The organism is Prevotella sp. P5-92, assembly GCF_002251245.1.
GTDB lineage: Bacteria > Bacteroidota > Bacteroidia > Bacteroidales > Bacteroidaceae > Prevotella.
Map to the genome: position 1 here is coordinate 1 of NZ_NPJG01000074.1, position 50,818 is coordinate 50,818.

The following is a 50,818-nucleotide window of genomic DNA, read 5'->3' on the forward strand; positions in this document are numbered from 1 at the left end:
GCTTTATGGGGTAAGGGGATTTTGTGTCTGCGACATTTCTGTTGTGCAAGAAATATGTACAATAAAATGAATTTTGTCGCTTTGCAAGCAAAATCCCACTAAACCCTATAGGTTGCGGATTTGAGGTAATATAAAAAAAATAGAATGATATGAAAACACTCACGTTGACAAGAATAGCGAAACGAGCTGATTACACTATCGGCAGACTGGAGGACGAGAATGGGGTAAAGATATGCGACACGCTGGAACCCACATGGCGTGACTTCAAGGGTGGTGAACTGAAGGTGCCGCGAAAATCGGCCGTGCCTGAGGGCACTTATCCCGTGGTGGTGACAAAGTCGAAGAAGTTTGGCAAGTATCTGCCTCTGCTCGTTGGAGTGCCTGGATTTGAGGGTATTAGGATTCACTCGGGGAACACGGCCAACGATACCGAAGGATGTATTCTCGTGGGACAAAACCTGATAAAAGGAAAGGTGCTGCTGAGCAGGCTCACCCTTGAGAAACTAATGAGACTAATAGAGAATGAAAAAAGAATTTTCTTGACGATAAAGTAACATTTTTAAAAAACACATTTCGAATATGAAGAATATTTTTAGAGTAGTAAACCAGAGCGCTGTGGTAAACATACAGCGACAGGACGGCACACAGACGCAGAAATGCCAGTTAGTGATGCAGGAGATGGGTGGAAAGTATGAGAACTGCTTCGTGGCTACGCTCCTCGGAAATCTCGCACAGATGAAGCTTGCGCAGAATGACCTGGTGTATGCAGTGTTAAGGTTCACGGCGCGTGACTATAATGGGCAGACATACATGGACTGCATGGTGCAGGACATTGTGAAACTAACCGAGGGCTCCATCTTCTGAATAGGGACGACGACAATGTAATAATAATGTAAAGACAGACGGATTATGAACCATACAAAAAACAGTAAGGAGATGACACAAAACGAAATGCCAATATTGTTTTCTGAAGAGGCGGGGGCGCAAGGCCTTGCCTCTCAGGAGACTGAACAAGGAAATGACGCCGACAAGGCGACGGCTAACGACGGGCTGTCAGAGCCAGAGGACACGGAAGAGGAAGAGACGGTGAAGAGACCGTTGTACCCGCTGCCAAGGGACTCAGACCTGCCTCCCGTGATACGCGAGCTGATACAGATAGCTCCGGAGGCGTTTAAGCAACCTACGTTTTTCGCTGCTGCCACATGCTTGGCTTGTCTCGCAACAAGGGTGAGGGTGTATTACATCTTCGACGGCATGAACGAGCACGCACTGCTGCTGCAGACGGTGATAATGGGCGAACAGAGCTCGGGAAAGTCGTTTGCACGAAACAATGTGGAGAGAATAATAATGACGAGGATGAAGGAACGCGACGACCAGCAGAGACGCCAGGAACAGGCTTACCGCGAGATGAAGATGACGGCACCGAAAAACGAAAAACTGCCCGAACCACCTCATACGGTGATAAGGACCTGCCCCGTGTCGATATCGATAGCGCAGCTAATAAAACGTGCCGACGCGCCGATGCGATACTACGGAACTCCGATGACGTTGTGGACGTTTACCGACGAGCTGAGCACGGCCGTGGAGAGCAACAAAAGGGCGTTCTCGAACATCAAGTCGATAGCTCGCACAAGCTACGACCTGCATGGCGAATATGGTGTGGACTACCTCTCAGACAACTCGTACTCGGCCACGGTGGATATACTGCAGTGCTCGCTTTACCTCTCTACACCCAACGCCTTGGACAAGTATGCCGACAAGGACTTTGTAGAGGGGGGTGGCGTGACACGCACCATACTCGTGCCTCTGAACGACAACCTCGGCGAGGAAGCTCCCGTCTTCAAGATCCTCACCGACAAGCAGAGGGAGGTGATCAACCGCATACTTGACTTGATGGACAAGGACGTGTATGGAGAGGGGAATGACCAGGTGATGCCTGAGATGTTTATCGACATGAGCTGGCTGGACAAGACCGTGACGGACTGGTGTAGAGACCAAAACAAGCTGGTGCTGCGCTCGGGCAGCAGGGCTCATAACACGTTCTACAAACGCTCGTCGGTGTCGGCCTTCCGCATTGCCACACTATGCGCCTACCTCTACGGACTGGAGTGCGGGACGAAGGAGCTGCCTAACGGATTGAAACGACGCGTGAAACGCATCTATCTCTTCGCCGCACAGTATATACTCGACCAGATGCTGGGGAAATGGGGAAAGAAATATAACGACCTGATGCAAAACCGAGTGGCTGGCGACAGCAATGTGAGGCTGCCGGTGTTCGACCAGCTGTCAGGCACCTTCACTACCGACCAGCTCAAAGAACTCCTTACACGTAACGAACTGACGACTTCTGCCAAGGTGTTCCTCTCGAAGTGGAAGGCCAAGGGATGGATAATGAAAGTGAGTAAAGACGTATATAAAAAGAATGAAAAAGATGATTCCACAATGTGACATTCAAAGGCTCCGCGACATTCCAATACGGGACGTGGCGGAGCGTCTCGGTCTTAATCCAGGAAGGGGCAAGTGCAGATGCCCGTTTCACGACGACAAACATCCGTCGCTGACGCTCAACAAGGCGCGAAATTCATACCATTGTTTCGTGTGTGGGGCTAAGGGCGGAGGACCCATCGACCTCGTGATGGGGTGTCTGAACAAGTCGTTTGTTGACGCCTGCCGATGGCTTGCCGACGAGAACAACGTGATAATAGCCCAACAACACCGGCAGAGGGCGCAGGCGACCGACAGCATGGTGACGACCGACGTGGTGCATCTGAACAGGTTGATGGAGAAAAAGGTGCTCAACGACGACGCACGACGCTTTCTCTTCGACGAGAGAAAGATAAGCCGCGAGGTGGTGGAAAGGGTGGGGATAAGCAGTATCAGCAGTCCTGTGCCCATGAGCCGAAACGTGAACGGGGGATGGTTTATCGCTCCCTCGCTGCTCATACCTTACACCGACATCGACGGCAACCTGCTGAGTGTGCAGGCGAGGTATTTGGGAGGGGAGAAGGGCAAACCGAGGTTTCTGTTTCCGAGGGGAAGCCGCTGCGGGATTTTTAACCTGCAGGTGCTGAGGGATCTGGAAGACAACGAACCGATATTCATTACCGAGGGGACGACAGACTGTCTCGCCATGCTCTCGGCTGGACATAAGGCTATAGCCATACCGAGCGCGACGATGCTGAAACAGGACGACGTGGCTCTGCTGAGACGGTTTAGGTCGTTTCATACCAACTGTCATATCTGTCCCGACTGCGACCGTCCCGGCGAATGTCTCTATCTCGACCTAAAGGCCGTCTTCCCCAGTTTAGTGAGGCACCAGTTGCCCGCGGGATTTAAGGACTACGGCGAGTACTGGAAGGAGATGGGACATAAAAGGTTAACTTGTTAACGGTTAACTGGCAACTTTTTCTTTGCACAAATCAAGAAATGGGCACTGTTGAGATAATTCAAACTTGAATATTGTATTGTTTGCGAAAGATTCTATACCTTTGCACTCATCAATATAGACACAGTTTTCAGGATTATATGGTAAGACAATGTTTTATTCTATTCGGTTGCCTGGCTTTGGGCGAACTGATAGTAAGGTTGACGGGGGTGAAGCTGCCGGCGAGTATCGTCGGCATGCTGATACTTACGCTTTTGTTGAAACTGAAGGTCATCAAACTGGAATGGGTGCGTGGCCTAACGGATTTTCTCATAGCCAATCTCGGCTTTTTCTTCGTGCCGCCAGGAGTGGCACTAATGCTCTATTTCGACTTGATAAAGGCTGAAATAGTTCCTATCGCCTTGGCAACACTTTTGAGCACCATCATCGTACTGCTTATCACTGGTCAGACTCATCAAGCAGTGAGCAAGGGAGAAAACAAAGTGCGTGAGAAAATACAAATAAAGAAACATAAATGACATTATGAAAGAGATTATCAGCAACGAATATTTTATGCTCGCCCTTACCTTCGGCGTGTTTTATGCAGCCAAGACCATACAACGACGTCTTGGTTGGGTGCTTTTCAATCCCATACTTGTAGCTATAGCTATCATTATAGCCTTTCTTCTTGTGATGGACATACCCTACGAGACTTATCATGACGGAGCGAAGTTGATAGAGTTCTGGCTTAAGCCCGCAGTTGTAGCCCTTGGGGTGCCTCTCTATCTTCAGCTCTCATCTATCAAACGCCAGTTCTTGCCTATATTGGCTTCGCAGATGATGGGATGTATCGCGGGTATAGTGAGTGTGGTGATAATAGCCAAGGTGCTCGGTGCAAGCGACTCTGTTATCATGTCGCTCGCAAGCAAGTCGGTCACCACTCCCATTGCCATGGAAGTGACACAGGTGCTGGGCGGAATACCATCGCTCACTGCTGCCATTGTGGTGATAACAGGTCTCATTGGTGCCATCATTGGTTTCAAGACGCTTTCTGTAGGTCATGTCCATAATCCCATGGCTCGCGGTCTGTCCATGGGAGCCGCCTCACATGCTCTCGGAACATCTGCCGCCATGGACCGCGACCAGTTTGTGGGTGCATACGCCAGTCTTGGTCTTACCCTCAATGGCATCCTTACCGCCCTTCTCACTCCTACAGTTATAGAAGTAATCAATACGTTTTAATGCAAAATGTCTAAATCTTTTATTCCTTAATTACAAGAAATAGTAAAATCTTGCACAGATAAATACAGAACCAACAAAGCATGACAAACAGTCAGCAAAGATTAAAATATTTATACTTTGCCGACATTAGATTTAATTTGCTTCTTGAAGGAATACACTGAACGAGGCAATTTGTGTCCAATACGATTTTACTCATACTGTTATCTTAGATATGTGCGTAAATCTTTGCCTCGTATTTCGTCCAACTTATTTTGATCGAGGATGCCTGCATCCCAAAGGCTATCCATTTTCGTGTCTATTTTATTAGACAGATAGTCAGCCAATACAGTTTTTATTTCTGCAAGTCTGTTTTCATCCCCATCGTATGCGAACATCCTCAATAAATGTTGTTGTACCGGATTGAATACTGTCGCTTCCATAATATATTTCTTTAATAAATTACACATTTTGCGCTGCAAAGTTACGATTTCTTTTCCAAACCGCCAAATGTTTTTGGGAAATAATATGCAGTTTATGATAAGATAAATAATTATTTTGAGTATTATCTTATACTACACTTTCTTCTCTCCGTAGAGTTAAGTCACTCGCAAGCAAGTCGGTCACCACTTCCCATTGCCATGGAAGTGACACAGGTGCTGGACGGAATACCATCGCTCACTGCTGCCATTGTGGTAATCACAGATCAGTTCACTCTCGGGTCAATGTACCTGTCCCCATGATTCTGTTCTTCTAGAGTCATTATTTCTTTTCCACCTTGTCGAGATGCAGCAGGTCATAGCCTTTAATTTGGGGGTTGCGCTCTCCCTCGGTAGTCCTCCGTGCGCAGTTAAGTCATTGTTATATGAAAGTTTGTTTATCCAATGGCTTTCGGAAGAATGAAGAATGAAATGCAAAAAAAAAATAAAAATTAGGCAATAATTATACAACTTATGAAATTATTGCCTAATTTTGCATCCGAAAACATGGGAGCTGTAACAGGCTGTTTAAAACACTAGTTGTGCAAACGATTGTGCAGAATATTCAGTTTGTTTTAATACTCTTTGTTGCTACATAAATGAAAATGAAGTAAATTTGCAGCGAAAAAAAATAACGTATTAGGTTGAACCAATAAAAATATTAGTAATTATGCGTTTCCAACATTTAACCATCGCATCAGTCGCTATCCTGCTTGCTGGATGTTCATCCAACTTAGGCGACTACATTGCTCCGGAACCAGAAAAGCCGGAGGTGGTTGAGAAGGAGTACAACACATTCAACTTCTCAACAGAGAACTCACAGTCTTACGTCAACTTGTCGTACAATACAGGCGTGAAGACCAACATCTACTTTGAACTTTTTGACGAAGAGCCAGGAGAATGGGCTGACAACGGTAAATACTATAAGAAAGAGGGCATATTGCCTATCTATTCGGGATTCACCGACGAGAACGGACAGTTTAAGTCAAATATCTCTCTGCCCTCATACGTGTCTAAGCTCTATGCCTACACACCGTATTTCATCGCCACCCCTATACTTGAGACAACCATGGAGGGCAACACCGCCACATTCGTTGACAACAAGGAGTATTCCACCCGCGCTCTGACAAGGGGGGCAACTGGAGGCGAAAAGAGCTATATGGTTTGCCCTACAAACGAGATACCTAATAATCTCAGTAGCTATGCCTCGGAAAAGCGTTGGTATGACAGCGACGTGGATTATGACGCAAACGGACGCCTCAGTGAATTATTCAAGGGGGAGAAAAATCTTCCACTTATCCCTCAGGACAAACTGGATAATTATTTGAAGACCCACCTCGCTGTATTCCCTGTTGACAGGTCTTCGTTCCCTGAGGATTATATAAAGCAGGCAGATATCACCATCACCAAACCAGCTGAAGTTGCTGTGACAATCATTGGCGGAAACACATGTTGGAACAGCAGTATGGGTTACTACTATTATCCAGAAGGACAGAAGCCCGCATCGTTGGACGAGGCAAATGTTATCCTTCTCTTCCCAAACACTCAGAATGGAACATACGCCGGCTCGGCTTCTTCTGCCGGTGTGAGCAATGGTGACTGCGTAAAACTGAAGTACTATCCCAATATCGCCAACAACGGTGACAAAAGCGGTGCTACAGACATATTCCCCGCAAACTATCGCATAGGATTCGTTCTTGCTGCAAATGCATGGTCGAAAAGATTTGGCAATTGGACACACGACAGAAAGCAGCGTTCCGCCACATCTGCCGACATGAGCAAGGATATTAACGGCAAGGCATACAGCAAGCCAATGAGTGCTGTGTATAACATCGACGGACAGGTGCTTGTGTCATTCGAGGATGACAACAACTACGACCACAATTACAGCGACCTCGTGATGACATTCCAGACCAACCCAGTGGATGCCCCTGGAGAGACTCCTGATCCTAAGTACGAATTCAGAAAAACAACAGAGAACGTTGGTTTCTATATCTTCGAGGACCAGTGGCCTTCGAAGGGTGACTACGATTTGAACGATGTCATCTTCAATGCAACATACACAAAGGTATATTCCACTACCAACAATGCCATCTATGAAGAGGGTTACACCTTCAAGACCTACACCAATGCCGCCAAGGCTGAGAAACTCAAGAGCGGAGTGGCAGTGAAGGTTGAGGGATTGCAAGCCACCGACCAGATTGAGTTCTTCGTAAAGAAACCAGGTAAAACAGAGTTCACAGCTGCCAACTTCGAGCGTGACACAAGGAACAACATCATCTATCTGACCGACAACGCAAAGAGCAATATTGGCACTGAGTATATGTTCAACGTGAAGCACGACGAGGCTCTTGGTGCGCTTAAGGATAAGAAGGTGAAAATCAAACCGTTCATCTATCGTGACGTGGATGGCAAGCGACTTGAGATACACATCGCTCAGGAAGCTCCTACAAAAGTGGCAGAAAGGTCATTCTTCGGTACAGAGGATGATGCTTCGCAGCCCGACAAGAACATCTACTATGTGCGCAGCGGAAACTATCCATTCGGAATCTTCCTCGATGGTGCCACAGAGAGCGACATGACGAAGTTGTTTGACGCTGCCAATGAGACAAGAGCTATCGACGAAGACGAAGTATATCCAAAGTACAAGTCATGGGTAGAAAACAAAGGTAAACAGTACAAGGATTGGTATAAGTAATTAATACTTATATTATTAATAATGCCATACAACCTGTTATTATGGGTTGTATGGCGTAAGTTCAACATAGAACTGCAATTTTTTTGTAGATGAGAATAAATAATCTAATACCAGAAAACACCGAGGGATTTGGGGGAGCGATGCCCTTAAAACAAAAAAAAATAACCCACTGGAAATCAGTGAGTTATTTAAAATAATTGTGGAGCTGGAGGGAGTCGAACCCTCGTCCAAACAGGGAAACCATACGCTTTCTACATGCTTATTCCAGCCTTTGGTTTTCGAGCGCCGACAAGACCTGGACCACCAATCGTCGCCTTATCCTCTAAGATTTCATCAGCCGCACGAGGCTACGGCAGACTATTTCCGATTTTCCTGCACCGCTTGACCAGCCTGATTCGGAACAACATCCAGCTGAGCGATGTCTCGTCCTGTCACCTTGTGACGGGATAAAGCCAGTAATCTACTGTACTTCGATTAGGCAGCGAGAGCGTAGTTGTTTTCGCCAATTAAATTCTTGTCCACTATGATTATGGAGTTAGCCGACGAGACTCCGCATGCTTACGTACCATTTCTGCCCGCTGTCAAATCCAGTCAACCCCATGGTAACGTATGTTTGGGCTGCAAAGTTATGAAAAATGAGCGAACGATGCAAGACACTGCACGTTAATTTTTCTTAACCGCGCCTATTCTCCGGTCTATTTTGCCTATTTTGACGCTTATTTGCCTTTAGACGGTTTGTCCTCCCCTTCCTTCGGGAATACGGGTATGTGTCGCATCTCGCGCATGATGCGTGTCTGCCGTTTAAGCATATAGGCCGATGGTGCTGCAGAGTTGAACTTGCGCGGATTGGGCAGTGTGGCGGCTATCAGGGCGCACTGGGCTCGCGTGAGGTCTTTGGCCTCGCAGTCGAAGTGGTATTCTGCCACGGCGTCAGCTCCATAGATGCCGTCGCCCATCTCTATCGAGTTGAGATAGACCTCCATGATTCTCTGCTTGCTCCACATCAGTTCGATGAGACTGGTGAAATACGCCTCAAGGCCTTTTCTCACCCACGTGCGTCCTGGCCAGAGGAAGACGTTCTTGGCGGTCTGCTGTGAGATGGTGCTGGCACCGAGACGGGGTTTGTCTTTCTGTTTGTTGCGCTTGGCGGCATACTCGATGGCCTTGAAGTCGAAGCCGTGATGATCCATGAAGCGCTGGTCCTCGCTTGCCATGACAGCCACGGGGAGCGATGGGGAGATCTGTTCGAGCGGCACCCAGTGGTGGTGCATCTTGAGTTGCTTGCCGTCGCCCGCCTGCTGTGCCAGACGTATGAACATCAGCGGAGTGAAATACACGGGCACGAAACGTAGCGCCACAACAGCAAGAATGGTGGAGCCGAAGAAGGCTACCACCACCCATTGTATTATAGACTTTACTCTTCCCAGAAGGAATTTAGTCACTATCATTGCTAACAGAAAAAATGTTGGAGTATTAGTTGAGAGTTCCGTTTTCTGCAGCCTTGATCATGTCCTCGCTGGCGTACATGTAGATCTCCACGCGACGGTTCTGTGCCTTGCCGGCAGCAGTAGAGTTGTCGGCTACGGGGTTCTCCTCGCCAAAACCATCCACGCTCTTGATCTGTGATGATGAAACGCCGAGGTTCTTCAGGTATGTAGATACAGACACTGCACGGTCGAGCGAGAGGGCTTTGTTCTTCTCTACGCTCTGAGCTGGTGTAGAGTTCTTCCAGCCGGCATTGTCGGTATAGCCCTGGATGGCCACGTCGCAGGCGGCGTTGTTCTTCAGCACCTGAGAGAACTGCTGGAGCGAGTTCTTGGCAGAAGCGGCGAGAGTTGACGAGCCGGTGGTGAAGAGGATACCAGAGTCGAAGGTGACCTTCACTGCCTGGAGGCCGTTAGCGTCGGTAACAGACTCCACCTGTGCGTTTTTCACAGCCTCAGCCTCAGCCTTAGCCTTGTCCATCTTCTTGCCGATGAGTGCGCCAGCGCCAGCGCCTACAGCACCGCCCACAGCAGCTCCGACGGCAGTGTTGCCGGCGATCTTGCCTACTATTGCGCCGAGCAGAGCTCCGCCACCGGTACCGATGAGAGCACCTTTCTGAGTGTTGTTACATCCTGCCATGATGATTCCGAGGCAAAGAGCGAACGAGAATGTCTTGATTTTTTTCATGTTTACTACTATAAATTTAATTTGTTAATGATTTTTTCGCATTTGTATAAAGATACAACTGATTTCGGGGTGCAAAGTTAGTAAGAAAATCTGATTTGGCGAAAAAAAAGCCCCATCTTTTTTTGTTTTTTTGAATTATAAACGCACAAAAGAGAAATAATTGTCGATAAACACGCTCGATTAAATATTTTTTTTGTACCTTTGCACCATAGAAATATACATTTAACAGCAAAACAAAAAATGGCTAAAGAATTAAAGGATTTGACAAAGAGGGCCGACAACTACAGTCAGTGGTATAATGACCTCGTGGTGAAGGCCGACCTGGCAGAACAGTCTGCCGTCAGAGGCTGCATGGTGATAAAGCCATACGGCTACGCTATCTGGGAGAAGATGCAACGTCAGCTCGACGCAATGTTTAAGGAGACTGGTGTGCAGAACGCTTATTTCCCCATGCTCATCCCGAAGTCGTTCCTGTCGAGGGAGGCAGAACACGTGGAGGGCTTTGCCAAGGAGTGTGCCGTGGTGACACACTACAGGCTCAAGGCTAAGGAAGACAAGAGTGGTGTGGAGGTTGACCCCAACGCAAAGCTCGAGGAAGAGCTCATCATACGACCCACTTCTGAGACCATAATATGGAACACCTACAAGAACTGGATACAGTCGTGGCGCGACCTGCCACTGATGTGCAACCAGTGGTGTAACGTCATGCGCTGGGAGATGCGCACCCGCCCTTTCCTGCGCACAAGCGAGTTCCTCTGGCAGGAGGGACACACTGCCCACGCCACACGCGAGGAGGCCGAGGCCGAGGCACAGAAGATGCTGCACGTCTATGCCGACTTTGCCGAGAAATGGATGGCAGTGCCAGTGCTACAGGGCGTGAAGAGCGAGACCGAGCGTTTTGCCGGTGCCCTCGACACATACACCATCGAGGCGATGATGCAGGACGGCAAGGCGCTGCAGAGCGGCACAAGCCACTTCCTCGGACAGAACTTCGCCAAGGCCTTCGACGTGACTTATCTCAACAAGGAGAACAAGCCCGAGTATGTATGGGCCACCTCGTGGGGCGTGTCAACACGACTCATCGGCGCCCTCATCATGACCCACTCTGACGACAACGGACTCGTGCTTCCTCCACGTCTGGCTCCTATCCAGGTGGTGATCATTCCTATCTCGAAGGGCGGCGAGCAGCTGCAGGCCATCGACGCAAAGGTGCAGCCCATAGTAGATGCACTGAAGCAGAAGGGCATCAGCGTGAAGTACGACAACGCCGAGAACAAGCGTCCGGGATTCAAGTTTGCCGACTACGAGCTCAAGGGCGTGCCAGTGCGCCTCGTCTTGGGAGCACGCGACCTGGAGAACGGCACCATCGAGGTGATGCGTCGCGACACACTCGAGAAAGAGACCGTCGCCCTCGAAGGCATTGCCGACTACGTGGAGAATCTCCTCGACACCATACAGGACAACATCTTCGAGAAGGCACGCAAATACCGCGACGAGCGAGTGTATGAGTGCGACAACTACGAGGAGTTCAAGGAGAAGATCAAAGACGGCGGCTTCTTCCTCTGCCACTGGGACGGCACTGCCGAGACCGAGGCCAAGATAAAGGAAGAGACACAGGCCACCATACGCTGCGTCCCCTTCGCCTACGAGCAGACTCCGGGCGTAGATATGGTCAGCGGAAAGCCCGCTAAATGCAGGGTGATCATAGCAAGAAGCTATTAAAGCTAAACAAATAATGAAGAGGTTAGCAGGCAGGGCTGCACTACCCCGCCCGTCTAACCTCTTCACACTCTACCCCACCCCCACCTCTCACTCCTATCACACACACACATCCTACATCCCCCTATGAAACAATACCTACGATACATAATCAAAAATACAGTACTTGCGCTCGCCGTGACTCTCGCCAGCTCACTGCCAGCCGAAGCCCAGCAGATAAGGGCAGCCCTCTCGCACTACTCCACCGACGACGGACTGTGCTCAAATGCCGTGTCAGTCATTCAGCAAGACGGATACGGATATATCTGGGTGGCCACATGGAACGGCCTGTCGCGTTTCGACGGGTTCTCGTTCTACAATTACAAGACGGGCGGACAAAGCCGCGTACCCCTACTCCACAACCGCATCCTCGACATGAAGATTGACGGTATGCAGAACGTATGGATGAGGATGTACGACAACCGCGTCTTCGTGCTGCAACGCTCCACCGACCGCATCATCAACCCCTTCAAAGACGTGTCGGGATACAAAGAGCTGCGCTCGTCGCACAAGCTCACAGCCACACACAACGGCGACATCCTCATCATCATGGACGGCGTGGGCATCTACCGCATGCACAGCACCCGCGACAGCATATCGAAACGACTCATCTCTACCGAAAAATATAATGTCACCTCGATCGTCGAGGGATATAAGGACGACATGTGGGTGGGCACCAACAAAGGCATACACCAGCTCAACACCAGCAACGAACAGATAGACAACGTGGGCATAATGGAAAACGAGAGCATCACCTGCATGTTCTCTAACGGATACAACATCTATGCCGGAACAGAGTCGGGAAAGGTGGTGGAATGTGCCTACGGCGAAGACCCAAACATACTGCTCGACACCGGTGTGTCGCTGCGCACCATATACAAAGACTCTAACGGACATCTGTGGTTTGCCACCGACAAGCAGGGCATCTCGCGACTCGACGCCACGACAGGACTGATAAAAGACTACCAACAGGTGGTCACCGTGCCAGAATACGACCAGCACACAGCCATGGTGACAGAGATAGGCGGACGCATCTGGGTGAACATGAACCACGGAGGCTTCGGCTACTACAACCGCGAGACCGACGAGATAGAGTATTTCCACAACAACCCACTCAACACCTGGGAACTGTCTAACACCCTCACCTCGTTTCTCGCCCTGCAGGAGGGAGTGATATGGGAGGCTACAAGCCGAAAGGGACTCGACAAACTCGAGATACTGAAAAAGACCATACGCCACTTCCCGTTCTTCGAGACCGGAGGCGACCAGAGCATCAACGAGACCCGAGCATTGTATCACGACGCAAAGCGCAAAATAACCATCATGGGCAACAAAAAGGGATGCCTGAAAATTACCGACGGATTCAACCACCATTATATCAACGACGTGGGCGGAACGGGCGACTTCGGACGCGTCTATGGCATCGACCGCGACAGCAAGGGCAACTACTGGATCAGCACCAAGGGAACAGGACTGATACGCATGACGCCTACGGCCAACGGCTACCAGTACAAGCGCTACCGCACGATAGCTAACCACCCCATGTGGCTCAACAACGAAAACGTCTATTGCACCGTGGAAGACAAGCAAGGCAACATCTGGATTGCCACCTACGGAGGCGGTGTCAACATCCTCACGAAAGACGCTAAGGGACGGGAGGTGATCGTCAACTGCAACAACTCCATACGCCACTACCCTAACAACGAATACCAGAAGGTGCGCACCCTCGCACTCGACAAGCGGGGACGCGTGTGGGCTGGCACCACCGACGGTATCATCATCATGTGGAAAAACGGCAACCGCATCAACTTCCAACGCGTGGAAGACAACGAAGAGGTGGAATACAACCTCAACAGCAAGGACATCATTGTGCTGAAATGCGACAGCAAAGGCACCATGTGGGTGGGCACTAACGGAGGCGGACTAAGCCACTGCCTGAACACCGACGCCAACGAAGACTACCACTTCGAGACCCTCGGCAGCGCAGAGGGATTACCGTCAGAAGAGATAAAGAGCATCACGTTCGAGAAAAACGACAACCTATGGTTTGCCACCGACCACGTGCTCTGCTCCTACGACAAGAAACGGAAGGTGCTCAGCACATACACCATACAAGACGGCGTTGACGACTGCATCTGCTCTGAAGGCGCCGCCATCACCACAGCAAGGGGAAACATCATCTTCGGCACGCAAAAGGGATACTACGTCGTAGATAAGAAGAAACTCACCGGCGCAGGAGGCTTATTCCTCAAACTGCAACTCACCGACTTCTACTACAACGACGAACTGCAGTCGCCACGCTTATCCGACAAGTTCAGCCACTACGTCCCCGACTCGAAAGAGGTGCGCATGCCCGACCACTCGTGCCGGTTCGCGTTCCGCTTCGCCTCGCTCAACTACCAGCTGCAGCACCGCGTCCACTACCAGTACCTCCTCGAAGGCTACGACTCGCACTGGCAGACGGCTACAAAGGAGCGTATGGCCACCTACGAAAACATACCTACGGGCACTTACAAGTTCAGGGTGAGGGCGTCGCTCATCGAGTCGCCCGAGAAATTCGACGAGAGGGTCATCACCGTCGTCATCCCGCCTACATTCCTCCTGTCAACCTCAGCCATCTGGATCTACATCGTCCTCGTGGTACTGGGCGGCGTGGCTTACCTGCTGTGGAAACAGAAGCGACTGGCTGAAGAATTAGACGCCAATGGCCACAACACTGCTGACAGAAATGACAACGGCAATGCATCAGCTGCAGACGGCGACGCATCAGCTGCAGACGGCAACGCATCAGCTGCAGACGGCGACGGCGCTGCCCAAGAGACGGGAGCCGCCGACGACGACGTGATCGTCATAGATGCCGACGACATAATAGTAGTGGAAGACGAAGATGCAAATAAAAGCTAAAAAATAAAGCTTTTCTTGCATGATTAAGATAATATGCGTAACTTTGCATTAGAAAAAAGACATAGGACCGTGTTTGAAAGATAAGGATACTCATCAAATAATTCAGAAAACCCGGACTTACTTCCTTTGCCAATGGCGGGCCACATTCGAAAGATAGCCGTCAGGCCGGTGGATTACAAAAGCAAGGAGGAGTCCAAACCTTATTCAATAAGGAGTTTTCATCATCTTCGAATGCGGTCCTTCTTTTTTTTACACCTTATTTATATATAGACAACGACAATCATGTTTTCTGGAATAATTGAAGAATTTGCAACCGTCAGAGCCGTGACGCACGACAGAGACAATATCGACCTCACGCTCACATGCTCGTTTGTAGGCGAGCTGAAGATAGACCAAAGCGTAGCCCACAACGGCGTATGCCTCACCGTAGTGAAGATTGAAGGCGACGAATATGTGGTGACCGCCATGAAGGAAACCCTCGACCGAAGCAACCTCGGACTGCTCAAGCCGGGCGACAAGGTGAACGTGGAGCGATCGATGATCATGAACGGAAGGCTCGACGGACATATAGTGCAAGGACATGTCGATCAGACTGCCGTTTGCACGGAGGTCACCGACGCCAATGGCAGCAAGTATTTCACTTTCAAATACGACTTCGACAAGACAATGGCAAGCAGGGGATACTTCACCGTAGATAAGGGCAGCGTCACCGTCAACGGCGTGTCGCTGACGGTATGCAACCCCACGCTCGACTCGTTCCAGGTGGCCATCATCCCCTATACCTTCGAGCACACCAACTTCCGCGACATCACAGTGGGAACGAAGGTGAACATCGAGTTCGACATCCTTGGCAAGTATATAGCAAGACTAAGGGAGTGCTCTGAGGCATAACGACTTGCGTCAACCTCTTTCAGCACAGAAGGAGAAAAAACGGGTGTCCCCCATTTATTCAATACATTTCTCTATCAGGAGCAAGGTCAAGAAGCCTAAAAGCAAGGCGTAAGTAGCTTGCTTCTGGTAGCCATGGGCATGCGTCTCGGGGATCATCTCGTCGCTGGTCACGTAGAGCATGGCTCCACCGGCAAAGCTGAGCATGACGGGCAGCAGCACCTCTGACACCGCACCTAAGGCAAAGCCTATCCACACGCCCACCACCTCGAGCAAGCCTATGCCCATGGAGATGACGAAGGTGCGCAACGGCTTCACTCCGGCCATGATGAGAGGCGCGATGATGACCATTCCCTCTGGCACGTTCTGCAGGGCAATGCCAAGGCTCACGGTCCAGCCGCCCGAGTCGAAGTCGCTCATGCTCACTCCAGCCGCTATGCCTTCGGGTAGCTTATGTATGGCTATGGCCATCACGAAGAGGAGCACGTTGTTGAGCTTTGCATTATGGTGATGTTCCGTCTCGCCGAGACCAGTGATATGGTGCAGATGGGGCGTGACGTAGTCGAGCACGTTAAGAAACAACGCTCCCGCCATCATTCCCAACGATATCACCCACCAGCTCATTCCCATCTCAGACATTCCCATCTCGAAAGCGGGCACTATCAGTCCGAGGGTTGATGCCGCAAGCATTATTCCGGCACAATAACCCAGTATCATGTCGTTCCATTTGTGTGGCAACTCCTTGATAAAGAATCCTATCACACTGCCTATCACTGTTGCACCGCACAGTCCGGCGGCACTTATCCATACCTGTGTCATATCAAAATATTTGTTCTTTTATGTTTTCAGAAGCAGATCCTAAGATAAGAAACGTCGTCTCAGCTCTTCCTCATACTGCTTGGCATCGACAAAGACGATGCCGTCCATGCCCATGCGTCTCGCTCCTTCGATATTTTCCTCGCGGTCGTCGGTAAACACACATTCTGACGGCTCGAGACCATATCTGTCAAACAGCCTTTGGTAGATCTCCGGCTCGGGCTTCACCACCTTCTCCTCCGACGATATCACCCATCCGTCAAGCAGCGTGAAGATGTCAAACTGGCTGATGGTGATGTGCACCTTACTGCACCAGTTGGTCAGGCCATAGAGCTTGTAGCCCTCAGCCTTCAGACGCCTGAGCAGGTCGCCCATGCCGTCTATCTCCTTCGTCACCAGTTCAGGATATCGCTCTATGAAGAAGCGTATCTCCTTCTCGTATTCCTTGTTTTCGTTCACTATGTCCTCCATGATTTCGTCAAACGGACGTTCCTCACGGTCGAGGAGGAGCTGAAGCCTTTCGTTATATATCACAGGTGTAAAAGCCTTACACCTCTCAGCGTCGGGGATATACTTCGAGAAAAACGACACGAAGTCGTAATCCACCAGCACTTTTCCAAAATCGAATATCAGATTCTTAATCATGCTGCAAAGGTAGTCAAAATATGTCAATCGTCCAAACTGAAGGGAAGTTTTTCTTGAAGCAGGACGTGTTTTGGAAGTTTGGAGAGTTAAAAATGTTAATTTCCTTGGAAAAACTTGAAAAAGCGCCTACCTTTGCAGCAGATTTACATATGCATGTAAATTTATAAGAAATATTAATGGTTAATTAAGGGTGGCTCGTGATGAGTCGCCCTTTTGTTTTTTTCTTCCAATCTGCTCTCATGCTTCCCATTACTACCGAAAACTGAGTTAGTATCTATAGAATTACTACAGAAAGCTGAGTTAGTATCGATACAATTACTACCGAAAACTGAGTTAGTATCGATACAATTACTACAGAAAGCTGAGTTAGTATCGATACAACTTGAAGTGTTGAATCTCAAACAGACCGGCGGGAATACGCACGTGGCGGCCCTGGTGTGTCTGGTCGCCATTGAGGCGTCTGAAGGGTTTGAGTGCTCCCCGTTCGATGTTCACCGCCTCACACAGTGCGAGTCCGATGCATGGGTCGCCTTTCTTCCATGTCTTCCCGGACTTAGCGTCGGTATAGGTCACCACCACTCCGCTACCTATCACGAGATAGTCGGCCTTGCCGAGTCTCAGTATGATGCATGCCGCTTCGGGCCACACCTCTTCCTTGGCTCCCGGCTCCCATCCTAACGAGTAGCTGTGTCGCACGGTGAGGCGGATGCCGTCGGGAGTGACTATGTCTTGTTCTCTCTCTTCGTTGGTCAGCAGCACGCCCTCCATGTCGGCGGTATTCTGTCGTGCCACGATGAGCGGTTCGGCTTGTCGCAACAGACGGTAGCAGGCGGCGAGGGGCGAGAGGTCGGCGGTCTTTGCCGAGAAGGCGTTGAGCTGGTCGTCCTTAGACAGGTCTATATTCTTCCAGTCGTCGCCCTTGGCATTGGAGTAGAGCGGATAGTCCTCGATGCTGAACGGACAGAAGCCCATGGCGTCGTGATGTCCGAAGGCGTAGAGCGCATACATGGCGTCCTTGTCTTCGAGTCTTATCTCGGGCACGAAGAGCGGGTTGTTAGCCAAGTGATATTTTGCCACCCAGTCCTTATATCCCTTGTCGTAGATGTCCACCCCGAGCACGTCGATGGCTGGCGCTGCAGCATGCCAGATGTCGATGAGATGAGCCAATGGTCCGCCCGAGGGATATTCGCCGGGCTTTCGTCCGCGACTGTTCAGCGCCACGTTGACATACATCGGTATATCGTAAATAGCGCGTCCGGCAGCGGCAATCTGCTGTGTGTAAGTGGCATAGGTCCATGTCTGGAAGATCTCTTCGCCATAGATGTCGTCGCCAAACACCTCGCTCCATGTCTTCCGTCCACCGTCGTGGCGGTAGCGTTGCGCCATATAGGGGTGAAGGGTCTTCTTGTGTTTGTCGAGATAGTCGGTCAGCGACTTTGGGACGGCCGAGCGGTAGAGCTTGGTGGCGTCAGGAGCATAGTCGCGTGGCACGTTCACCATGCCTATCTCGTTTTCCACCTGTACCATCACTACGGTCTCTTCCTTGTCGTTGTCGCGCAGGTATTCCATTATCTTGCAGAACGCCTTCTTGTCGGCTTCAAGCACGTTGTCGCTCAGCGAGCTGGCCTCTTCCACGGGTTTGCCTTCGTGTGTCATGGCTCTCGGGAATCGTTTTGTGTCGCGTTTAAACCATTCCGGAGCATAGCAGCTCATGGAGTTTTTCCATGCGCCAAACCATAGCAGCACGAGTTTCATGTTGTGACGTCGGGCTTCGTTGAGGAGATGGTCGAGCGTGGTCATGTCGAAACGGCCTTCCTCTGGTTCGATGAGTTCCCACGACACTGGCGCGAGCACGGTGTTCAGTCCGAGGCGTTCGAGATGTGTGAAGTGTCGTGACACGTCGTCGAGTGTCGAAGCCGACGAGTTTCCCATCTCTCCTCCTATCATGAGCATGGGTCTGTTGTTTGCCACGATATGCGCAGCGCTCCCCACCCTCTCTAACTTTGGTTGAGCCGAGAGCGATGAAGAAAATGCTGACAATAAAAGCAATGTTGTTAGTTTGTTCATAATTGTTTTTTCCGATTTTATTTGTTTGTTCCTTTTATCTTTTGCCGAGATGCAGCTTATCTTTTGCCGAGATGCAGCTCATCTTCTGCCGAGATTCACTTATCTTTTGCCGAGATGCAGCTTATCTTTTGCCGAGATGCAGCTTATCTTCTGCAAAGATACTACTTTTTTAGAAAATGAATGAAAAATGGCATAAAAAAGCATATTTTTTATGTTAGTTTCAAAAAAATATCGTATCTTTGCATCGCATAGCAGGCTTATCTCTCCTGCAACGAGATAAAACGAATATGAAAAACAATACTATCAGAAATAGCATTTATCAAAGGACTATATCCAATGCCCTGGAACGCATCCAACACACAGACGACATCGAGGAGGCCTTCAGCGACGTACTACACGACGTGCTGAACTACTTCAACGCCGGACGTGTCTCTATCATGGCCTCAGACCACCGCAACAACGACCTGCAGTTTTGCGTCTTCGAGGTGGTGGCAGAGGGAATCACATCGTCGATGACCGGACGCGAGGAGTGCTTTCCGAAACACAGATGGTGGTATGACAAGCTGGAGAGGGATGAGTGTGTGGTGGTGGACGACATCGAGACAATGACATGGGACGACCCCACGGCACGACAGCTGCTCGAAAGCCTCAACGTGAGGTCGCATCTCGGCGTACCCATCAAAAGCAACAAGGTAGCTATGGGATTCCTCGCCATCGACATCATCGACCGGCCATACCACTGGACAGACGAAGACCTGCTATGGATAAAAGACCTCTCCAATCTGCTGATGCTATGGCGACGCCTGCAACTGAAACGGGAGAATATCGCCCTCGAACGCAACAAACTGCATAAGGTGCTGACCGATATGCCTATAGGCCTTTGCCTCTACGACACAACGGGATACATTTCCTTTGCCAACGACAAGGCACTGAAGATGTTTGGCGTGAAGTCGATAGACGAAGCACGACAGTTCAACCTCTTCAAAAGCACACTGCTGAGCGACGACGAGAAACGGCGCATCAGGGAGGAGGAGATGGTGGACGCATCGTTCACCTACAAGTACGGACAGCTGCCTTTCATGCAACAAATGGCTGACGACGACAAACGACACAAGGTGATAAGTATCATGGCGAGATACAGCAAGATTTACGACAACGATGGCATGCTGAAGTCGTATCTCGTGGCTTATATCGACAAGACTCACGAACTAAACAACGCGATGAGAATACGCGAACTCGACGAGATAATATCCATGACCGCCGACTTCGCACAGTTAGGGTATGCTCGCATCAACGCGGTGACTAACACTGGCTATGCCACCCGACAGTGGTATAAGAACAACAACATGAACATGCACGGTGCAAAGAGCAACATCTCCGACTTCACCAAACAGCTACATCCCGACGACCGCAAGCTAAGCCAAGACTATCGCAATGCCGCCCTATACGGACTGCAACGCACGTTTAACCATAGGGTCAGAGTGAGAAAAGACGAGGAAGGAAAGGAATGGGACTGGCTGCAGGTGTATTCAGTGGTGACGAGATACGAACCACAAGAGGGATGCGTGGAGATAAGCACCATCACGCAGAACGTCAGCCGACAGGTGGAACTGGAACAGAACCTCGTAGCGGCAAAGGAAAAGGCTGAGGAGACTGACAAACTGAAGTCGGCTTTCCTCGCAAACATGAGTCACGAAATACGTACTCCGCTGAACGCCATCGTAGGCTTCTCGCAACTGCTCTGCCAAGACGGATGGGACCACGACGAACGGACAGACATGATGAGGGTGGTGAACGAAAACAACGAACTGCTGCTGCAGATCATCTCCGACATCCTCGACTTGGCTAAGCTGGAGTCGGGCACGATGACATTCGAGGACAAGACGACCGACGCCACATACACTTGCCACTCTGTAGCACAGTCTATAAAGATGAGGGTGAAGGAAGGCGTGGAGATCGTTCTCGACTGCGAAGCTGAGAAATGCGAGATAGTGTGCGACTCTAACCGCCTGAAACAGGTGCTTATCAACTTCGGCACCAATGCGGCGAAGTTCACTTCCCATGGCTCTATCACCATTGGCTACTCATGCCCTACGGCTGACAGAATACGCTTCTTTGTCGCCGACACTGGCGTCGGCATCGAACCGGAAAAGAGACAGAAGATCTTCAATCGCTTCGTCAAACTCAACAGCTTCGTGCAAGGCACTGGCTTGGGGTTGCAGATAAGCAAGGAGTTGGTGACACGCATGGGTGGCGTGATAGGCGTGGATAGCGAGGTAGGAAAAGGCTCCACGTTCTGGTTTGAGATTCCAAAGAAAAAGGGATAATAAAAATGTTGACAAGAAAACAAGTTGGCAAATTCGCCAACTTGTTTACTCGCCAACTCGTCAACTTGTCAACTCGTTTACTTGTCAACTCGTCAACTATTCTACATCGAAAGAGCTTAGAACTCTTTCGTCATTTCTGCTACTTGGTCGTTGATAAACTTCGCAAAGTCTTCCATAGACATGATCGACTGTTCGCCGCCGCCCTGTGGACGTACGGCCACGGTGCCGTCTGCCTGTTCCTTCTCACCCACGATGAGCATGTATGGAATGCGCTTCAGCTCGTTGTCGCGCACCTTACGGCCAATCTTCTCGTTGCGGGCGTCGATGGTGGCACGCACGCCAACGGTATCGAAATACTTAGCCACCTTGGCGGCATAGTCGTTATACTTCTCTGAGATAGGAAGGATGGCTACCTGGTCAGGGGTGAGCCAGAGTGGGAAATGACCGCTGGTATGCTCGATGAGCACAGCCACGAAACGCTCGAGCGAACCGAACGGAGCACGGTGTATCATCACCGGCGTCTTCTTCGTGTTGTCCTCGTCGGTATATTCGAGCTTGAAACGCTTAGGAAGGTTGTAGTCCACCTGGATGGTGCCCAACTGCCAACGACGGCCAATGGCGTCTTTGATCATGAAGTCGAGCTTCGGGCCGTAGAAAGCGGCCTCGCCATATTCTACCTTGGCGTTGAGACCCTTCTCTTGACATGCCTCCACGATGGCTGCCTCTGAGCGTGCCCAGTCTTCGTCGCTACCCACGTATTTCTCTGTGTCGTTAGGGTCGCGGAGAGAGATCTGTGCCTCGAAGTTGAAGCCGAAGGCCTTGAGCACGATATTGATGATGTCCATCACGTTGAGGAACTCCTGCTTCACCTGGTCGGGACGGCAGAAGAGATGGGCGTCGTCCTGAGTGAACGAACGCACACGGGTGAGGCCGTGGAGCTCGCCGCTCTGCTCATAGCGATATACCGTACCGAACTCTGCGATACGCAGTGGCAGGTCTTTATACGAACGTGGCTTCCATGCGAAAATCTCGCAGTGGTGAGGACAGTTCATCGGTTTGAGCATGTATTCCTCGTCCTCCTCGGGAGTATGGATAGGCTGGAACGAGTCCTTGCCATAGTGTGCGTAGTGACCTGAGGTGACATAGAGGTTTTTCGAGCCTATATGCGGGGTGATCACTTCCTGGTATCCAAAACGCTTCTGCACCTTGCGCAGATGGTCCATGAGGCGAAGGCGAAGCTCGGTGCCCTTCGGCAGCCAGATTGGCAGACCCTTGCCCACCTTGTCTGAGAACATGAAGAGCTCCATATCCTTGCCTATCTTTCGGTGGTCGCGCTTCTTTGCCTCTTCAATCATGACGAGATACTCGTCGAGCATCTTCTTCTTGGGGAATGTGATGCCATAAAGACGCTGCATCTGCTCGCGGGTGGCATCGCCACGCCAGAAAGCACCGGCCACATTGGTGAGCTTGATAGCCTTGATGGCACCAGTGTTGAGCAAGTGCGGACCCTTACAGAGGTCGGTAAACGCACCCTGTGTATAGGTGGTGATAGTGCCGTCCTCAAGATCCTGGTCTATGTGTTCGCACTTGTAGGTCTGTCCGGCTGCGCCAAACTCCTTCAGCGCGTCGGCCTTCGACACCTCTTTGCGTACCACGGGCTCTTTCTTACCGGCAAGCTCTTTCATCTTTGCCTCAATCTTAGGGAAGTCGGCCTCTTTTATCGACTCGCCATCCTTGAGCAGCACGTCGTAGAAGAATCCGTTCTCGATGGCTGGTCCAAAGCCGAACTGGATGCCAGGATACAACTCCTGCAGTGCCTCGGCAAGGAGGTGGGCTGATGTGTGCCAGAAGGCGTGCTTGCCTTCTTCGTCGTCCCATTTGTAAAGCTGCACTTTCGAGTCTTCATTAATAGGGCGATTGAGTTCAACGGTCTCACCATTCACTCCGCAAGCAATGACGTCGCGTGCCAAAGCCGGTGAGATGCTTTCGGCAATCTGGAGTCCTGTGACGCCCTGTTCGTATTCGCGAACAGATCCGTCGGGAAAAGTTATTTTTATCATATCTACAATATATGTTTAGTGTTCTTTTTTCTTTGTTGACAACTATACGAGTTTTTCCATCCAATACAAACAACTCGTCAACTCGTCAACTGAACAGAATCAACTCGTCAACTTGTCAACTGAACAGAATCAACTCGTCAACTTGTCAATTCGTTAACTCGTCAACTTGTCAACTCATTTTTTCAGATATTCCGACACGTTTTTCTCTATACGTGAAGCGATATCTCCTTCTACCTCAGCCTTGTTAAACTTCTCACCGGTGATATGCTCATAGAGTTCAATGTAGCGCTCGCTCACGCTCTCAGCATATTCGTCGGTGATCTCTGGCATCTGCTGTCCGGGCTCGTTCATGAAGTTGTGCTCTATAAGCCACTGGCGCACAAACTCTTTCGAGAGCTGGCGCTGTGCCTCGCCCTTCTCAAATCTCTCTTCATAGCCTTCAGCGTAGAAGTAGCGGCTGGAGTCTGGTGTGTGTATTTCGTCGATGAGATATACCTTGCCGTCACGCTTGCCAAACTCATACTTGGTATCTACAAGGATAAGGCCACGCTTTGCTGCAATCTCCTGTCCGCGGGCGAAAAGACGGCGTGTGTAGTCTTCCATCACGGCATAGTCCTCTGCGCTGACGAGACCCTGGGCAATGATCTCTTCCTTTGAGATGTTCAGGTCGTGACCTTCATCGGCCTTGGTCGTCGGGGTGATGATGGGTTCTGGGAAACGCTCGTTCTCGCGCATTCCTTCAGGCAGAGCTACGCCACATATCTCGCGGCATCCTTTCTGATAGTCGCGCCATGCCGAACCGGTGAGATAACCGCGGATGATCATCTCCACACGGAAGCCCTCGCACTTCAGACCCACTGTCACCATCGGGTCGGGAGTGGCGAGTTTCCAGTTAGGACAAATGTCGCTCGTAGCATCGAGAAACTTTGCCGCTATCTGGTTGAGCACCTGTCCCTTGAATGGGATTCCCTTTGGCAAGATGACGTCAAAGGCTGAGATGCGGTCTGTTGCGACCATCACCATGACGTCGTCGTTGATGTTGTACACGTCGCGTACCTTTCCGTGGTAAACGCTTTTCTGTCCTTCGAAATTGAATTCTGTCTTTGTTAACGTTTTCATATCTTATGTATTTATTTTCATTACCTCTTTGTCATGTCTCTCAAACGCATTGACGATACGCGTCACGAGCTTGTGTCTCACAATGTCCTTTCTCGTCAGCTCCACCACTCCTATACCTTCTATTCCGGTGAGGATGCCGAGGGCTTCTTTCAGACCACTCTTCTGTTCCCTCGGAAGGTCTATCTGTGTCATGTCGCCGGTGATGATCATCTTCGTGTTCCAACCCATGCGGGTGAGAAACATTCGTATCTGGGCACAGGTGGTGTTTTGAGCCTCGTCGAGAATCACCACAGCGTCGCTCAGCGTGCGTCCTCTCATGAATGCCAACGGGGCTATCTGGATGACGTGCTTCTCCATCATCTCCTGCAGCTTGGCCTGTGGCAACATATCCTCAAGAGCATCGTAGAGTGGTTGGAGATATGGGTCTATCTTGTCTTTCATGTCGCCGGGGAGGAAGCCGAGCTTCTCGCCTGCTTCCACTGCCGGACGGCTGAGTATAATCTTCTTTATGGTCTTTTCCTTCAATGCCTTCACGGCAAGGGCTATGCTCAGATAGGTCTTTCCCGTGCCTGCCGGTCCTACGGCAAAAACCATGTCGTTGTTGTTAAAGGCATTTACGAGTTGTAGCTGGTTTTCAGTACGTGGCTTCACGGGCCGTCCTGCCATGCTGTAGAGGAGCACTCCCTCGGGCAGCTCGTCCTTGGTGCGTTTCCCCTTCACTATGTCGAGAATGTCTTCCTCTTTTAGCGAGTTGAATTTCAGTACATGCTTTCTCAGCATCTCTATATTGTCTTCAAAGGCACACATCTGTTCCTCGTCGCCAAGAACCTTGACGACATTTCCACGTGCCACTATCCTCAACTTAGGATACAATGCCTTTATCATCTGCAAGTGGACATTGTTTGCACCGTAGAAAATCACGGGGTCTATGTCCTCAAGTACTATATGTTTCTCTGTCAATTTCTACTTTTTTATATATGTTTTATGTCAATTACTATCTCCTTCCAGATATGTTTTTATGTCAATTTCTATCTCTTTTTAAAATTCACGTGCAAAATTACAGAAACTTTTTCAATAAAGTGCTCTAATTACGATGTTTTTTTGTAATTTTGCACAAAAAAGTAGCATCAATGAAAAAGAACACATATATTAAGGGCTTTTTTGCCATCGTAGCAGTGCTCGCAGCAGTTAGATTCGGATTTAAGATCGGCGGCAACGACATCGGGGCCGACAGCCCTTCCGAAACCACTACCGCATCTACAGTATCTCCGGACAATCCGGAAAACCCGGAAAACCCGGAAAACCCGGACAATCCGGGAAACCCGGACAACCCGGACAACCCGGACAACCCGGACAACCCGGACAACCCGGCCCTCCCGAGAAACCCGCTCCCCTCAACCACCACTCCCCACCCCATTTACAGCGTCCCCTCTTTCAAGAACACATTTCCCGACATGAACGACGTGCAGATGGCGGCTGCCACCAAGCATGGCGTGTCGCCTGTGAAAAACCGCGAGGAGGCGGAAAAGAGGATGAAAGAGCTGGTGTATGTGGGAGCCAGTCCATATTTCCATATCGACAAGCTCAATAGCAGCATTCCTTATCTCGTGCCAAAGGCGGCATTGCTGCTCCACGACATCGGGGCGGCTTTTTTCGACAGCCTCTATGTCAAGGGCATACCGCTACATAAGATCATCGTAACGAGCGTGATGCGCACAAAAGACGACGTGGTGAAACTCCGCAACCGCAACCAAAACGCCACCGAAAACAGCTGCCATCTCTATGGCACCACCATCGATGTGTGCTACAACCGCTATATGACAATAGAAGACCCCGAAGGTCCCCGACGACGCGCCGTAAGAAACGACACTCTCAAATGGGTTCTCTCCGAGGTTCTACGCGACTTCCGTCAGGATAATCGCTGCCTTATTAAATATGAGGTGAAGCAAGGTTGCTTCCATATGACCGTCAAGTGATAGTTGACAACAAAACAATTAGTTTGTCTTCGAGCTCTCAAACTCGTCAGCTCAAGCTCGTCAGCTCAAACTCGTCAGCTCAAACTCGTCAGTTCAAACTCGTCACTATTCTTCATCCACATAGTCTTCAAGCGACCCTGCCTCCTCATCGGGATCGGATTCGATGACAAACGTGGTGCGATAGTTGTCCTCGTTGAGATCCTCATCGCTGAAGTCGGTCGGCTCGACAATCTCGTCGTCGTCATCGTGGTTCTTATAGTCGTCGATAGGCAGGTCGTCTTCCTCTTCGTTGTCGCTGTGACTCTGAAACTGCATACGCAGCTTCTCCTTCTGCGGTTTCACCTTTACGAAGATAGCCTCAACCCATGTGCCCTTCGGCACCTCGAGGACGTCGAATCCGTCAGCTACTTTCTTTTCATACATGCCGCCCGGCTTGTGCAGACGGTTCTGGGGAAGCGTAGTGGTGGATACGTCAAATCCGCTCTCAATGATGTCTTGTATGCTCTGTGGCAACGAGTCCCAACCACCGCCAAAGTTGCGTTCAAGCACTTCTACAAGCTTTGCAGCCGAGATGTGCTGGATGTTCTCGTAGGTGAGGTCGCTCACACGCATGATGGGACGTTTCTTCACGGCCCATGTCAACTTCGTGTTCTCGTCGAGTGCCACCGTGGCTATCTTATAGCCCATCTTCTCATATTTTCCTCTCACAATATTGCTGTCGTCTTTCAGGTCTTCGAGGAGGAAAGCAGCCTTGATGATATCCGTATAACGACGCAAGTTTTCAATCACCTCTGTATCTTTCTCTGCACCTTCCAACATGCGGAAGATATCGTTCTCCTGAATGTCCCACACGTTACTCTTTGTGAGTGTCTTCAAGGACAATGCCTTATTGTTTGAATCTTCTTTCATGCAATAGTTTTTTCTTGTTATTTCTTTTTTTCCGTGCAAATGTATATACTTTATTTTATATATACAAGATTTTCACCCATAAATTTTATAAAACACACTCTTTTTTCTCTTTTCCGCAACATTCGATACCATTTATCCGCCACTGGCATCCACCTATTATCCTTCAAACAATAAAAAACGAAAAAAAACGGGATAATAATTTTGTATTCTTCAAAACTTATATTACCTTTGCATAAAGTTTAGCTGCACTCGGCAATTTGAGAGTAAACTCTCATTGCGCTCATTTGCAAAACCTTTGCATAAAGTTTAGCATAAAGTTTAGCATAATCTTTGTAAACAAAAACTTAAAAAACATGTCACAACCACTGGCAGAAAGACTGAGACCAAGAACGCTCGACGAATATATAGGACAACGACACCTGGTAGGCGAAGGGGCTGTGCTGCGCAAGATGATCGACTCGCGGCACATCACCTCTTTTATATTATGGGGACCACCGGGAGTGGGAAAAACCACACTCGCACAAATCGTAGCCAACAAACTCGAAGTGCCGTTCTTTACACTCTCGGCCGTGACCAGCGGAGTGAAAGACGTGAGGGAAGTGATAGAGAAAGCACAGAAAAACCGATTCTTCAACACGGCCTCACCAATTCTCTTCATCGACGAGATCCACCGCTTCAGCAAGTCGCAACAGGACTCGCTCCTCGGAGCCGTAGAACGGGGCATTGTCACACTCATCGGAGCAACAACCGAAAACCCGTCGTTTGAGGTGATACGTCCACTACTGTCGAGATGCCAGACCTTCGTCCTCAAATCGCTCGAGAAAGACGACCTCCTCGACCTGCTCCACAGGGCACTGACAACAGACGTGGAACTGAAACACCGACGCGTGGAACTAAAGGAGACCGATGCCCTGCTAAGATATAGCGGGGGCGACGCACGCAAACTGCTCAACATCCTCGAACTCGTCATCGACTCTGAAGGAGAAGGCGAGGTCGTCATCACCGACGACCTCGTGGCACAACGGCTGCAACAGAACCCTCTTGCCTACGACAAGGGAGGTGAGATGCACTACGACATCATCTCGGCGTTCATCAAAAGCATTAGAGGCAGCGACCCCGATGCCGCCCTCTACTGGCTCGCAAGGATGATAGAAGGAGGCGAAGACCCGAAATTCATCGCCCGCCGACTGGTCATCAGCGCAGCGGAAGACATTGGACTGGCAAACCCTAACGCTCTGCTGCTGGCCAACACCGCATTTGATGCCGTCAACAAAATAGGATGGCCCGAGGGACGCATACCACTGGCCGAGGCCACCGTATATCTCGCCACCAGCCCCAAGAGCAACTCGGCTTACCTCGCCATAGACAAGGCCCTCGAAGTAGTAAGGCAGACAGGCAACCAACCGGTACCGCTACACCTTCGCAACGCGCCTACCAAACTAATGGCAGAACTCGGCTACCACGACGGATATAAATACCCTCACGACTACCCGGGACACTTCACTCCACAACAGTACATGCCCGACGAACTGCAAGGACAACAGTTGTGGACTCCGCAACACTCGCCCGCCGAGGACGTCCTGGCACAGAGAATGAAAAACTATTGGAATAAGGAAATTTGAATAAGATAAATTCTCAGCATTATGAATAAAGACATTAAAATAGTAGTAGTGGATGGCTACGGCATGAACCCTGGCGACCTCTCGTGGGACGCTCTACGACAACTGGGTGATGTCACCATCTACGACCGTACGGCAGAAGACGAGGTATATTTGAGATGCCAAAAGGCCGATATCATACTCACCAACAAGGTGGTATTCAACGCAGAACTCATCTGGGAACTGCAAAACCTGAAATACATAGGAGTGCTCGCCACCGGATATAACGTCATCGACACACAGGCGGCAAGCGACCGCGGCATCGTCGTCACCAACATCCCCGCATACAGCACCGAGAGCGTGGCGCAAAACACTATCGCACACATGCTCGCCATCGCCAACCGCGTGGAACACTACACCGAACTCAACAAAAAGGGACGGTGGAGCACCAACCCTGACTTCACCTACTGGGACACTCCGCTCTTCGAACTGGCAGGAAAAAACCTCGGCATCGTTGGCCTCGGAAGAATCGGAATGAAAGTGGCCGAGATAGCTCACGCCATGGGTATGAATGTATATGCAGTCACAAGCAAGAGCGCTATCGAACTGCCCGACGGCATCCACAAATGCACCATGGAGAATATGTATGCCAACTGCGACTTCATCTCGCTCCATTGCCCACTACTGAAACAGACCACCGAGATGATCAATGCAGCGACAATAAGCAAGATGAAACAAGGGACGGTAATCATCAACACAGGACGTGGACCACTCGTCAACGAAAACGATGTGGCAGAGGCTCTGCACAGCGGACAACTCGGAGGATACTGCGCCGACGTGATGTGCGAGGAACCGCCAGCAGCCGACAACCCGCTACTCTCCGCACCCAATGTCTTCATCACACCTCATATCGCCTGGGCGAGCCTTGAGGCAAGACGACGGCTGATGAGCACCGCCGTCAACAACGTCAAGGCATTCCTCGAAGGAACACCCATCAACGTCGTAAACAAATAATAGAGGACGACGATGCTAACATCTCTTTGGGATATCTCCATACAACAGATCATAGAGTTCCTCGGTACATTCGCCTTTGCCATCTCGGGAATAAGACACGCTGCAGCGAAAAACTTCGACTGGTTTGGTGGATATGTCTGCGGCATTGCCGTGGCCATAGGGGGCGGTACCATACGCGACGTCATGCTCGGCACCACACCATTCTGGATGACCAGCCCGTTCTACATGCTTTGCACAGCACTGGCACTGCTCTTCGTGGTGACATTCGCCAAACACATCGAACCGCTGAAAAACGCATGGTTTGTCTTCGACACACTCGGACTCGCGCTCTTCACCATCGCCGGCATACAAAAAAGCATCATCATGGGACAACCTTACTGGGTGGCTATCATCATGGGATGCATCACCGGTGCTGCGGGTGGCGTGATACGCGACGTGCTGCTCAACAACGAACCCGTCATCTTCCGAAAGGAGATCTACGCCATGGCAAGTCTCATGGGAGGACTGGCTTACTGGATCACCATGTATCTCGACAACAGCATCGAACTCTCGGTGATCGTCAGCTTCTCCATCACATGCCTCATCAGGTTCCTCGCAGTAAGATACCATCTCTCATTGCCTAAGCTGAAAGGACTTATCGCGGAAGAATAAGTAACAAGTGCCTTGCGCGGAAGAACAAGTAACGAAACTATTGCTAATGACTCAAAAAATCACTTATAACGACACCGTCATAGAGACATTTATCTACGACGACGGCAAAGGGGTAAAGGAAGCACACGTGATGATTCACGTCTCATGCCCCACCCTGCCATATCATCTACAGCTCGATGCGCTGACAAAGGCCTTCGCCTTCGTCACGTCAAGCGAACTGCCGTCGTTCGTGCCCGTATTCAAACGCTACTTCCTCAGCGACGCCGCCAACCAGGCCGACCTCGTACATGCCACCGAGACGGAAGCGTCACACTGTGCAGTCTCCGCCGTACAGCAACCACCTCTCGATGGCACCAAAGTAGCACTATGGTGCTACCTCGCTACCGACATCACCGTCACCACGTCAGAGAGCGGACTGTATGCCGTTAGCCACTCTGCCTACAGACACCTGTGGGGCGGAGGAGCACGCAACACGGCGAAAAACTCAGAATATCAGACGCGACTGCTCTTCAACGAGTATGTCACGCAACTCGCTAAAGAACAGTGTACGCTACGCGACAACTGCATACGCACATGGTTCTTCGTCAACGACGTTGACCTGAACTATGCCGGTGTGGTCAATGCCCGCAACAGGGCTTTCTTCACCCAGGGACTCACCTCCGACACCCACTTCATCGCCAGCACTGGCATCGGCGGACGGGGAGCTGAGAGCGACGTACTCGTACTTATGGATTCCTATGCCATCAGCGGCATCCTGCCCGAACAGGTGTCGTGGCTCTATGCACCCACTCATCTCAACCGCACCAGCGACTACGGTGTGAGCTTCGAGCGAGGCACCATGGTTGACTACGGCGACCGTCGCCACGTGTTTATCTCTGGCACCGCAAGCATCGACAACAAAGGCCGCATCATGCATCCTGGCGACATAGTCAGTCAGGCACATCGCATGACGGAGAATGTTGAGGTGTTGCTTGCTGAAGCCGGTTGCGATTTCTCAGATGTCTGCCACCTTATTATATATATACGCGACACGGCCGACTACACCATAGTCAACAGCATCATCAGCGAGCGATTCCCCGACATCCCAAAGGTCATCCTACTTGCTCCCGTATGCAGGCCGGGATGGCTCATCGAGATGGAGTGTATGGCAATAAAGCCCGTCACTACATCCTTCCCTGGCTTCTGATGCTAAAGAAAAACCTGTCGATGCTAAAGAACATGATATAAACATAGCGGCGCCAAGGCAATTGCCTCAGCGCCGTCTTTTTTATGCCAGTTACAGTCTTCCACTTACCGCTTCCTCAACGTTGCTATAAAAAAAAGACTTCGTGAGTCATGGTAGTACCACGGATAGTGTCACGACTGTTCCACACCTATTATCACGACTGTTCCATAGCTATTATCACGACTGTTCCATAGCTGTGGTACGACCGTGACACACGAGTATCCACATGTCTTCTGAAACGGGTATTCAGCAGTCGGCTGATTGGGCCTTCTGAAGCCTCTTCACCCAAGCGATATGACGGCAACTAACCAGCCGTTCTGCTGCTTTCCTAATAGGGGGATATGACGGTATGACACCACGTTTAATATTTTTTAGCATCAAAGAAGAGGTGAGGTATTCATTTTTTTTGTACTTTTGCACACATGAGAATAGACATTATATCAGTTTTGCCCGAAATGATAGAGGGATTCGTACACGAGTCGATACTCGCAAGGGCACAGAAAAAAGGATTGGCGGAGATCCACCTGCACAACCTCCGCGACTACACACTCGACAAATGGCGTCGCGTGGACGACTATCCTTACGGCGGATTTGCAGGTATGGTGATGCAATGCGAACCTATCGACCGTTGCATCTCAGCCTTGAAAGCTGAACGCGAATACGACGAGGTGATATATACCTCGCCCGACGGAGAGAAGTTTGACCAACATATTGCCAACGACCTCTCACTGAAGGGAAACCTGATAATACTCTGCGGACACTATAAGGGCATCGACCACCGCATACGAGAACACCTCATAACAAGGGAGATAAGCATAGGCGACTACGTGCTCACGGGAGGCGAACTGGCAGCCGCGGTGATGGCTGACGCCATAGTGCGCGTGGTGCCGGGAGTGATAGGCGACGAACAAAGTGCACTGTCTGACTGCTTCCAGGACGATATGCTCTCAGCTCCTATCTATACACGCCCCGCAGACTACAAAGGATGGAAGGTGCCGGAGATTCTGCTCAGCGGCAACGAGGCAAAAATAAAGCAATGGGAGTTTGACCAGGCCATGGAACGCACCAAGCGACTCAGACCCGACCTGCTCAAAGAATAACTGCTGACTTTGTCATAAAAAAACAACTGCTGACTTTGTCATAAAAAAAATTACCTGCCAGCAGATTCACTCTGACAGGTAACTCTCGCAGAACTCGTCGCCCAGACGGAAACCTTCCTCATAAAGGGCTTCGAGCTTCACGGGGTCTTTCTCTATACGGTCCACCTCCAACGGACGCTCGGGACGTATGCACAACACCTCGCCGCGAGCTTCCATCTGCTCCACCATCTCCAACTGGCGGTTATACTCCTTGATACGCCTGCTGAGCACCACTCGCAAGCGGGGATAACGCCTATATATAAAAGGTGGAATCTTAAGGTCGCGACCCGTCTTGCGATAACCGCGGTTGCGAGTAAGCACAAGCACATTGCGCTCATGCCCAGTCTCTATGGCACGCATCACGGGAATACTATCGACAATGCCTCCGTCGAGATAAAGCGACCCATCAACATCGATTATCTTGCTGACATAAGGCAGACTGCTGCTCGCACGGCAGATGTCGAGAAGACGCTGGCGATTGCCCTCGTGCTCCTCCAGATACTCGGCACGACCAGTAAGACAGTTGGTCACGACCATCTCGAAAGTCATGTCGTTAGAGAAATATGTATCATAGTCGTATGGAATAAGCTCGTTGGGAAAACGGTCGTATAGCAGTTCGGGATCAAAGATACAACCCTGACGGATGAGATGCTTCAAACTGAGATAGTCATACTTCACAAGCATGTCGATATTCGACAAACGGGCACGACGCGGCTGATGGCTGGCATACGACAGACCATTGCAAGCCCCAGCCGACACCGCCACCACATAACGGAAGTACAGCTGATGCTTCATAAACGCGTCGAGAACACCACTCGTAAACACGCCTCTCATGCCTCCACCCTCAAGTACAAGCCCCGTTTTTCTGTTAATTACCATAATTATAGCCTATAAATATTAAAAAAACAGTGCAAAGATACTGCTTTTTCACAAAAAACCACTACCTTTGCTTCAAAATGAATAATAATTCACTAAAAATTAACAAAAATGTTTAGCAGAGAAACCTATATTAACCGTCGCGCCGAGTTAAAAAAACTCGTCAAAAGCGGCGTCATCCTGTTCTTCGGCAACAACGAGTCGCCGATGAACTATCCAAACAACACTTACTATCCATTCCGTCAAGACTCGTCGTTTCTCTATTATTTCGGACAGCATAGAGATGGCCTCGTAGGAGTTGTCGATGTTGACAACAACCGCGAGATGCTTATCGGCAACGACATCGACATAGAGGACATCGTATGGTACGGATCCGTTGACAGCGTGGCTGAACTCGCCGCAGAAGTAGGCGTCGCTGACTCTGCGCCAATGAAAGAACTGAAAAACATCTGTGACGAGGCGGCCAGCAAAGGACGCAAGATACACTTCCTGCCTCCATACCGCCACGACACAATGATACAGATAATGGACCTCACCGGCATACACCCAAGCAAACAGCGCAAGGAGGCATCGCTCGAGCTGATAATGGCTGTAGTGAAACAACGCGCCACTAAAGAACCTCAAGAAATAGAGGCCATAGAGAAAGCGTGCGACGTGGGATATCTCATGCACACCACAGCCATGAGAGTGACAAAGGCCGGACTGACAGAGAAATACGTGGGAGGCATCATAGACAGCGTCGCACTCTCACACGCGTCAAAAAACAGCTTCCCCACCATCTTCAGCCAGCATGGAGAAATAATGCACGGCATACCACGACTCGACGTGCTGCAAGAGGGCAGACTGGCACTCTGCGACTGCGGATGCGAACTCAACGACTACTGCTCTGACAACACTCGAACATTCCCCGTAGCAAAAAAGTTCACACAACGGCAACTGGAGATATACTCCATCGTAGAAGCATGTCACGACTACGCCATTGAGGTGGCTAAGCCCGGAGTGAAATGGATGGACGTGCATCTCAACATATGCCGTATGATGACAGACAAACTCAAGGAACTCGGACTGATGAAGGGCGACACCGAAGAGGCCGTAAAGGCTGGCGCTCACGCCATGTTCATGCCTCACGGACTGGGACACATGATGGGTATGGACGTACATGACATGGAAGGCCTTGGACAGACTTACGTGGGATTTGACGAGGAGACACAGCCAAACCTCGAACAGTTTGGCACCAACTGCCTACGCATGGGACGCCGACTGCAAGAAAACTTCGTGATGACCGACGAACCAGGTATCTACTTTATCCCCTCGCTCATCGACGAATGGCGAGACAGCGGACACTGCGCCGACTTCCTTAACTTCGATAAGATCGAGACCTATAAGGACTTCGGTGGCATCCGCCTTGAAGACGATATCCTCATCACCCCCAACGGCTGCCGCTTCTTAGGAAACAAACGCATCCCTTACCACCCAAAAGACGTGGAAGCGTATATAGAGGAATATAGAGAGTAATACTTCCGGAAGCCCCGGAAACTCCGGAAAACCCGGAAACTCCAGAAGACCCGGAAACTCCAGAAAACCCGGAAACTCCGGAAAACCTGGAAAACCCGGAAACTCCAGAAAACCTGGAAAACCCGGAAAACCCGGAAGCCCCGGAAACTCCGGAAAACCCGGGAAACCCGGAAAACCCGGAAAAAAAAACGATCAAAACAATAAAAATTACATTATTAAATTACATTATTAAAAATGAAGAAAATCATGTTGCTTTCGCTCGCTGCCCTTCTTACACTGGGAGCAAGCGCAGAAGAAAAGAAAAATGGTGAGAACAAAAACAAGCCCGTGTTCACCACCATAAAAGAAAACAAAATCACAAGTATCAAAGACCAAAACAGGAGCGGCACGTGCTGGGACTACTCCACACTCAGCTACTTCGAAGCTGAGATACTCAAGAAAACCGGCAAGACATACGACCTCTGCGAGTCGTTTGTAGCCAACAAGACTTATATGGATCGCGCAGTACAGGTAGTCCGCCTGCACGGCGACTGCCAGTTCTCGCAAGGAGGCTCTTGCTACGACCCACTCTACTGCATGCAGCACTACGGCATCTGCCCAGAAGACGCAATGCCTTTCCCAGGCTCGCTTTACGGCGACTCGCTCAACAACTTCAACGAGTTCTTCGCCCTCATGGAACCATACGTGGCTGCCGTAGCTAAGGGCGACCACAAGAAACTGTCGTCACAGTGGAAGGTGGGACTGCAGGGCATCCTCGACGCTTACCTCGGCAAGTGCCCTGACACATTCACCTACGAAGGCAAACAGTACACCCCACAGTCGTTCGTGCAAAGCCTCGGCATCAACCTCGACGACTATGTGACCATCACCTCTTACACTCACCACCCATTCTACACACGCTTCGCTGTGGAAGTGCAGGACAACTGGCGCAACCCACTATCTTGGAACCTGCCAATGGACGAGATGATGCGCGTGATTGACAACGCCATCAACGAGGGCTACACCATCGCATGGGGAGGCGACGTGAGCGAAGAAGGATTCACACGCAAGGGACTCGCTTATGCCTACGACGTGAAGGAAATGGAAAGCTTGCAGGGCAGCGACATGGCAAAATGGATGAGACTGGAGAAATCCAAAAAGACAGCTCTCATCGACTCGCTCGGATGCACCGTGCCTGAAATCACACCTACACAGGAACGCCGCCAGCAACGCTACGACAACTGGGAACTCACCGACGACCACGGCATGCTCATCTACGGCATCGCCAAAGACCAAAACGGCAAAGAATACTATATGGTGAAAAACTCATGGGGCGAAACCGGCGACTATAAGGGTATTTGGTACATGACCAAAGCCTTCATCGCTGACAACACCATGGACTTCATGGTAAACAAAAACGCCATACCAAAGGATATCAGAAAGAAACTCGGTATCTAAGATTGAATAAACAGTTATTGGATAAGCTGTAATCAAGATTGAATAAGCTATTATCAAGATTGAATAAGCTATTATCAAAGATATATTTCGAAGAGTGAAGAACGATGATTTCTTCACTCTTCTTATTTTCTCATCATAAACTCATCATTGACCCATCATTTACTCATCATAAACTCATCATAAACTCATCATAAACCCATCATTGACTCATCATCTACTTCCCTTCATTAAAAAAACAAAAAAAAGCGGGGGATCTTGCTTTTATATTAAATATTATTCGTAACTTTACACGCCAAAATGTACCTATACGTACGTTTTGCACTGAAGAAGAAAATAAAAAAACAATATAAATGCATTTCAAATGGAACATAGAAACACCATCATCCGAAAGAAAGCAGGCAGCTAAGGAGCTGGCAGACAAGATCGGAATGAGCCCGATACTTGCCGACCTGCTCATAAGAAGAGGCATAAAGACAGAATCGGCTGCCAAACGCTTCTTCCGACCGATGCTGAGCGAACTCATCGACCCGTTCCTCATGAACGACATGGACATCGCCGTTGACCGACTCAACGACGCCATGGGACGTAAGGAACGCATCATGGTCTATGGCGACTACGACGTGGACGGATGCACTGCCGTCGCACTGGTGTATAAGGTATTGCAACAGTTCTACTCCAATATCGAATACTATATACCAGACCGATACGACGAGGGTTACGGAGTGAGCCGCAAAAGCATCGACGAAGCAAAGGAAAAAGGTGTAAAACTAATCATAGTTCTCGACTGTGGCATAAAAGCCATAGACGAGATAGCTTATGCAAAGAAGCTCGGCATTGACTTCATCATCTGCGACCATCACGTCCCCGACGACGAGATGCCGCCAGCCGTTGCCATACTCAACCCGAAGCGAAAAGACTCCACATACCCGTTCCACCACCTCTCTGGATGTGGCGTGGGATTTAAGTTTATGCAGGCTTTCGCTAAAAACAATGGCATCCCGTTCTCACGACTCATGCCCGTACTCGACTTCTGCGCCATCAGCATCGCGTCAGACATTGTGCCCGTGACAGGCGAAAACCGCACGTTGGCTTTCCACGGACTGAAGCAGCTGAACCAAAACCCGTCGGTGGGACTGAAAGCTATCATCAAGATATGCGGACTCGCGGGAAGGGAACTCACCATGAGCGATATAGTGTTTAAAATCGGACCACGCATCAACGCATCCGGAAGAATACAAAACGGCAAGGAAGCTGTTGACCTGCTCGTGGAACGCGACTTAAAGACGGCACTGCTGCAGGCAAGTCAGATAAACGGATACAACGAACTGAGAAAGGATATCGACAAGCAGATGACGGAAGAAGCTAACCAAATCGTGGAAAAGCTTGAAAACCAGCAGCATCTCTCGTCGATAGTGCTCTATGGCGAAAACTGGAAAAAAGGCGTCATAGGCATCGTGGCTTCACGACTCACCGAGCTCTACTTCCGTCCAACAGTGGTGCTCACCATTGTCGATGGCATGGCAACGGGATCGGCACGCAGCGTGGCGGGATTCGACATCTACGACGCCATAAAGAGCTGCCGCGACCTTCTCGAAAACTTCGGCGGACACACTTACGCCGCCGGACTGTCGATGAAGAAAGAGAATATCCCCGCCTTCAGCAAGCGGTTTCAAGCATATGTCAACAATCACATCCAGCCAGAACAGACTCAAGCCCTACTCGATATTGAGGAAGAGATAGACTTCAAGGACATCACCAAGAAGATGCTTACAGACCTGAAGAAATTTGCGCCTCACGGTCCGTTCAACCCCAAACCGCTGTTCTGCACTCACAACGTGTATGACTACGGCACAAGCAAGGTGGTGGGAAAGATGCAGGAACACATCAAACTCGAACTCGTTGACAGCAAGTCGAGCAACGTGATGAACGGCATCGCCTTCGGACAAAGCAGTTCGGCTCTGTTTATCAAGAGCAAACGCAGCTTCGACATCGTTTACACCATAGAGGAAAACGCTTATAAGCACGGCGAAATTCAACTTCAAATAGAAGATATCAAACCTTCGGGGAATGAAGAATGAAGAATTCTTTTGCAAACGAGAGGAGAACCGAGCTCGCTCGAGCTATCCCGAGTGCAGGTAAAGAATCGACGAAGTCAATGAAGTGTGAAATGTGAAAAGCTAACGAATCGACGAAGTCAATGAAGTGTGAAATGTGAAAAGCTAACGAATCGACGAAGTCAATGAAAGATAATTATCGCGAGATACTGAGGAGATATTGGCACTACGACGACTTCCGCGGCATACAACTCGACATCATCGAGAGCATCGGACAGGGACGCGACACCCTCGGCCTGATGCCTACAGGAGGCGGAAAGTCGATAACGTTTCAAGTGCCCGCACTGGCTTCTGAAGGCTTGTGCCTCGTTGTCACGCCTCTCATTGCACTGATGAAAGACCAGGTGGAGAACCTGCGGCGACGTGGCATCAAAGCGGCGGCAATATATTCCGGCATGACCAACGACAAGATACTGATGACGCTCGAGAACTGCATCTTCGGTGCCTACAAGTTGCTCTATGTCTCGCCCGAACGACTCACCTCCGAATTTTTCATCGCCAAGATAAGACACGCCCGCATCAGCTTCATCACCGTCGATGAGGCGCACTGCATCACGCAATGGGGCTACGACTTCCGTCCGTCGTATCTGAAGATTGCGCTCTTCCGCAAGCTCTTCCCCGACACTCCCGTCCTCGCACTTACCGCCACAGCCACGCCTGCCGTGATAGAAGACATACAGGTGCAGTTGGGATTCAAGGAGAAGAACGTGTTCCGCATGAGCTTCCTTAGAGCCAACCTCGCCTATATGGTTTTTCATGCCGCAAACAGGCTGGAGGACATAAGAACATTATTAAATAAGGTGGGAGGCAGCTCGATAGTGTATGTGCAGAAGAGAAAAGACTGCGACGAGCTGGTTGACTACCTCACGCAAAACGGCATCTCAGCCACTTCCTATCACGCCAGACTCAACGACGTGGACAAAAACCAACGGCAGGAAGCATGGAAGAGAGGCGACATCACTACCATGGTGGCCACCAACGCCTTCGGCATGGGCATCGACAAACCCGACGTGAGACTGGTGATACACAAAAACAGTCCCGCCAGCCTCGAAGCATACTTCCAGGAAGCAGGACGTGCTGGACGCGACGGCAAGAAAGCTTATGCCGTGATGATCTACAACGACGACGACAGGAAACGTCTCCTCATGCAGCTCAGACACTCTTTTCCCGAGAAAGACTTCATCAGGCAGGTGTATAACGAGCTGGCTTACTTCTACCAGATTGCCGTGGGCGACGGCTATAACTGTAACTTCGAGTTCGACATCAACAAGTTTTGCCGCACATATCGCCACATGCCAGAAGACACACTCTCAGCAATTAAAATCCTCATGCAGTCGGGATATGTGGCTTATACAGAAAACGACGACTATGCCTCGCGGGTGATGTTCGCCCTCGAACGCGACGACCTCTACCGCCTGCGCAACAACAGTCAGAAAGAAGACCTCCTGATAGAGACCATGTTGCGCAAATATCCAGGACTGTTCTGCACGTGGACATTTATCAACGAGGCTGATCTCGCCTCCATCCTTGGCATGGAACAACGAGAGGTGTATCTGCTGCTGAAAGGTCTCGACGACAAGAATATCCTCAACTACATCCCTCAGAAACACATCCCGCACCTGCGCTTCACTCAGCGCCGGGAAGACGGACACCGCATCACTATCCCCAAAGAGGTGTATGAAGTGATGTATATGAAAGCCGCCGAACGTATCGACGCCGTGCTGAAATACGCACAAGACGCCTCCACATGCCGCAGCCGACAGCTACTGGCATATTTCGGCGAGACGAAGAAAGAGGATTGCGGCGTCTGCGACGTGTGCTCGGCGAAAAAGCCACAGGAGAAGAAGACGGAGAAATGGATGGAGGCATACGACATGGTCATGGCAAAGCTGGCTGACAAGAAGAGACACGACATAGCCGAGCTGTGCGATACCGACATCCCGCTCGAGACGGTGGCTGACGTCATCACTTATCTTACCCATCAGCAGACAATAGGCAACGACGGGATATACGTGTTCATGAAATAACACGTCTAAAATGTAGGAATACTTATTCATGAAATAACACGTCCAAAATATAGGAAAAGCTGATAAAAAGACAGAAAAAAGACACGAAAACAACTTTTTTCATAGTAAAACACAAAAAAAAGTCACTTTTTGTTTGGAGTTTCAAGTAATTTGTGTACTTTTGCAGCGGTTAAACAATAAAAACAAAAAAATAATTATGAACAGTCTGTACAATACAACATCATGGTGGTGGCGCGGCTCGAGATTCAAATAATCGCGGGACACGAAGCTGTGTATTGTATAAAGGACAAATAACACAAGGCTCATCGTTAAACGCGATGAGCCTTGTTTGTTTTTAAAAAAAGAATAATAACACAAAAAAATAGAAAAGATGAAGAAATCGTTTTTAGTTGACGAAAATGGATTCTACGGAGATTTCGGCGGATCGTATGTGCCGGAAATACTCTATGCCACAGTGGAGAAACTGAGAGAGGAATATCTCGACATTCTCGAGTCGAAAGAGTTTCAGGACGAGTACATGTCGCTGCTGCGCGACTATGTGGGACGCCCGTCGCCCCTCTACCTCGCCAAGAGGATGAGCGAGCGCTACGGCTGCCGCCTCTACCTCAAGCGCGAAGACCTCAACCACACGGGAGCGCACAAGATAAACAACACCATCGGACAGATACTGCTGGCAAAGAAAATGGGAAAGAAACGCATCATAGCAGAGACCGGAGCCGGACAGCACGGCGTGGCGACGGCCACAGTGTGTGCGCTGATGGACATGCCGTGTGTGGTGTATCAAGGAGCACTCGACGTGGAACGACAGCACACTAACGTGGAACGCATGAAGATGCTCGGTGCAGAGGTGAGACCAGTGAAGACAGGCAACTGGACCCTCAAAGACGCCACCAACGAGGCGATACGCGACTGGTGCTGCCATCCACAAGACACCTTTTATATAATAGGCTCCACCGTTGGACCTCATCCCTACCCCGACCTCGTGGCACGTCTGCAGAGCATCATCTCGAAAGAGATAAAAGAGCAGCTCGAAGAGAAGACAGGACGCGACTATCCCGACTATCTCATCGCTTGCGTGGGCGGCGGCTCTAATGCTGCTGGCACCATCTACCACTATATCGACGACGAGCGCGTGAAGATTGTCCTGGCAGAAGCCGGCGGACAGGGTGTGGAGACAGGACACACTGCCGCCACCATTCATGCCGGACGACTCGGCATCCTGCACGGATCAAGAACACTCGTCATGCAGACTCCCGACGGACAGATCATCGAGGCTGAGAGCCTCTCTGCCGGACTCGACTATCCTGGCATCGGACCTATGCACGCCAACATCGCGTCGCAACACCGCGCCACCGTCTATTCCATCAACGACGACGAGGCCGTGAAGGCGGCGTACGAACTGACACGCACCGAAGGCATCATCCCCGCCCTCGAAAGCGCACACGCTTTAGGAGTGCTGCCAAAGATGAAGTTCAACGCCGACGATGTGGTCGTGCTCACCGTCAGCGGACGAGGCGACAAGGACGTGGAAACATATTTGTCTCACAAAGAAATGGCAGGAGAATATGGAAACTTTTAACTACAAGACATCATCGCGCACACTGCTCGCCGACCTCTACACTCCGGTGGGCATATACATGCGACTCAGGGACATCTATCCGCAGAGCGCACTCATGGAGAGTTCTGACTATCACGACTCGAACAACAGCCACTCGTTTATCGGCATCAACCCGATAGCGTCGGTAGCCATCAGTCATGGCGAGGCCATTTGCACCTTCCCCAACGGCGACACCACACGCCACGAGGTGAACCGCGACTACCGCTCAGACAAGGCCATCAACGCCTTCATCTCTCGCTTTAAGGTAGAAGGAGAATACGCTTCATACTGTGGACTTTACGGCTACACATCGTTTAATGCTGTTCGCTACTTTGAGGACATCGCCGTCAAGGACACCACGATGGAAAAGAACGATGCACCCGACATGATGTACATCCTCTACAGAGACATCATCGTGTTTGATCATTTCAACAATAAGCTCACCATCGTCACGCTCGGCGAAGAAAGCGCACTCGACGACATCTACCGGCAGATGAACAAAGCCAACGTGCATGCCTACGACTTCCATCCCGTGGGCGACACCACCTCGCCGCTCACCGACGAGGAGCACAAGGCCAACATACGCCGCGGCATAAAGCACTGCCTCAGGGGCGACGTGTTCCAGATAGTCATCGCACGCCGCTTCATCCAGCACTACGAGGGCGACGACTTTAAGCTCTATCGAGCGCTGCGCTCCATCAATCCCTCGCCTTACCTCTTCTACTTTGACTTCGGCGGCTTCCGCATCTTCGGCTCCTCGCCCGAAACACACTGCCGCATAGAAGGCAGGAAGGCGTATATCGACCCAATAGCCGGCACCACACGGCGCACAGGCGACGAAGAGGCTGACCGCAAGGCAGCCGAATACCTGCGCAACGACGCCAAGGAAAACGCCGAACACGTCATGCTCGTCGATCTGGCGCGCAACGACCTCAGCCGCAACTGCCACGGAGTGAAGGTTGACTTTTACAAAGACCTCCAATACTACTCTCACGTGGTGCATCTCGTATCGCGCGTCAGCGGTACGCTCGACGACGGCGCCGACCCCATAAAGGCCTTCATCGACACCTTCCCCGCCGGCACCCTGTCGGGAGCGCCCAAGGTGAGGGCTATGCAGCTCATCAGCGAGATAGAGCCACACAATCGCGGTGCTTATGGCGGCTGCATCGGTTTCATCGGTCTCGACGGCTCGCTCAACCAGGCCATCACCATACGCACCTTCGTCTCGCGCAACGGCGAACTGTGGTTTCAGGCTGGCGGCGGCATAGTGGCAAAGAGCGACGAGGACTACGAGCTGCAGGAAGTGAACAACAAGCTCGGCGCGCTGCGTAAAGCCATAATGATGGCTGAGAAGATGTAATTTACTGATTCATATTATTCGACTGACAATGAACAAGATAGTTATTATAGACAACTACGACTCGTTTACATACAACCTGAGTCACCTGATAAAAGAAACCGGTGCCGACGTGACGGTGATACGCAACGACAAGTTTACGCTCAACCAGTTGGAACCGTTCGACAAGATAGTGCTCAGTCCCGGACCGGGCATCCCTTCCGAGGCAGGACTGCTGCTCGACGTGATAAAGGCTTACAAGGGCAAGAAGCCCATCCTCGGCGTGTGTCTCGGCCATCAGGCCATCGGCGAGGTGTTTGGCGGCAAACTCGAAAACCTCTCCGACGTGTTCCACGGTGTCGCCACCGAGGGCACCCAGTTCTCTAACGACTACATCTTCGACCATCTGCCCAAGCGCATCACCATGGGGCGCTACCACTCATGGGTGGTGAGCCGCGACAACTTCCCCTCCTGCCTTGAGATCACCGCCGTGAGCGACGAGGGACAGATTATGGCGCTGCGCCACAAGCATTACGACATCCACGGCATACAGTTCCATCCCGAGAGTTTGCTCACGCCCGAGGGAAAGACCATAGTAAGAAACTTCATTCTCAAATAAACATCAAAAAATCGACACAACTATGCAAACAATGAAAGACATCCTCAACCGCATGCTCAACCACGAGGAGTTGACACGCGAGGAGACAAAAAACATACTTATCGGCATCACACAGAGCGAGTATCCCAACGAGCAGATCACAGCCCTGCTCACCGCGCTGCAGATGAGAGGAGTGACCGTTGACGAACTGTTAGGCTTCCGCGACGGAATACTCGAGACGGGCGTGCCAGTGCCACTCGACTGCGAACGCTATATCGACGTGGTGGGAACGGGCGGCGACCGCAAGAACACGTTCAACATCTCCACCACATCGTGTTTCGTCATCGCCGGAGCCGGCTACAAAGTGGCAAAACACGGCAACTATGCCGCCACAAGCACCAGCGGAGCCTCTAACGTGATAGCCAACCACGGCGTGAAGTTCACCGACGACATCGACCGCCTCAACCGCTGTATCAACGAGTGTGGCATCGTCTATCTCCACGCCCAACTCTTTGCCAAAGCCATGAAGTTTGTGGGTCCGATACGCAAGGCGCTGCAGTTTCCCACTTGCTTCAACCTGCTCGGCCCTATCGTCAACCCGTCGAAGCCTCAGTGTCAGCTGCTTGGAGTGGCAAACCTCGACCAGATGCGCCTGTATAATAATGTGTATCAGAAGATTGGCATCGACTACGGCATCGTCAACAGCATCGACGGCTACGACGAGATTTCGCTCACGGGCGACTTCAAGGTCACCACAAACAGCTATGAGCGCATCTTCAAGCCTTCAGACCTTGGCTTCAACATCATCAAACCCGAGGAACTGCGCGCCGGTGCCGACGAGAAGGAGGCTAAGCAGATCTTCGACAATGTGCTGGCCAACAGCGCTTTGCCTGCACAGAAAAACGTGGTGCTGGCCAACGCTGCTTTCGGCATCCAGGTGCTCGAAAAGGGAAAGAAAGATATCGAGGAGTGTATCGAGATTGCACGCGAGTCTATCGACAGCGGCAAGGCTTTGGCTACATTCAAGAAGTTTGTCGAACTCAATAGCTGACACGCAAGACTATGAGAGACATTCTTGAAGAGATAGTGGCTCACAAGCGCCAGGAGGTGGAACAGTTTAAGAGCGTGGTGTCTGAGCGCGACATCCACAAGCAGGTGGAAGCCATCATGGGCGGCGAGGTGCCTTCCATGCGACAGGCCATCAGCCAGTCGGCATCGGGCATAATAGCCGAGTTTAAGCGCAAGTCGCCGTCGAAGGGCTGGATAAAAGAGGACGGACAGGCGGAAGTCATTCCCCTCGCCTATCAGCATAACGGCGCTGCTGCCGTCAGCATCCTCACCGACGAGATGTATTTCGGCGGACGCGACGAGTTCATCGTCAGGGCTCGCAAGGCTGGCGTCACCATACCTGTGCTATACAAGAACTTTGTGATAGACGAGTATCAGCTGTTTCAGGCGCGTCTGTGCGGCGCGTCGGCAGTGCTGCTTATCGCCGCCGAACTGACCAAGGCAGAATGTCGCGGGCTGTTGCGCACGGCTCACGACCTGCAGCTCGAGGTGCTGCTTGAGATGCACAACGACAACGAACTGGAATATGCCGACCTCGACCCCGACATGTGTGGCATCAACAACCGCAACCTCGGCACCTTCGTCACCTCGGTGGAAAACTCGTTCCGTCTCGCCTCGCAGTTGCCAGCCGACGCGGTGAAGGTGAGCGAGAGCGGCATCTCGCATCCCGACACCATCCGCCAGCTACAGTTGGCTGGGTTCAAGGGATTTCTCATCGGTGAGTGTTTTATGAAAGAGGCTAACCCTGGCGAGGCTCTCGCCCAGTTTATCTCCGCGATATGATAATCAAGGTGTGCGGAATGCGCGAGCAGCAAAATATCAGCCACGTGGCGGCTACGGGCATCAACTGGATGGGGATGATCTTCTGGAACCGCTCGTCGCGCTTTGTAGGCGACATGGCTGCTGCGGCGGCAATCCCTGAGGGGATAACGCGTGTGGGCGTGTTTGTTGACCAGGACGCCAACGAGGTCAGCGAGAAGGTCATAGGCTGTTCGCTGCACGTCATACAGCTGCATGGCGGCGAGTCGCCGTCGTATATCAACGCCCTTCGCCCGCTGCTGCCTGCCAGCACTAAGGTAATGAAGGCCATCAGCGTGGGCTGTGAGGCCGACATAGAGAAGGCGGCCAGCTATGAGGGCACGGCCGACTATCTGCTGTTTGACACGAAATGTGTCACTGTGGGCGGCAGCGGACGTCAGTTTGACTGGAGCGTGCTCAGATCATATCGTGGCTCCTTGCCGTTCTTGCTCAGCGGCGGCATTGGTCCCGGCGACGCTCTCCGTCTCGCGTCGTTCAGTCATCCGCGTCTGATGGGCATCGACCTCAACAGCCGCTTCGAGCTGTCGCCCGGACTGAAAGACAGCGCCGCGCTATCTGTGTTTGTAGAAGAACTGAAAAGAGCCACTCGCTCAAAATAAGAAAACATGATAAAAAAACAATAGAAATTATGAACAAGATAAACTCACTCTTCGCCAATAGGGGCGACAAGAAGTTTCTGTCGCTCTATTTCTGTGCCGGATGTCCTCAGCTGGACTGTACCGGCGACGTGATAAAAGCCATGGAACGCCGTGGCATCGACTTCGTAGAGGTTGGCATTCCTTTCAGCGACCCCATGGCCGACGGTCCTGTCATCCAGGACGCCGCCACCCGCTCGCTGAAAAACGGCATGACGCTGTCCACACTGTTCAGCCAGCTCGAAGCCATCAAGCACGAGGTTAGCCTTCCGCTTATCCTCATGGGTTATCTCAACCCTATCATGAACTATGGCTACGAGGCGTTTTTCAGCCGCTGTGTGGAGACGGGCGTGTCGGGTGTGATCATTCCCGACCTTCCTTTCAAGGACTATCTCGACCTCATAAAGCCTGTGGCAGACAAGTACGACATCCGTGTCATCATGCTCATCACTCCCGAGACCAGCGAGGAGCGCATCCGCTTCATCGACGAGCATACCGACGGCTTTATCTACATGGTGTCGTCGGCTGCCACCACGGGAGCGCAGAAGAGTTTCGACGAGACCAAGCAGGAGTATTTCCGCCGCATCAACGGCATGAACCTCCGCAATCCGCGCATGATAGGTTTCGGCATCTCCAACCGTCAGACGTTAGAGAGTTCGCAGGCTAATGCCGCCGGTGCCATCATCGGCAGTAAGTTTGTAACGCTGCTCAACGAGAGCGCATCTGCCGACGAGGCTCTCGACAAACTCTTCGATGCCTTGAGCAAATAAGAACTCTTCGATGCCTTGAGCAAATAAGAGTTCAGGATACAAGATAGAAAAAAACGAAGCCCCGCACTCGTCGTGAGTGTGGGGCTTTGCTATAAGTGTCACGGTGAGGGGTGAACGGGTCTTCCCCCTCGCCGGTTTATTTTATTGTCGAGCCTTCTTCGGGAGAGTTGTACCACTCAATATTGTTTGAGTTGGCGCTCCAGTTGGCAAACTGCCGATAAGCGTCCTCAATGTTCACTCGCTCTTTTGGCCAAGCCCATGTGCCTGGTACGCAGAACATCTGCGGTGCGAGTCCTGAAGTAGGAGCGGTGATGGTGATGGCGTTAGTGTGTGTCCTCACCACCTGTATGGCAAAGCCGCCCATGTTGTTAGCCATCGAGAAGTCTGACGGTACGTTCACCGGGATTTTCTGTCCTTGGGCAGTGATGCTGTATGTGTTGATAATAGGATAGCTTCCGTCAGCCTTTTTGTCTGATCCGAGCAGCTGATGCGTCTCGCCCAGCTCTGTATTACCATAAATGATGTATGTCTCCAGCACACCACCGGCAGCCAACGGAGTGACATAGGCTGTTGTCTCGCCAGCCACATGGCTCACCTTAAACACCACGTCGTTGAAGTCGTAGTCGTTGGTGTCACCGAGGTCCTCGCAAGCTATTATCCACGATGGTGCTTCGGGATCCTCACCAATGTCTGGGATGTCATCGTCCTTCACATTACCTTTCACGAAGAAGAGGATGTCGTTCATATCGTCGTCGCCACCTTCGTCTTCCATACCGAGCACAATCTGTCCACCCCACTTATAGGTTACGAAATCTTTCGCTGAATCCTCCACTTCATAACTTGGATGGTTCTCATAATTCTTGTAATAGAACATTTTGTTCATCCAAGGGAGCGAATAACGGATATGGTATCCATATTCTGTTTCTGATTGCTTGTTACCGCCATCTATTATCTCAAAGAACACGATATGAGTGCCCGCAGGGAAATTGTCGCTTGGCGTGCCCGTCCCGTCTTCTCCGAAATATGTGAGTTTGTATGTGGTTCCTGTAAGAAGGCAATCATTACCATTGTACATTTCATAGCCTGTTACCAAACCTGGCAGTTTCATGCCATCTCCGCTGCCCATTGCCACTCCGTCAACCTTTACGTTTCCCTGTGGGGTTGCATCTTCCATCAGGATGTATCTCGGTGCGCGTAGTATCTCGTCCTGCGTAGCTCCGTTCCGATAGTAAAGATAGCCAAATTTGTTTTTCTTGACTGTACCTCCATACATGAAGGATATTTCCATCGGTCCAGCGCTTTCCATCACGTATTCAACGCCCTGAGATGGCTTCAGCTGCGCTTCCCAATGCTTGCGATTACATTTTCCCTCGCTGTCCTTGCCTTGCTCGCCAAACACGCCATTTTGTCCGACAATGTCAATGATGTCGCTGATTTTACAACTTGACGCATCTCTTGTCTGCACGCCATTCAACCTGTAGAGCGAGAACACCTTGTTAAAATCTATTGCGGGATTCCATTGATTATCCCAAAGTTCCGATGGCCATAAATGATTTTCGTCTCTGAAATTTCCGAAAGCCGAAATATTCGTCGCCAACGACACCGATCGTGTTGTGATGGCTCTTGTCTTGGCCTTGTTTCCTGCAGACACATTCACGTTTCCGTCTTCCACGGCATAGTAATCGGCAAGCACAACATTGCCTTTAGCGTCTTTTGCCACGACATAAACGGTGCTTGTGCCTTTGGCAATGTCAAAGGCCATATTAGCCGTGCCCAGGCTGAACTCGGCCATCTTAGTCGAGTTAGCCGAACCTGGCAAGGAAGAGTACACCTCCACCGAAGTTGCTCCGATGGCAGTCAGGTTGATATTCACAGTTGCAGTGGTAGCCAAGTTCCAGTCTTGGTTCTCGTCGATGTTTCCGAACTTGTTGTCCCATCCATTGGAGTAGTCTTGGACCACTTGGTTGGGATTAATGAGTTCCACCTCTCTGGAGCAGGAGCTCATGATGGCGGCGGCAGCAGCTATGGCTACGAGCGAGCCGCTAAGTGCAGTCTTCTTGATTTTCATACGTTTACGTAATGTGTGGTGAGTTTGCATTATTATTATTTTCAGCTGCAAAGATACGAATTTTATTTTAAAATCAAGGTGTATTTTCCCGAAAAAGTGACGCAATATTACCATCATTTAACATTTCCTCCGTTCTCCGTCGCTTGCGACCTACTCTTTAAATCCATAAATCTCTATTTACCTTACCTTTCGGACGGTGACCGTTGGTTCTCTTTGTCTCTGTGGTTTAAATAAAACCCTTATACAATGGGAGTTACCACTTCCGAACCAACGGTCACTGGCCGAAGGGTAAAGTAAAGTTGAATTATAATATTGCTCCCACGCGTGGAATTTATTTTTTCCTCGCGTGGTAGCAAAACGCCACCCTGTCGCCACCCCTTCCTCTTATGGCCTTTGAGAGTGGAAGCAGTGTGTGGGGAGAAGACCGGAATGTTAACAACCGTGAAAAAGTTAACTTGTTAACGGTTAACTGGTAACTTTTTTAAGATGACGAGTGGAATGTTCAGTTGACGAGTTGATTGCGGTATTGTCCGCCGCTAATCTCCAGTATTGTCCGCCGCTAATCTCCGCTGTAGGGTCTTACCTCGTGTAAGACCGCACCCCGATTTGCGGTGGTTTTGTACACCGATTTGCGGTGGTTTTTCGGCGGCGATAGGCGGGCGGTCTTACACGAGGTAAGACCCTACAACGGCGGGCGTTGTCGCGGATTGTCGCGGATATGCACCGAGATTTGTCGCGGCAAACCGGTTGTCATTGAACATCTCGTTTTCTTCCTTCGAATCTGCTTCCCCTCTCAAAGGCCTTTGAGGGTGACAAGTCAGAATTGAAGACATTGTCTCGAATTGACTTGTTCAGATTCTGTCTTTCTTTCAATCTACTATTTATAGTAAGATATAATAAATTATATATTTATATATAATTTATTATATAT

At 50.6% G+C, this 50,818-nt stretch carries 41 protein-coding genes and 1 other RNA gene; 29 read left to right on the plus strand and 13 right to left on the minus strand.

Annotated features, from left to right (window positions below; genetic code table 11):
* Window positions 1-149: 149 nt before the first annotated feature.
* The 6 genes from CIK99_RS07550 (at window position 150) to CIK99_RS07575 (ending at window position 4,606) form a co-directional block, all read left to right on the plus strand.
* Window positions 150-554, plus strand: a complete 405-nt coding sequence (locus CIK99_RS07550) for a DUF5675 family protein (RefSeq protein WP_094380926.1) — start codon at window positions 150-152, stop codon at window positions 552-554.
* Between the two features lie 25 nt (window positions 555-579).
* Window positions 580-864 carry a hypothetical protein gene (locus CIK99_RS07555; RefSeq protein ID WP_094380927.1) on the plus strand — a complete coding sequence of 95 codons (285 nt, stop codon included), beginning with the start codon at window positions 580-582 and terminating at the stop codon, window positions 862-864.
* Between the two features lie 45 nt (window positions 865-909).
* Window positions 910-2,448, plus strand: coding sequence for a hypothetical protein (locus tag CIK99_RS07560; protein WP_094380928.1), 1,539 nt, complete (start codon window positions 910-912; stop codon window positions 2,446-2,448).
* Window positions 2,423-3,388 (plus strand): CHC2 zinc finger domain-containing protein, encoded by a 966-nt coding sequence (locus tag CIK99_RS07565; RefSeq protein ID WP_094380929.1) that lies wholly within the window; start codon window positions 2,423-2,425, stop codon window positions 3,386-3,388. Before CIK99_RS07560 ends, CIK99_RS07565 begins: the two co-directional genes overlap by 26 nt.
* A gap of 137 nt (window positions 3,389-3,525) precedes the next feature.
* Complete coding sequence (locus CIK99_RS07570; RefSeq protein WP_094380930.1) at window positions 3,526-3,903, plus strand: CidA/LrgA family protein; 378 nt, start codon at window positions 3,526-3,528, stop codon at window positions 3,901-3,903.
* Window positions 3,904-3,907: 4 nt separating this feature from the next.
* The gene (locus tag CIK99_RS07575; protein ID WP_094380931.1) at window positions 3,908-4,606 is read left to right on the plus strand and encodes an LrgB family protein; all 699 of its coding nucleotides are present in this window, start codon (window positions 3,908-3,910) and stop codon (window positions 4,604-4,606) included.
* A 200-nt stretch (window positions 4,607-4,806) separates the two neighbouring features.
* Here the strand turns inward: CIK99_RS07575 and CIK99_RS07580 are convergent, their stop codons facing one another.
* Window positions 4,807-5,025, minus strand: a complete 219-nt coding sequence (locus CIK99_RS07580) for a hypothetical protein (RefSeq protein ID WP_094380961.1) — start codon at window positions 5,023-5,025, stop codon at window positions 4,807-4,809.
* A gap of 129 nt (window positions 5,026-5,154) precedes the next feature.
* Here CIK99_RS07580 and CIK99_RS16050 point away from each other — a divergent pair, with 129 nt between their 5' ends.
* Together CIK99_RS16050 and CIK99_RS07585 are read left to right on the plus strand one after the other, a co-directional pair.
* Window positions 5,155-5,325 carry an LrgB family protein gene (locus CIK99_RS16050; protein ID WP_371591000.1) on the plus strand — a complete coding sequence of 57 codons (171 nt, stop codon included), beginning with the start codon at window positions 5,155-5,157 and terminating at the stop codon, window positions 5,323-5,325.
* Window positions 5,326-5,731: 406 nt separating this feature from the next.
* Window positions 5,732-7,759, plus strand: a complete 2,028-nt coding sequence (locus tag CIK99_RS07585) for an LruC domain-containing protein (RefSeq protein ID WP_094380932.1) — start codon at window positions 5,732-5,734, stop codon at window positions 7,757-7,759.
* A gap of 197 nt (window positions 7,760-7,956) precedes the next feature.
* Here the strand turns inward: CIK99_RS07585 and ssrA are convergent.
* The 3 genes from ssrA to CIK99_RS07600 form a co-directional block, all read right to left on the minus strand.
* Window positions 7,957-8,358: a transfer-messenger RNA gene (ssrA, locus tag CIK99_RS07590) on the minus strand.
* Window positions 8,359-8,475: 117 nt separating this feature from the next.
* The gene (mtgA, locus tag CIK99_RS07595; RefSeq protein WP_094380933.1) at window positions 8,476-9,207 is read right to left on the minus strand and encodes a monofunctional biosynthetic peptidoglycan transglycosylase; all 732 of its coding nucleotides are present in this window, start codon (window positions 9,205-9,207) and stop codon (window positions 8,476-8,478) included.
* A 25-nt stretch (window positions 9,208-9,232) separates the two neighbouring features.
* On the minus strand, window positions 9,233-9,931 hold the full coding sequence (locus CIK99_RS07600) for an OmpA family protein (protein ID WP_094380934.1): 699 nt from the start codon (window positions 9,929-9,931) through the stop codon (window positions 9,233-9,235).
* A gap of 240 nt (window positions 9,932-10,171) precedes the next feature.
* Here CIK99_RS07600 and proS point away from each other — a divergent pair, with 240 nt between their 5' ends.
* From proS to CIK99_RS07615, 3 genes are all read left to right on the plus strand, one after another.
* Entirely contained in the window at window positions 10,172-11,653 is a 1,482-nt protein-coding gene (gene proS / locus CIK99_RS07605; protein WP_094380935.1) for a proline--tRNA ligase, read from the plus strand.
* Between the two features lie 123 nt (window positions 11,654-11,776).
* Complete coding sequence (locus tag CIK99_RS07610; RefSeq protein WP_094380936.1) at window positions 11,777-14,593, plus strand: two-component regulator propeller domain-containing protein; 2,817 nt, start codon at window positions 11,777-11,779, stop codon at window positions 14,591-14,593.
* A gap of 282 nt (window positions 14,594-14,875) precedes the next feature.
* A complete protein-coding gene (locus tag CIK99_RS07615; RefSeq protein WP_094380937.1) occupies window positions 14,876-15,484 on the plus strand; it encodes a riboflavin synthase in 609 nt (202 codons plus the stop codon).
* 54 nt (window positions 15,485-15,538) lie between these two features.
* Here CIK99_RS07615 and CIK99_RS07620 read toward each other — a convergent pair whose 3' ends face one another.
* From CIK99_RS07620 to CIK99_RS07630, 3 genes are all read right to left on the minus strand, one after another.
* Window positions 15,539-16,300 carry a ZIP family metal transporter gene (locus CIK99_RS07620; RefSeq protein ID WP_094380938.1) on the minus strand — a complete coding sequence of 254 codons (762 nt, stop codon included), beginning with the start codon at window positions 16,298-16,300 and terminating at the stop codon, window positions 15,539-15,541.
* A 39-nt stretch (window positions 16,301-16,339) separates the two neighbouring features.
* Window positions 16,340-16,942, minus strand: coding sequence for an HAD family phosphatase (locus tag CIK99_RS07625; RefSeq protein WP_094380939.1), 603 nt, complete (start codon window positions 16,940-16,942; stop codon window positions 16,340-16,342).
* Between the two features lie 366 nt (window positions 16,943-17,308).
* A complete protein-coding gene (locus CIK99_RS07630) occupies window positions 17,309-19,009 on the minus strand; it encodes a DUF5597 domain-containing protein (RefSeq protein WP_094380940.1) in 1,701 nt (566 codons plus the stop codon).
* Window positions 19,010-19,296: 287 nt separating this feature from the next.
* Here CIK99_RS07630 and CIK99_RS07635 point away from each other — a divergent pair, with 287 nt between their 5' ends.
* Complete coding sequence (locus tag CIK99_RS07635; RefSeq protein ID WP_094380941.1) at window positions 19,297-21,336, plus strand: ATP-binding protein; 2,040 nt, start codon at window positions 19,297-19,299, stop codon at window positions 21,334-21,336.
* Between the two features lie 116 nt (window positions 21,337-21,452).
* Here CIK99_RS07635 and thrS read toward each other — a convergent pair whose 3' ends face one another.
* From thrS to CIK99_RS07650, 3 genes are all read right to left on the minus strand, one after another.
* Window positions 21,453-23,396 (minus strand): threonine--tRNA ligase, encoded by a 1,944-nt coding sequence (gene thrS / locus CIK99_RS07640; RefSeq protein ID WP_094380942.1) that lies wholly within the window; start codon window positions 23,394-23,396, stop codon window positions 21,453-21,455.
* A 174-nt stretch (window positions 23,397-23,570) separates the two neighbouring features.
* A complete protein-coding gene (locus tag CIK99_RS07645; protein WP_094380943.1) occupies window positions 23,571-24,515 on the minus strand; it encodes a phosphoribosylaminoimidazolesuccinocarboxamide synthase in 945 nt (314 codons plus the stop codon).
* 3 nt (window positions 24,516-24,518) lie between these two features.
* Entirely contained in the window at window positions 24,519-25,475 is a 957-nt protein-coding gene (locus CIK99_RS07650; protein ID WP_094380944.1) for a PhoH family protein, read from the minus strand.
* A 170-nt stretch (window positions 25,476-25,645) separates the two neighbouring features.
* On the opposite strand from CIK99_RS07650, the gene CIK99_RS14930 reads away from it, so the two are divergent.
* Window positions 25,646-26,491 (plus strand): DUF5715 family protein, encoded by an 846-nt coding sequence (locus tag CIK99_RS14930; RefSeq protein ID WP_216822795.1) that lies wholly within the window; start codon window positions 25,646-25,648, stop codon window positions 26,489-26,491.
* A gap of 105 nt (window positions 26,492-26,596) precedes the next feature.
* Here the strand turns inward: CIK99_RS14930 and CIK99_RS07660 are convergent, their stop codons facing one another.
* Window positions 26,597-27,400 carry a hypothetical protein gene (locus CIK99_RS07660; RefSeq protein WP_094380945.1) on the minus strand — a complete coding sequence of 268 codons (804 nt, stop codon included), beginning with the start codon at window positions 27,398-27,400 and terminating at the stop codon, window positions 26,597-26,599.
* A gap of 353 nt (window positions 27,401-27,753) precedes the next feature.
* Between CIK99_RS07660 and CIK99_RS07665 the strand changes: the two genes are divergently transcribed.
* The 5 genes from CIK99_RS07665 to trmD all read left to right on the plus strand — a co-directional run bounded on the left by CIK99_RS07665 (window position 27,754) and on the right by trmD (window position 32,988).
* On the plus strand, window positions 27,754-29,022 hold the full coding sequence (locus CIK99_RS07665) for a replication-associated recombination protein A (protein WP_094380963.1): 1,269 nt from the start codon (window positions 27,754-27,756) through the stop codon (window positions 29,020-29,022).
* 33 nt (window positions 29,023-29,055) lie between these two features.
* The gene (locus CIK99_RS07670) at window positions 29,056-30,012 is read left to right on the plus strand and encodes a D-2-hydroxyacid dehydrogenase (protein ID WP_094380964.1); all 957 of its coding nucleotides are present in this window, start codon (window positions 29,056-29,058) and stop codon (window positions 30,010-30,012) included.
* 12 nt (window positions 30,013-30,024) lie between these two features.
* Window positions 30,025-30,663: a trimeric intracellular cation channel family protein gene (locus CIK99_RS07675; RefSeq protein ID WP_094380946.1), complete on the plus strand. Its 639-nt coding sequence runs from the start codon at window positions 30,025-30,027 to the stop codon at window positions 30,661-30,663.
* Window positions 30,664-30,709: 46 nt separating this feature from the next.
* The gene (locus tag CIK99_RS07680) at window positions 30,710-31,849 is read left to right on the plus strand and encodes a Rid family hydrolase (RefSeq protein WP_094380947.1); all 1,140 of its coding nucleotides are present in this window, start codon (window positions 30,710-30,712) and stop codon (window positions 31,847-31,849) included.
* 461 nt (window positions 31,850-32,310) lie between these two features.
* Window positions 32,311-32,988, plus strand: coding sequence for a tRNA (guanosine(37)-N1)-methyltransferase TrmD (trmD, locus tag CIK99_RS07685; RefSeq protein ID WP_094380948.1), 678 nt, complete (start codon window positions 32,311-32,313; stop codon window positions 32,986-32,988).
* A 66-nt stretch (window positions 32,989-33,054) separates the two neighbouring features.
* On the opposite strand, the gene CIK99_RS07690 is transcribed toward trmD, so the two are convergent.
* Entirely contained in the window at window positions 33,055-33,906 is an 852-nt protein-coding gene (locus CIK99_RS07690) for a patatin family protein (protein WP_094380949.1), read from the minus strand.
* A gap of 108 nt (window positions 33,907-34,014) precedes the next feature.
* On the opposite strand from CIK99_RS07690, the gene CIK99_RS07695 reads away from it, so the two are divergent.
* The 11 genes from CIK99_RS07695 to trpA all read left to right on the plus strand — a co-directional run bounded on the left by CIK99_RS07695 (window position 34,015) and on the right by trpA (window position 47,819).
* Complete coding sequence (locus CIK99_RS07695) at window positions 34,015-35,418, plus strand: aminopeptidase P family protein (protein ID WP_094380950.1); 1,404 nt, start codon at window positions 34,015-34,017, stop codon at window positions 35,416-35,418.
* A gap of 234 nt (window positions 35,419-35,652) precedes the next feature.
* Window positions 35,653-36,855: an aminopeptidase C gene (locus CIK99_RS07705; protein WP_094380951.1), complete on the plus strand. Its 1,203-nt coding sequence runs from the start codon at window positions 35,653-35,655 to the stop codon at window positions 36,853-36,855.
* A gap of 350 nt (window positions 36,856-37,205) precedes the next feature.
* Complete coding sequence (gene recJ, locus CIK99_RS07710) at window positions 37,206-38,933, plus strand: single-stranded-DNA-specific exonuclease RecJ (protein WP_094380952.1); 1,728 nt, start codon at window positions 37,206-37,208, stop codon at window positions 38,931-38,933.
* Between the two features lie 161 nt (window positions 38,934-39,094).
* Window positions 39,095-40,996 (plus strand): ATP-dependent DNA helicase RecQ, encoded by a 1,902-nt coding sequence (locus CIK99_RS07715; RefSeq protein WP_254047751.1) that lies wholly within the window; start codon window positions 39,095-39,097, stop codon window positions 40,994-40,996.
* Window positions 40,997-41,366: 370 nt separating this feature from the next.
* Entirely contained in the window at window positions 41,367-42,575 is a 1,209-nt protein-coding gene (trpB, locus tag CIK99_RS07720; RefSeq protein WP_094380953.1) for a tryptophan synthase subunit beta, read from the plus strand.
* Window positions 42,562-43,953, plus strand: a complete 1,392-nt coding sequence (locus tag CIK99_RS07725; protein ID WP_094380954.1) for an anthranilate synthase component I family protein — start codon at window positions 42,562-42,564, stop codon at window positions 43,951-43,953. Before trpB ends, CIK99_RS07725 begins: the two co-directional genes overlap by 14 nt.
* Window positions 43,954-43,981: 28 nt before the next feature.
* Window positions 43,982-44,548: an aminodeoxychorismate/anthranilate synthase component II gene (locus tag CIK99_RS07730; protein ID WP_094380955.1), complete on the plus strand. Its 567-nt coding sequence runs from the start codon at window positions 43,982-43,984 to the stop codon at window positions 44,546-44,548.
* Window positions 44,549-44,579: 31 nt separating this feature from the next.
* Entirely contained in the window at window positions 44,580-45,578 is a 999-nt protein-coding gene (gene trpD, locus CIK99_RS07735; protein WP_094380956.1) for an anthranilate phosphoribosyltransferase, read from the plus strand.
* Between the two features lie 11 nt (window positions 45,579-45,589).
* Window positions 45,590-46,378 carry an indole-3-glycerol phosphate synthase TrpC gene (trpC, locus tag CIK99_RS07740; protein ID WP_094380957.1) on the plus strand — a complete coding sequence of 263 codons (789 nt, stop codon included), beginning with the start codon at window positions 45,590-45,592 and terminating at the stop codon, window positions 46,376-46,378.
* Entirely contained in the window at window positions 46,375-47,013 is a 639-nt protein-coding gene (locus CIK99_RS07745) for a phosphoribosylanthranilate isomerase (RefSeq protein ID WP_094380958.1), read from the plus strand. The genes trpC and CIK99_RS07745 overlap by 4 nt, the downstream gene beginning before the upstream one ends.
* A 29-nt stretch (window positions 47,014-47,042) precedes the next feature.
* Entirely contained in the window at window positions 47,043-47,819 is a 777-nt protein-coding gene (trpA, locus tag CIK99_RS07750; RefSeq protein WP_094380959.1) for a tryptophan synthase subunit alpha, read from the plus strand.
* Between the two features lie 136 nt (window positions 47,820-47,955).
* On the opposite strand, the gene CIK99_RS07755 is transcribed toward trpA, so the two are convergent.
* Entirely contained in the window at window positions 47,956-49,887 is a 1,932-nt protein-coding gene (locus CIK99_RS07755; RefSeq protein ID WP_158215938.1) for a DUF4842 domain-containing protein, read from the minus strand.
* Between the last annotated feature and the right edge of the window lie 931 nt (window positions 49,888-50,818).

Coding starts and splice junctions, on each gene's coding strand:
- CIK99_RS07550 (WP_094380926.1), top strand. CDS start 150: ATGAAAACACTCACGTTGACAAGAATAGCGAAACGAGCTGATTACACT.
- CIK99_RS07555 (WP_094380927.1), top strand. CDS start 580: ATGAAGAATATTTTTAGAGTAGTAAACCAGAGCGCTGTGGTAAACATA.
- CIK99_RS07560 (WP_094380928.1), top strand. CDS start 910: ATGAACCATACAAAAAACAGTAAGGAGATGACACAAAACGAAATGCCA.
- CIK99_RS07565 (WP_094380929.1), top strand. CDS start 2,423: ATGAAAAAGATGATTCCACAATGTGACATTCAAAGGCTCCGCGACATT.
- CIK99_RS07570 (WP_094380930.1), top strand. CDS start 3,526: ATGGTAAGACAATGTTTTATTCTATTCGGTTGCCTGGCTTTGGGCGAA.
- CIK99_RS07575 (WP_094380931.1), top strand. CDS start 3,908: ATGAAAGAGATTATCAGCAACGAATATTTTATGCTCGCCCTTACCTTC.
- CIK99_RS07580 (WP_094380961.1), bottom strand. CDS start 5,025: ATGGAAGCGACAGTATTCAATCCGGTACAACAACATTTATTGAGGATG.
- CIK99_RS07585 (WP_094380932.1), top strand. CDS start 5,732: ATGCGTTTCCAACATTTAACCATCGCATCAGTCGCTATCCTGCTTGCT.
- mtgA (WP_094380933.1), bottom strand. CDS start 9,207: ATGATAGTGACTAAATTCCTTCTGGGAAGAGTAAAGTCTATAATACAA.
- CIK99_RS07600 (WP_094380934.1), bottom strand. CDS start 9,931: ATGAAAAAAATCAAGACATTCTCGTTCGCTCTTTGCCTCGGAATCATC.
- proS (WP_094380935.1), top strand. CDS start 10,172: ATGGCTAAAGAATTAAAGGATTTGACAAAGAGGGCCGACAACTACAGT.
- CIK99_RS07610 (WP_094380936.1), top strand. CDS start 11,777: ATGAAACAATACCTACGATACATAATCAAAAATACAGTACTTGCGCTC.
- CIK99_RS07615 (WP_094380937.1), top strand. CDS start 14,876: ATGTTTTCTGGAATAATTGAAGAATTTGCAACCGTCAGAGCCGTGACG.
- CIK99_RS07620 (WP_094380938.1), bottom strand. CDS start 16,300: ATGACACAGGTATGGATAAGTGCCGCCGGACTGTGCGGTGCAACAGTG.
- CIK99_RS07625 (WP_094380939.1), bottom strand. CDS start 16,942: ATGATTAAGAATCTGATATTCGATTTTGGAAAAGTGCTGGTGGATTAC.
- CIK99_RS07630 (WP_094380940.1), bottom strand. CDS start 19,009: ATGAACAAACTAACAACATTGCTTTTATTGTCAGCATTTTCTTCATCG.
- CIK99_RS07635 (WP_094380941.1), top strand. CDS start 19,297: ATGAAAAACAATACTATCAGAAATAGCATTTATCAAAGGACTATATCC.
- thrS (WP_094380942.1), bottom strand. CDS start 23,396: ATGATAAAAATAACTTTTCCCGACGGATCTGTTCGCGAATACGAACAG.
- CIK99_RS07645 (WP_094380943.1), bottom strand. CDS start 24,515: ATGAAAACGTTAACAAAGACAGAATTCAATTTCGAAGGACAGAAAAGC.
- CIK99_RS14930 (WP_216822795.1), top strand. CDS start 25,646: ATGAAAAAGAACACATATATTAAGGGCTTTTTTGCCATCGTAGCAGTG.
- CIK99_RS07660 (WP_094380945.1), bottom strand. CDS start 27,400: ATGAAAGAAGATTCAAACAATAAGGCATTGTCCTTGAAGACACTCACA.
- CIK99_RS07665 (WP_094380963.1), top strand. CDS start 27,754: ATGTCACAACCACTGGCAGAAAGACTGAGACCAAGAACGCTCGACGAA.
- CIK99_RS07675 (WP_094380946.1), top strand. CDS start 30,025: ATGCTAACATCTCTTTGGGATATCTCCATACAACAGATCATAGAGTTC.
- CIK99_RS07680 (WP_094380947.1), top strand. CDS start 30,710: ATGACTCAAAAAATCACTTATAACGACACCGTCATAGAGACATTTATC.
- trmD (WP_094380948.1), top strand. CDS start 32,311: ATGAGAATAGACATTATATCAGTTTTGCCCGAAATGATAGAGGGATTC.
- CIK99_RS07690 (WP_094380949.1), bottom strand. CDS start 33,906: ATGGTAATTAACAGAAAAACGGGGCTTGTACTTGAGGGTGGAGGCATG.
- CIK99_RS07695 (WP_094380950.1), top strand. CDS start 34,015: ATGTTTAGCAGAGAAACCTATATTAACCGTCGCGCCGAGTTAAAAAAA.
- CIK99_RS07705 (WP_094380951.1), top strand. CDS start 35,653: ATGAAGAAAATCATGTTGCTTTCGCTCGCTGCCCTTCTTACACTGGGA.
- recJ (WP_094380952.1), top strand. CDS start 37,206: ATGCATTTCAAATGGAACATAGAAACACCATCATCCGAAAGAAAGCAG.
- CIK99_RS07715 (WP_254047751.1), top strand. CDS start 39,095: ATGAAAGATAATTATCGCGAGATACTGAGGAGATATTGGCACTACGAC.
- trpB (WP_094380953.1), top strand. CDS start 41,367: ATGAAGAAATCGTTTTTAGTTGACGAAAATGGATTCTACGGAGATTTC.
- CIK99_RS07725 (WP_094380954.1), top strand. CDS start 42,562: ATGGAAACTTTTAACTACAAGACATCATCGCGCACACTGCTCGCCGAC.
- CIK99_RS07730 (WP_094380955.1), top strand. CDS start 43,982: ATGAACAAGATAGTTATTATAGACAACTACGACTCGTTTACATACAAC.
- trpD (WP_094380956.1), top strand. CDS start 44,580: ATGAAAGACATCCTCAACCGCATGCTCAACCACGAGGAGTTGACACGC.
- trpC (WP_094380957.1), top strand. CDS start 45,590: ATGAGAGACATTCTTGAAGAGATAGTGGCTCACAAGCGCCAGGAGGTG.
- CIK99_RS07745 (WP_094380958.1), top strand. CDS start 46,375: ATGATAATCAAGGTGTGCGGAATGCGCGAGCAGCAAAATATCAGCCAC.
- trpA (WP_094380959.1), top strand. CDS start 47,043: ATGAACAAGATAAACTCACTCTTCGCCAATAGGGGCGACAAGAAGTTT.
- CIK99_RS07755 (WP_158215938.1), bottom strand. CDS start 49,887: ATGAAAATCAAGAAGACTGCACTTAGCGGCTCGCTCGTAGCCATAGCT.